We start from the raw sequence: 57,671 nt of genomic DNA on the forward strand, positions 1-57,671 counted from the left end.
AAATTGATTGGTTTCGCACGCTTTTGATTCGCAACTGTTCGATTTTCAAGGATCAAAGAAAAATGGCGGAGTGGGTGGGATTTGAACCCACGCTGGCCTTACGACCACTAACGATTTAGCAAACCGTCCTCTTCAGCCGCTTGAGTACCACTCCCGATAGATGGCGGAGCAGACGGGATTCGAACCCGCGATCTCCAGCGTGACAGGCTGGCATGTTAGGCCTCTACACCACTGCTCCCCGTTGCGCCGGTTGAGCACCAGCGCGGATTTATAATATAACAAGAAACGCGAAATTTGTCAAAGGGTATTTTTATCCAACAAATCTCTCATTTCAAAGACGAAGCGACCAGCGCCGCCACCGCTGCGCCAAAGGCGGAACTGATGAAGTTCACCATGTCATTGTCCATAAAAGGCAGGCCGCGGCTGAACCGGTTTTTGACGCCGCTCCGGCTCACTTTCTTTTCTGTCTCCTTCCCCGTTTCAGCATTCACATACATGGTTTGAACCGTCGCCCCGAGCAGGCTGTCAAAGAGCGAACCACCCAAGCCCCCGGCGACAGCGGCAGGAAGGATCCAGAAGCGGCCAACAAGATCTGCCGCGCCACTCCGCCAAAGCTCTTGAACGCCCACGAACAGCCACACCGTCAGACCGATGAGCAGGCCACCCAATAGGGTGGCCAAAGTCCCGACGAGCGTAACGCCTCCGCTCGTTCCCGGCGGCACCACGCGACCGGTGGTGATCAGACGCGGCGGCCGCCGGCTCAACACGCCGATCTCCGTGGCCCAGGTATCGGCATTGACAGTGGCCATCGTTCCAACGAAGGCGGCAAAGAAGGCTGGTTCTGCTGGGAAGAGAAAGTGCAGCACCGCCAGTACAGCGCCAAAACCGCCATTGGCCAGCGCTTGTCCAAAATCGCGGCGACTGCCCTTGTCAAACTTTTCTTCGGCCACGGCGCTTTTTTGCGCCTCTTTGTACTTGGAAAGGGCGGATCCGTAGATGAAAAAGGCAACCAGTGTAAGGCCCCATACCCAGCCGCCAAAGCCAAAAATCAGCGTGCCGACAAGGATCGCCCCGGCTACCCCGCTGGCTGACAGGGATCGGCGCCGGTAGGCCAGCGCCGCGATGAGCGCGCTCAGGGCCAGTCCGAGCAGGATCATAGGCAGATCGACATTCCAGGTGACCAGCGCCCAGAGGAGCAGCGCCGTGCCGATAGGGACGGTGAAATTGTCCAAACCGCCCAGCGAAAGGGCCTCCAAAAAGGTGGCGATGAGGGCGAGGAGGAAGGCAATACCCACCGCTCCGCTTCCGTCGGTTCCGCTATCCATCCATAGAAGCGTGAGCAGGATTGATAAGAAACTGAAGGCGAACATGGCGGCGCTCCCCTCCCAGCTGCGCTGGTGATCGCCAACCCTGTAAAAATGCTTTCCCAGAGCCTGTCCCAATACGGCGGCAAAGGCGTCTCCCCAGGTCATGGCCATGGTGGCCGCCACGGCGATGTAGACCTGTCCCCGTGGCCAGAACCACAACAGCAACAGCGTCACCGACAGGATGAAATAGACCGTGCCTGGCCTTCCCCCGTCAAGATCCATCGCCTTGATCAAGCGGTAGCGGTAGCTGACGTAGTTGAACACGATAAAGGTCAGCGCCGGAATGATCCCCATGTACCAGTGGTCGAAGTGGGCGACGGCCCCGACGATCCACATCCCTGCGCCGACATGGACGACCTTGCGGGTAAACTCAGCCGGGTAACGGCGCCATTTTTGAATCACCGTGGCCACGATCAAGAGACCCAGAATATAGGCATAGGATATCAACAGCCCATTGATATCATTTTGGCTGATCGCCAAACGCCCTCACCCCGCAATTATCACCACATTTTTATCCGTTGCAATCCTTTGAAACATTCAAACGACGAACCTTCTTCATGGTAACATAGGGCGCCGAACGCGTAAATTGTACCGGCAAAAAAAGCGACGACCGCCGGTCTCCCCACCAGCGGTCATCTCGAACCAAGGTTATTTGATCTGGAACCGGCTTACCTGCCTCAACAGGTCATGGGAAAGTTTGGAGAGTTCTTCTGTCGCTTGTACAATGGTCCCGATGGCGTCACGCTGTTCCTCGCCAGCCAGGGCGATCGTACTGATTGAATCGGAAATGGTCCGCGACGTGTCAACGAGACGGTTGACATGGCGATCGTTTTTCGCCACGATCTCCCTGTAGGAGGAGGCCAGATCAGACAGGCTGCCCTCCATCTCGAGGACCTTCTCCGTGATCGTCGTAAAGTTCCGACTGGCGCCTTTGATATGAAGGGTTCCCTGTTCCATCCGGCCGGTGCTCTCCCCGATGGCCTGGACCGCTTTGCGCAGGTTCGACTGTGTTGTATCAATCAATTGTGCGATATCTTCGGTGGCTTTGGCTGTCTGTTCTGCCAGCTTCTTGATCTCACCGGCCACGACGGCAAAGCCTCTGCCCTGTTCACCGGCCCGGGCCGCTTCGATTGCGGCGTTGAGGGAAAGCAGGTTGGTCTGGGCGGCGACACTGGAGATCATCTCCAGGATCCTGCCGATTTCCTGTGAACTCGATTCCGATTCCTCAATGATGGCGTTCATATTCCGGTTAGAACTGTGCAGCCGCTCGATATCGGTGACGACCATCTCCATCTCCTGAGCGCCCTTCCGGGAGATCTCCACCGTGTTTCGAGAAAAGGCGACGGTCTGTTCAATCTCCGTAGCCACCGCCAGCATCTCACCGTAAATGTGTTGAAAGACGTCAAAGATGCTGTCACTGTTCTTTTCTCCGTCGCCGGTAACACGAGAGATGTCGGTGATGCTTTCCACCACCTGCTCCATGCTGCTGGAACACTCCTCAGCCCGATTCAGACATGTCTCTGAGGAGTGCGCCACCTGGTGAGAGCGCTCCTGGATAGCCATCACCAGTTCACGCATGTTGGCGGCCATCTGATTGACATTGGCGGCCAATCTCGCCAGTTCGTCATCGCCGCTGATGGTCACCTGCTCGGTCAGATTCCCACCGGCGATCTCCTTGATCTTCCGCTCAATCTGTTCGATCGGCCGCGTAATCCCGCCAGCGATCCAGAAAGCGACAGCCGCTGCCGCCAGCACAATCAAGAGGGTCATCCCGGTGTTTTTCATCAGAAAGCTGTTTACCATTGCCATGGCAGCCGACTGTTCCTGAATCGAGATGACAGCCCAGCGTTTGGCGTTTCCGGGCAGTTGCACCGGGGAATAGGCGGCCACATAACCCTTCCCGTAGCTGTCTCTATAGGCGATGGCGTCTGTTTCCCCAGCCAACGCCCGCTCAACGGCCCCCTTGAGTTCTGCTGGGACACTAAAAGACTGTTCCTCCACCTTCTGGTTGCCGTTGGCGTCAAAGACCACATTCCCTTGGCTGTCCTTGACAAGCACCTTGTAGGTCATCTTCTTGTAGTTATAGGCTTCCGCCAACTGCGTCCGATCCGGATGGGCCACGACTCCGCCGTCTTCGTCCAAGATCATGGCATACTGCCCCTCAGCCGAATCCATCTTCTCCACAAACTCCTGCAAGGCGCCCAATTTCAAATCAGCGCCAAAAACGCCCACCAGTTTTCCTTCCTGCCGGATGGGCAGGATGACGGAAGACACAGCAATGTTGCCGCTCACTGAAAAATAGGAGGGCGTGATAAAGGGTTTGTCCGGATCTTTCATGATCTGTTTAAACCACCAGCGGTTCGAACGATCGCCCAGGTTCCCGCTGGAGCGGGCCGTCTGCATCCCATCTGTCCCCTGAACATAAAGGAGTTCAAAATAGGGATTGGACTGGATAGTCGAAGCCAGCGCCTTTTGCTGTTTTGCCGGTTCAAAAGCGGTGATGTCACTGCTCTTGGCCAAGACATCGCTGACACTGTAGGCCTTTTCCAGATAGGTTTGCACATTGCCAGCGATCATGGTGGCGTAGGCCTTGGTCTTATCCTTGGCATAACGCGAAAAATCGCTTTCCAACATCACATAGCCGATGACATTGTAAACGAGACAGGGAATAATGACGAGAAGCAACGTTGCCGCCAATACCCGCGTTCGGATTGAGCGCATGGAAACACCTTGCCTTTCAGCCGTCGCATTCGATTTGTTTTTTCTATCATAAAAGAACCCCTCCGCGAAATGTGTCGAAATATGTAGAACAGTTTAAAACCATCGTACAATTTCTGAGTTTTAACATAAAAAAAATAACCCCGCGTCCCTTTTGTCCGAGATAGCGGGATTACATTACGGACAGTGTAAAACAAAGGAATAGGGATCCTTGCCGATTATACATGGTGATGCATCAATGTTAGATGAATAATAGCAGACTCCAGAAGACATACAGGGCAATTGAAACAGAAAAATCAAAAACCCGAATGTTTTCAACAAAAATAACAAACACGCTGACTGCGCATCCGAGACAAGCGCAGCAGCGTGTTTGAAAAACAATCACCCAATAAAAATCGCCTGCAACAAAATCACCTATCGAACCCCGCTCCAGAGTAAATCACCGGTTACGAAGCTTCGCTGCAGAGACCATCCTTCGGTTGGTAATGGAGGCCCATGACACCATTGACGCGGTAGGCGTCGAGACAGTACTTGCAAAGCATGTTTTTCGCCGGGCAACTGGCGTCATTGACGCATTCGTTGCAGAATTCGGCTTTACATGTGGGATGCCAGGTGCCCGAGCAATCCAGTCTGTGGTGAATGCCGCTCTGGCTGTCCTTCCATTTCGACCATTCAAACATGGGGCATTCCTCCTCAAACCTAATAGGGCTGAGATATTTTCAGATTATTCTGATTGATTACTCAGCTTACCTATAGGTTATGTCAGTTGACTGTCAGTTGACTGTCAGTTGACCATTGACAAATTGAACCGTATAGGTGGCAAAGACCTTCGTCTCACCGGTTCGCTTGTCTACTTGCTTGACCTCGATGGCGCCGTTGGCTTGGACCGTCGCTTTGTATTCCCAATCCAAAATCGAGGCGATCGTCAGATCGACCAGTTCCGTTCTACCCATCTCGTCCCAGTTGATCGTTCCGTCGGGGTTCACCAACTTATCATTTTTTGCCTTCGTTTCGTCAATCTTCTTCTGCAGCGCCTCCTTGAGCCGATTGGCGACTTCACTCTTCGAGAACCCTTGAACCTTATCGACCACATTTTTTAGGTCCGGCGCCTTCATGGTCTCGGTTGATGGCGCTGAACATCCGGATAAAATAAGTAAACTCCCGACGAATGCCGTCAGGAGAAGTAACCGCCACGGAATATGCCCCATGTCCATTCCCCCTGATGTGGTGTTTCTTGCCGAAAGGGCAAATGTTCTTATCTCCATCATACATCAAAGTCTGTCGCTGGTCTAGCCATTGTACCAGTCCGATCGAGTGCCAAGGGCAAAGGCCAGTCGGCGGATCCCCTCTGTGATTTGCTCTTCTGCCAGATGACCGTACCCGAGCAGGATTTTGTCCGAATGGTGTCCCTTGAGCAAGGCCCTGTCCTCGACTGGATAGACGCGGACGCCGGCGGAGCGGCATCGGCTCAACGCCTTCTCATCCAAAACATGTCCCGGAAACTGCGCGACCAGGTGCAGTCCCGCCGCATCGCCGCCGATCCGGATGGCTCCCGAAAAAAACCGGTTCAGTTCCTGCACCACCTGGGCGCGGCGGCTTTTGTAGACTTTTTTCATCCGAGCCACATGACGTCCCAGGTGGCCTTCGCCGATGAATGCCGCCAGCACCCGCTGTTCCAGACTGGGGCAGTGGATATCGGAGAGCCGTTTGCACTCCCGGCAAGGCGCCACCAGTTTCTCCGGGAGGATCAAGCAGCCCAAGCGAAGCGCCGGCGACAAAATCTTGCTGAAGGAGCCGATATAGATGACCCGTTCGGGATCTAGGCCTTGCAATGCGCCGATAGGGGCGCCGGTGTAACGAAACTCGCTGTCATAATCGTCCTCCACGATAAAACAGTCCCTCTGGCGCGCATACTGGACCAGTTCGATCCGTCGCTGGGCCGGTAGAACTCCGCCCAAGGGAAACTGGTGGGAGGGCGTGGTGAAGATAAAAGCCGGACACGCCGCTTCGGGGAGCAAATCCGTACGGAGTCCCAACTCGTCGACAGGCACCGGGAGGAGCGGCGAACCACTGGCGCTGAAAGCGCGGCGCACATCCTCGTTGGTCGGATCCTCCATAATCATCGGCCGTTGCGCCTGCAGGAGCACCTTGGCCACCAGATTCAGGCCCTGCATCGCCCCGGTGGTGATCACGATCTGGTCGCCAATACAACAAAGGCCGCGCGTGCGCATCAGGTGGTCGGCCAAAAGTCGCCGGAGTTCGGGACTTCCCTGGGGATCGCCGTAACTCCAGTCTGCCGGCGTCATCTCCATACAGACTTTATGGAGCAGCGTCGCCCACTTTTTCTGCGGAAACTGATCCAGACAGGGCAAGCCGGATCGAAAGTCGATGACCGGCTGGCGGGCAGGAGAAACAGACACCGCCAGATCCAAAAGCGCCCCCGGAGTCTGCGCCTCTTGAGCGACCTCATCGGCTGTGATGTCGTCTCCCAGAACCCAATGGGATGCGCCTGATCGAACGCCTCCATCGTAGGTCGAGAAATCGACGCCTGACGCCGGGTTTTTCGAGAGCCCGAGTTCTACGTAGGTGCCGGAGCCGGGTCGGCTAGCTAGATACCCTTCCGCCAGGAGTTGATCATAGGCCTCGGCGACGACATTGCGGGAAACCCCCAGTTGTTCAGCCAGTTCCCGTGTCGACGAGAGACGTTCTCCTCCTTGCAAACGCCCACTCAATACGGCTTGGCGGATCTGTTGATAGATCTGCCGGTTCAAGGGCAGATCACGCCCTCTTTCAATAGATAACCAGATCATCCCTTGCTCCCCCCTGCCCACGCCTTCCCACACCGAAACTGGCCCTCTAAAAAGCACAGAAGAGTGGCGCTACAACCATTCCACTTTCTCATGCTATTGTACAAGAAAGCAGCCCTGAAGGGCGAGATGAATCGAGGAGGGTATTTGGTGACCGTGAATCTTTCCGCATTTTTTTACCTCGGTGGGGCCATGGCCTTGATCGGCAGTTCTGTCTGTTTTGGCAAAGCGGTGACCGATTCGATGCCCCTATCTCTGGCCTCGGCCATCCGCTACGCCATCTCCTTGCTCTGCCTCCTCCCGCTCTTCTGGCGTGAGCGGCGGGATCTGCCGACCCTGAGAAAAAAGGACTGGCTGATCCTGATCCTACAGGGCTTGACGGGCCAATTTCTGTTCAGTCTCTTTCTTCTTTACGGCTTGCGCCATCTCTCGGCCTCAGAAAGCGGGATCTTGACGAGCACCATGCCTGCCGTCATCGCGGTGCTCTCCTTCCTGTTCCTGAAAGAAAACATCAGCCGTCAAAAAGCGACTGCCATCGCCTCCGTCGTCGCCGGCATCGTGCTCATGAATTACTTCGGCGCCGCACAGCTGGATCAACGGGGCGCCAACCCGCTGCTGGGGAGCATCCTCGTCTTCGGCGCTGTCATCGGCGAATCCCTCTTCACCATCTTCAGCAAGGTGCTGACGGCACGCCTGCGCCCGATCACGATCGCCACCGTGGTCACCTTCTTCGGCTTCCTGCCTTTTCTGCCTTTTGCGGCCTATGAGGCCCTAACCTTCGACTTCACCGCATTGTCCTGGAAGGTCTGGGTTGCCCTGTTTCTCTACGGCTCACTCATCACCGTTGCGCCCTTCTACCTCTACTGCCGCGGTCTGGCCCTGGCGTCGGCCGGCACAGCGGCCGTGTTCACCGGCGTCATGCCGGTCAGCAGCGTGATCTGCGCCTACCTCTTCCTCGGCGAACCCTTCCTCTGGTTTCACCTGCTGGGTATGGGCGGCGTGCTGCTCGGGATCGCTTGCATCGCCGGAGAATCGCCGTCCGTAGACGCATCCGAGGCAGCGTCATCACAGGGCATGAAATCGCCGCTCCCTCTGGCGAACGAGAATAGGTCCGAAACCTCCAGTTAGGTCAAACAAGAAAATAATAGAAAAACCCCGCAGGCAGGCCTTCCGGCACGCTGCGGGGTTTTGACACTTGTAGCCGTAGACTTCCTTTGGAGAAGCAGAAGACCGTTTTCGCCCCTTTACTGGCCTGCCTTCAGTTCCGTCCAAAAGCGATCGTAGATCTTGAGCGTGTCGCCTACATCCTGGATCCACTCGCCCTTGCCGATCTCGCTCTTGCTCAGGTTGATCATGGGGTTTTTCTGATAGTCCTGGCTGTGCAGGGCAAAGGCTTTCTCGTTGGGGTTGCTGTAGCCGATAAATTCATAGTTCTTGACGCTGACTTCGGGCTCCATCAGGTAGTTGATGAACTGCTCTGCCAGTTCACGGTGCTTAGCGCCTTTGGGGATGGCCAGGGTGTCGGCCCAGACGGTGGTGCCTTCTTTGGGGATGATGAAGGCCACGTCTTTGTTGTCCTTGTAGACAAAGGCGGCGTCTCCGGACCAGACAGTGCCGATCCAGGCCTCTTCGGTGATGAACTTCTGCTTGATGTCCTCCGTGTCATAGGCGAGCACGTTGGGCGCCAGGGTCTTCAGGTCATTGTAGGCCTTCTCGATCTCTTTTTCATTCTTGGTGCTATTGGAGAAGCCGTTTTTCTTGAGGGCCATGCCCAGCATTTCCCGCGAGTCGTTGAGCAGGACCAGCCGTCCCTTGTATTTGGGATTCCAGAGATCCTGCCAACTGGTGATTGGATCCTTGACATACTTGGTGTTGTAGGCGATGCCGGTGACACCCCAGGTATAGACGACAGAGTGCTTGTTGCCGGCGTCAAAGGTCGGCGTTTGGAAGGAACTGACCAGGTTTTTCAGGTTCGGCAGGTTGTTGTGGTTCAATTCCTCCAGCAACCCCAGTTTCACCATCGTACCCACCATGTAATCGGAGGGCTGGATCAGGTCATACTGGGCGCCGCCGGCCTGAACCTTGGCCAGCAATTCCTCGTTGCTGGAGAAGACATCGTAATTGACTTTGCAGTTGAATTTCTTCGCAAAATCATCAAGCACTTCCGGCGAAAAATTGTCCGACCAACTGTAGATGTTCAGCACCCGCTCACCGGTAGCGGCGGCGTCCTGCCCGCTGTTGCCCTGAGGCGCTTGGGCGTTCTGCCCGCCGCAGCCTGTCAGAACCAGGCCGACCACCAGCAGGAGCGTCAGCAACAGGCAGAGCGATTTTTTCTGTTTCATTTGTTTCGTTTGTTGCATTCATTCATCCTCCTTCTCGGATTTTATCTCTATTGCGGCTTGCGCCGGGAGCCTTCGCTCCTGGCGCATCGACCCCAATTGGAGCGCTAAAAGGGCATCTGATGGGGCGAATGTTCGTCGCGGTCCTTGTTTTGCAGCCACTGAACGATGACCACCAGCACGACGATGATGGCGATCAGCATCGCCGAGAGGGCGTTGATCTCCGGAGAAATCCCCCGCTTGACCATTCCGTAGATGTAGAGTGTCAAGGTCGTCGAGTTAGGACCGGCGACAAAGAAACTGATCACGAAATCATCAATGGACAAGGTAAAGGCGAGCAGCGCGCCGGCGATGATACCCGGCGAGATCAGCGGCAGGGTCACATAGCGGAAGGTCTGCCAGGGCGAAGCGCCCAAATCCTGGGCAGCCTCTTCCAATTCCTTGCCCATCCCCTCTAACCGCGCCGAAACGATGACGACGACAAAAGAGACGCAGAAGGTGATGTGCGCGATGATGATCGTCGCCTTTCCCAGCGGAAAAGCCAGTTGGCTAAAGAGGATCAGCAGGGAGAGCCCCATGACGATCTCCGGCACCAGGATAGGCAGGTAGATCAGGCTGTTGATCGCCCCCTGCCAGCGATACCGGTAGCGATGGAGCGCCAGGGCGACGCTCGTCCCCATCACCGTCGAGAAAATTGTCGAGACGACGCCGATGCTCAAACTGTTTTCCAAGGCATTGAGCACTTGCTTGTTATCCAGAAGCGAGAGGTACCACTTGACGGTCCAGCCTGTCCACTGGGCGTTGACTCGCGATTCGTTAAAAGAGTACAGCACCAGGACGATGATCGGTATGTACAAAAAGGCGAGCACTGCCAGGGCGTAGGCGAAGAGCAGGTGGTGGCGCAGGCCTTTCAATGGCGTCCCCCCTTCCCTTTTTGCGACTCCAGGACGCGGTAGTAGAGATAAATCAGCACCAGCGAAAACACCGTCAGCAGGATCGACAGGGCAGAACCGAAGGGCCAGTCGCGCGCCGACAGAAACTGGTTCTGGATCAGGTTGCCGATGAGGGCCGACTTGGCGCCGCCCATGATATCGGGGACGACAAACATCCCCAAGGAGGAGACGAAAACCAGGATCGAACCGGCGGCGATGCCCGGCAGGGTCAAAGGCAGCGTCACCTGGCGGAAGGACTGCCAGGGCGTCCCCCCCAGGTCATAGGCCGCCTCCAACAGCCGCCGGTCTAGTTGTTCCAGCGACACGTAGACAGGCAACACCATGAAGGGCAGATGGGTGTAGATCATGCCCAGTTGGACCGCCGCCGGGTTATAGAGCAGGTTGAGCGGCTGGTCGATCAGGCCGGACGCGATCAAGAAGGTGTTCAACAACCCCTGGCTGCGCAGGATCACCACCCAGGCGTAGGAACGGATCAGAAAGTTGATCCAGAAGGGCACCATCACCATGAGCAGCCACACATTCTGCCAGGATCGGTTCATCCGCACGATCCGGTAGGCCAACGGGTATCCCAAGAGGAAGGTCAAGATTGTCGTTACCACCGACATCTGGACTGTGTCGCTGAGGATGTTCAGGTACAGGGGCTCAAAAAAGCGCCGGTAATTCTCGAGAGTAAACTGGTAGAGGACCTCGCCATAGGTCCCTCGTTGACAAAAGGAGATGGCGACAACAAAAAAGAGGGGAATCAGAAAAAAGGCGGTGAGCCACCCGAGAGCAGGCAAAGCCAGCCAGCGTCCCTTGTTCATCGGCGCAACCTCACCTCATCGGCAGGCGACCAGGCGATGCCGACTCGCTCACCGACCTCCCACTTGCGCTTGTCATCAAAGTACTGGTAGGTCATGACCAAGGCGCCGTCACCGTCAAGACGGACATAGACCTTGTCGATGGTGCCGTGAAAGACGACCTCCTCGATGACGCCTCGATGGAGACGCGCCGGATCGGGTCCGTTCTCGCCGGCGGTGATGTCATAGTGGTCGATCTTTTCCGGCCGAACGGCGTAGCAGTCTTCCCCTCGCTGAAAAATGTTGTTTTCTCCGATGAATTTGGCGGCGAAGAGGCTCTCCGGCCTGTGATAGACGGCATGGGCCGTCCCCAGTTGCTCGATGACGCCCCGGTTCATGATCAGGATCCGGTCAGACATGGTGATGGCCTCCTCCTGGTCATGGGTCACATAGACAAAGGTGAGGCCAAGGTTTTTCTGCAGGTTTTTCAGTTCCAACTGCAGGTTTTTGCGCAGCTGGTAATCGAGGGCGCCCAGGGGCTCATCCAGGAGCAGCACCTTCGGGTTGTTGACAATGGCCCGGGCGATGGCCACGCGCTGCTGCTGGCCGCCGGAAAGCTGTTTCGGCTTGCGCTGGCGAAACTCTCCCAACTGGGTCAGTTCAAGCACTTCACCGATCCGCCGATCCTGCTCCGGCTGGGGCACCTGCTTCATCTTCAGGCCAAAGCGGATGTTTTCCTCCACCGTCATATGGGGAAAGAGGGCATAGTGTTGGAAAACCATGTTTACATCGCGCCGGTATGGCGGCAGATGGGTCACCGCTTGTCCATCGAGAAAGACATCGCCCCCTGTCGGTGTCTCCAGACCGGCGATGATCCGCAACAACGTCGTCTTTCCACAGCCGCTCGGACCGAGGAGGGTGAAAAACTCCCCCTCATAGATCTCCAGTGAAATCGGCGAAAGCACCTGATGGCCGTCGAAGGCCTTCTCCACATTATGTAGCGTAATCATTGCTTTTTCTTCCATTTGCTCAATCCATCGCTCCAACGCTCTTTTTCCGTCTCTTCATGTTCTCATTTTATAGCCAAAATCCTGCCTTCACGTGTCACATTTTAACACTATTTGAGGGAATTTAGCATTTGTGATTCAAAGAATTAAAAGATCTTATCACCCAGGCTCATGAGCACCTCAAAGACGATCAGCCCGATGATGGCCAGTTCCAGGAGCATCGAACGGTGGTTGACCACCTCGTCGTTTAGCATGGCGTAGTTGTTGGCGATGACGGAGAGTTTCCGTTTGATGCTGTCCATCCAGACGGCGGAGCGCAGGATGCTGGTGGCCGCCGCATAGACGCGGGCAAAAAAGATGTCCTCTGTCACCTTGATGGAGTTCTGGATCTTTTCCGTCACCTCATTGATGTCGATGACCAGTTCCATATAGGACTTGATGATCCGGCGGTACTGGCGCAGGCGCGAATACCAATTGTCCCGATCGGCTCGGTCGATATCATCGTACATCTGATTCATCTCACCCGACAGGAGTTGGTCATAGTAACGCAGTTCCACCAGTTGCGTCAGAGCAAACTCGATCAGATCGGGGATGTCGGTGCTCCCCTCGGCGTCATGGACGAGGGCCGAATCCCAGGTGAGGATGGCATGATCCTTCAGACCGTACGAAAAGGAGTTTTTTAATGTCTCCTGGCGAAGTTGGGCGCTCACCGGCTCCCGCTCGGCCAGCAGCACCGGCACCGGGTCCCAATCTTCCCGCCAGCCTCGGAAGAAAAAGAGGGTAAAGTCTTCTTCCACCTTTCCCTCACGGAGCGGCTCCATGGCGCCGGCGAGAGTACTCGTTACAGAGTCGCGCCACTGGTGAAAGAGCGCCTCCAGATCATCGCGACTGTAAAGAGCGACGGACAGGTCGAGGAGTTGATCATAGGTGAGGTCTTCCGGCAGGATGATCTGCAGGATCAGGCTGACGACGCCCAGGTCATAGACGCGGGCCACCACCTGTCCCTTGTAGTGGCGACCCTCAATGGGGATCTCCCAGGTTCCCAGTTCCATCGAGACGGGCGGATTTTCAATGATGATCGACTTGGGCCGCACCCGGGACAGACGCAGCCGGCTCGTCGGTTTTTCCTTCATGAACAGGGCTTGCACCAGGCCGAGATCAAACTCCTTGGCCACTTCATAAACCCGGTAGAGCCAGATGGCGTCTTGCATAAATCGATCGATTCCTCGCTTTCTGCGCCTCAAAGGCGATGGACTGTCTTTTTGATCAGAATATCCCTTTTTCGACAACGAAGTCAAAAGCACGACTGAAAAATTAATCTAGTTAATCGCATTTTTACCTATAGGCGACAATACAGAGGAATTCCAGATCATTTAAAAGGATTTTTAGAACGTGAAGAGAATTACACCTACATGAAAGAAATTCCTAGGGCGGAGTTGATGGCATATGCAGATCTTTTTGGCCAGACAGCCCATTTATAATGGCAGCCACGATATTGTCGCCTACGAATTGCTGTTCCGCTCCGGAATTGAGAATGTGTACAAACACGCCGACGGGGATTATGCCACCAAAGGCGTCATCTCTGACGCCTTTTCCCTGATCGGCATCCAGAAAATGACGGGCGGCAAGCCGGCCTTCATCAATTTTACGCGCAACCTGCTTTTGGAGGATGTGGCCTTCCTACTCCCCAAGGACCTAGTGGTGCTTGAGGTGTTAGAAAACGTAGAGCCCGACAAACCAGTCATCGATGCCTGCATCCGCCTCAAAATGGCCGGCTATAAGATCGCTCTCGACGACTTTGTGTTCGAGGGAAAGTACGAACCCTTGATCGATCTGGCCGATATCATCAAAGTCGATTTCCTGACTACCCCTTCGCCGGAACGGGCGGCGCTCGTCAAACGCTGCGCCCGGCGACCGAAGATGAAGTTTCTGGCCGAGCGGGTCGAAAATCTGCCTGACTTCAAGGAAGGCTTGGCCCTGGGCTATACCTTGTTTCAGGGATACTTCTTCAGCAAACCCGAGGTGATCTCCAGCCGGGATTTGCCCCACTGCAACATGGGCAATCTGTCCGTCGTCAACGCCTTGGCGAGGCCCAATCTCGAACTGGAGGATCTGGAGGATATCATCAAACGGGATGTGTCTCTTACCTATAAGCTGCTGAAGTTCATCAATTCGTCGCTCTTCGGCTTTTCCTCACGCATTGAGTCGATCCGGCACGCCATCAGCCTATTGGGAAAGAAAGAAGTGACCCGTTGGGTCACCTTGATCACCTTCCGGCAGATGTGTGACATCTCTTTTCCGCAGCTGCTGGAAACCAGTCTGCTGACGGCGAAGTGCTGTGAACTGCTGGCCCCCCATTTGGGCCTGAAAGGACGCGCGTCAGACCTGTTCCTGCTCGGCCTGTTTTCCGTGCTGGATGTCTTATTCAACAAGCCCTATGAGGAGATCCTCACGGACCTCCCCATCGCAGAGGACATCAAGCAAGCGCTCTGTGGGGAACCGACGCGGCTCCGCTGGCTGCTGCTGGCCGTGCAGTCCTACCGGGACGGCGATTGGGCGCAGTTTTCCCTGAATTGCGCGCGTTTGTCGCTGGCGGAGGATGTCTTTCCCACGGTCTTTTTAAGCGCCCTGGACTGGGTGTCAAGTTATGCGAAGTTGTAGGATGCGAGTTCAGGATAAATATGGTAATAAAGCGAAACCGCCCTATTTGATTCTACTAGATTGGGCGGCTTCGCTTTTTCAACAACCCCATTATGCGACTATACGCCTAACGGGATAGGGCATCACCTGATTCCACCTCTGGAAATCCAGTATTTGACAACTGGATATGTACGTTCTTTTCCACGGCTCATGCCCTTCCTTTTTTAACCTAGCCGCCATTTTTGAGGTGACAACTGGCAAGAGCCTTGGATCAAAATTTAAATGTTCAACACATATGAGAACAATATAAATAATAGTTTTGTGATCTTTATTCATCAGATGCAAATAGGTGTAGCTGTCTCGGCATTTCGGCACAAGTTCTTTTGTTACTAGTGTTTTGCTTGTCAATTTAGTAACAAAATTAAGCCTGTCTTGGGTCGAAGCTTTTGTATGACTCGGATCCTTCACATCAATGAGTAAAAAGGCGTCCTCGGTTTCTACAACAAAATCTACAAACATCATCCCTTCAGGAAGTATCCGTCCAGGCTGATCCAATTTTTCAACGGACAAGGCGCGGGAAAAGTCAAATTCCAACTGTTTCTCAGTGAAAATCAATCCCTTTTTCCTCCCAGGGTCTTTTCAACCTCGCGATCATAGAGATCCAGGTATTTGTCCATAATCGCATTTTCATCGATATGACCATAATCACTAGAAGTGGATATGTTAACCGATTCACCATCACCTTTTCGAAAGAAAGAGTGAAATAAGATTTTATCTCCGCCTGTCCGTTGAAGGTCAATTTCCTTCAATGTTACATAATCATGGGTTGCAATAAAAACCTGTACACCAAATCGCTGTAGTTCAAGTAATATCTCAACAACCACACGAACCATCTGGGGGTTTAGATTTGCTTCCGGTTCATCCCAAAATAAGACGGAGCCTTTCAGTAGTGTTTCATTTTGAATTAAAAGCCAAAGCAAAGCCAGCTTTCGCAACCCTTCGGCGAGCAAGGTGAACTCTAACATCCCTTGAGTGTTCTTTAGGAAAAAAGTTTCTCCCTCTGTGACAACCTTGCCATCTAGAACGTATTCCAATTTTCTGAGCAGATTCGCACGGTGTTCATCCAAGGGACCCCGTTTAGGCGGTAAATAGGCGCGGTCAATAATATCGGAATAGACTTCTTCAAAATGAACCAGTCGCTCCGAATAAAGTGAACGAAACCCTGGCGCATTGGCCAACATCTCCTTCACCGGGATATAGGCGCATTTGATCTTACTCTTCTTCCACTTGTCTTCATTAGAGTCGATGGGCGTATTTTTCGAATGGTTGGTAAATGTAAGATTGAGTTCTTCCTTTTCACAAGATACAATGATTTTCGCCGTTGTCGACCCTTTTTTTCTTCTCACCAATCTTCCAATTCTATATTCGTAGGGTAAAAAGATACGAATCATTTTATCAATATAACTTTCAAGCTTGCCGGTGATCGCTCCGGCAGCATATAGTGTCTTCATGATATGGGTCTTACCTGTGCCATTTTTACCGATGAATACGTTTATCCCCGGGGAAAAAAGCAGATCGATATTCTCAAAGGCCGAAAAATTCTCTGCCTGAAACCGCGTAAAGGTGCTCATATCGATTCCCCCTGTTTGTTCCACCCTATACCTGCTCTCGACAAACTGGTGCACGCTGAGTCCAAGACATTCCATTTTTCTTTTCGCCAATTCTTTGCCCTATCCCTTCAAACATGATTGCCACACAATCATTATCTGCGATTTCAACTCTAATGAAAAAAGCCGGGCCTTCGCCCGAGCTGTCTTCTGGAAAAAGTTTTTTCTTTTCCCTATTTCTCATCGCCTCCGTCCTTTTGCGCGATCTGAGCCAGAAGATCGTACCAACCTTTCTGCATCTCCCAAGGAATCGCCGTCTGCGCGTCTATCGTCGCCTCCAATCCTTCGCCGTCTTTGCCGGCGATGAGTTGGGGGCTTTTTTCTTCTGCCATCCTTTCACCTCCTGGTTCTAGGATGCTCAGCAACGGGAACAGCTTGCCTGGTAAAATCCCCTCGAAACCACCGGTAAAAGTAGCGGGAAGCCATGAAAGTCAGAAACAAGGTGATCCAAGTCCAATACCAACTCCAGTGAATGTACTTTATCAGGTTTGTGTAATTTTCCAAGACCACTTCGAATACGGTGATGCCCGATGTATAGATGACATAATGAATCGCTTTTCGGAGCAGACTGCGATGTTCAGGAAAGTATAGGTTGAACAAGACACAAATGCCGGGGTAAACAAAAAACTCAAAGGTAAAACTCGTGTTGACGGCACTGGCGAACAAACGCACCGGGTATACGATGAGGTTCCACTGAACAACCAAAATGCCAGAGAACCATGTCAGCAGTTGTTTAAAGAAAAAAATCAATATGGAGTCTCGAAACTTTTCCTTTGGCACGTAATAAATCAAGGCGATCGCCATAACGATCCATGCTCCGAACTCAATGATTCTTTCGAGCGACATGCGGGAGCCTCCAAAAGAACAATTTCATTATGTGAGTATGCCCTTGGAGGACCCTGTGTACTCATCGCTCGGAACGTGAACTCAAACCCCTGCCGATCTTTTCAATCTCTTGCGAACAGGGAATCTCTGTATTCGACGGTTTCTCCTTTCACTTGCGTGCTTAATTTGAGGCTCTCGTGGGTCCCTTGTTGGAACCATTGATAACGGCCGTGTTTCCCTTGGACTCCCAATGCAAGGTATAACCAAGGCTCTCGACGATAGACCGGATGGGAACCATGATGTTTCCGTCCAGGAGCACCGGCGCCATGTCCATTTCAAAAGCCTTGCCGTTGATAATGGCAGTCTTAAAGTCAACAGTCATAAGGACAGTCAAATCGCCCTTTGTCATGGTGGCCGATTGAAAAGCATTGTCCCATGTCACTGTGGCGCCAAGTTCTTCTCCAAGCATGCGTATCGGCACTATGACTCGCTTTCCCCAAAAAATTGGTCTGGGCTTGCCGGAATCGAAGTTGAGAAAATGACCATTGAGCAGGACATGAACACCTGCTTGTTGCGACCAGTCGAAGGCCCAACTGGGACTCGGTAAAATCGTCGCCCAGATAAGGGCCAGTAGGATGATCTTGCGCTTCATTCTATCCCCCTCCCTTACAATTTATATGTAAATCAAATGTCTCATTTGCCTTTTTTCACCATTTTTTTCTTGAGAATTATTACCCATATCAAGCTTTTCTTTATGATGATTTTTCAAATCGGAAAACAAATAGTTAAAACCCGCCAACCCAAGCAGAGCAAGGGCTAGCGGGTCTTTCTACCTGAACGAAAAAATCTCAAAAAATTTTAAAACAGGCACATCTGATCGGTCTCACACATCCCATCCAAGGTCCCATGCTTCTGCAGCGCCTCAATCACCGTCTTACTCACCCGGCTCCGGACACGCAGGTCCTCGATCGAAGAGAACGGCCCTTCTTTCCGGGCGTCCATGATGTTCTGGGCGGCGGTGACGCCGACGCCGGGAAGGCCGCCGATGGGCGGCAGGAGGCCTTCCGGTTCGATGATGAACCTGGCGGCGTGGGAGCGCTCCAGGTTGACCCGTTGCATGTGAATGCCCCGCTCATACATCTCCAGGGCCAGTTCGAGGATCGTTTGCAGGTTCTTCTCCTTGGCGGTGGCCTCGTTCCCCTTGCGCTCAATCTCCTCAATGGTTCGGCGCACATGGGCCGAGCCTTGGCAGATCAGATCGGCGTCGAATTCGTCGGCTCGGACAGTGAAGAAAGAGGCGTAAAAGGCTTCCGGGTAGTAGACCTTGAACCAGGCGATGCGGAAGGCCATCGTCACATAGGCGACAGCATGGGCCTTAGGGAACATGTACTTGATCTTTTTGCAGGACTCGATGTACCACTCAGGCACCCTGTTGTCCCGCATCAGCTGCTCGTCGTCCGGTTTGACACCCTTGCCTTTCCGTACACCCTCCATGATGGAGAAGGCTTTTTTCGGCGGTAGGCCTTGATACATGAGATAGATCATGATGTCATCGCGGGTGGAGATGGCTTCACCTGTTTTACAGGTGCCGCTCTTGATCAGATCCTGGGCGTTGTTCAGCCACACGTCGGTGCCATGGGAGAAACCGGAGATGCGGACCAGATCCGAGAAGGTCTTCGGCTTCGTGTCCTCCAGCATCTGGCGGACAAACTTGGTGCCAAATTCGGGGATGCCATAGGTGCCTGTGTTGGAACGGATCTGCTCCGGTGTGACGCCGAGCGCCTCGGGGGTGCAAAAGAGGGACATCGTCTTGGCGTCGTCCAAGGGGATCCCTTTGGGGTTGATGTTGGTCAAATCCTCAAGCATCTTGATCACTGTCGGGTCGTCGTGGCCCAAGATGTCCAACTTGACGAGGCGGCTGGAGATAGAGTGGTAGTCGAAGTGGGTCGTGATCGTATCCGACTTGGTGTCGTCAGCCGGACGTTGGAGGGGCGTAAAGTCATGAATGTCCACGTTGCGAGGCACGACCATCAGGCCGCCTGGGTGTTGTCCTGTCGTCCGCTTGACGCCGGTGCAGCCGCAAACAAGCCGGCTCAGTTCGGCGCCGCGAGCGGGAATCTTCTTCTCGTCCATATAGTTCTTGACAAAACCATAGGCGGTTCGTTCGGCGATGGTGGCAATGGTGCCGGCCCGGAAGACGTAATCCTTGCCGAAGAGTTCTTCTGTGAACTTATGGGCCCTCGGTTGATAGTCGCCGGAGAAGTTTAGGTCGATATCAGGCACCTTGTCGCCCTCAAAGCCGAGGAAGGTTTCGAAGGGGATGTCGTGGCCGTCTTTGATCAGCGGCTGGCCGCACTTGGGGCAGGCCTTGTCCGGTAGGTCGGCGCCGCAACCGATAGACCCGTCCAGGATGAACTCGGAGTGTTTGCAATGGCCGCAACGGTAGTGGGGCGGCAGTGGATTGACCTCGGTGATGCCGGTGAAGGTGGCCACCAGGGAGGAGCCGACAGACCCCCGCGATCCGACGAGGTAGCCGTCGTCATTGGACTTTTTCACCAGCTTGTGGGCGATGAGGTAGAGGACAGAAAAGCCGTTGGTGATGATCGAATTCAGTTCCTTGTCAACGCGCTTGCGCACCACCTCGGGAAGCGGGTCGCCATAGAGTTGCGCCGCCGTCCCTTCTGTCATCTCACGGATCTGATCCTCGGCGCCGTCGATGACGGGCGGGTATAACTCATCAGGGATCGGCTTGATCTCCCCATCAACCATATCAGCGATCCGGCGGGGGTTGTCAATGACGACACGTCTGGCATCGGCCTCGCCGAGGTAACGGAATTCGGCCAGCATCTCGTCGGTCGTGCGCAGGTAGAGGGGCGCCTGGTCGTCGGCGTCGGCGAAGCCCTTGCCCGCCATCAGGATGCGCCGGTAGCACTCATCCCGCGGTTCGAGGAAGTGCACGTCGCCAGTGGCCACGATGGGCTTGCCCATTTCGTCGGCGATGCGCAGGACACGGCGGTTGAAATCGCGGAGGGCCTCTTCTGACGGCACCTCCCCTTTTTTGTATAAAAAGAGGTTGTTGCCGATGGGCTGAATCTCCAGGTAGTCATAAAAGGCGGCGATCCGCTTCAGTTCGTCGTCGCCCGCTCCCTGGAGCATGGCGCGGAACAGTTCGCCGGCTTCGCAGGCGCTGCCCAGGATCAGGCCCTCCCGGTGCTCCTCCAGGAGCTTTCTCGGGATGCGGGGCCGTCGCTCATAGTGCTCCAGGTGGGATTTGGTGATCAGCTTGTAGAGGTTCTTCAATCCCGTCATATCTTTGACGAGGATGATGATGTGCCAGGATTTGAGCTTTTCACCGTTGGGCGCCGGCATCTCCTCCACCAGGTAGCCCTCGACGCCGTAGATGACCTTGATCTTGAGCTTGCGGCCCACCTCGAAAGCTTCCGGGAAGGCCTGAACGACGCCGTGGTCGGTGATGGCAACAGCGGGGTGGCCCCAATGGGCGGCCCGTGTGACCAGTTCTTTGGCCGAGACGAGGCCATCCATGGAACTCATCTTCGTATGGGCATGGAGTTCCACACGCTTCACTTCGGCGTTGTCAGGCCGGATCACGGCTTTGTGACCGTTGATATCCCGGGCCAGCACGGTCAGTTCCTGTTGCCATTTGTCCAATTGCACGGAGCCGCGCACCTTCACCCAGGCGCCGTCCTTGAGGCGGCCGTCGTCGGTGATGTTCTCTTTTTCTCCCTCAAAAACCTTGACGGTGATCGAGTCTGACTCGTCGGTGACGTTGAAGGTCACGAGACGACGGCCCGACTTCAAATCTCGTGTCTCCAGGCCGAAGACGCGGCCCTGGATGATGACGCTCTTTTCCTCATCCTGGATGTCTTTGAGCGGCATAAAGGCCGTATCGCCAATCGCTTTGCCGTAGATCTCACCGGCCGGGACTGCCCCTTTGTCGCCGCCGCTCCCCCCACCGGTTGCCCCTCCGTTGCCGCCATTTCCATTCGCTTCGGCGGCGGCTTTGAACTGTTCCGCCAGGAGGCGTTTTTCCTCCTCCTCCTGAGCCTGCAGGTACTCGTCGTTCATCTGCGGCTCCGCCTCTTCCAGGAGGATCGGGAGACGAACGCCGAAGAGCCGGTCAGCCGTCTCCGCCAGATCGCGGTCGACACGGCGGCTGCGAAGCCAGTTGGCCTGGGCCGGGTCGACGGAGATGACCAGGCCGTCGCCGCGCAAGCGATGGGGCGCTTTCATCAGCGCCTTACGGACGCCGGGACGGTTTTCTGGCACTGCCGAGCGGATCAGGCACTCCCAGAAGGGGTCGAGCAGTTGCGCCGGTTCCTCCAGCGGGCATTCGATATGTACGGAAAGTTCCCGCAGTCCGGGAGCAGCCGCGTGAATCTTGTCGCGAAACGCCTGAAGATCATCGTCATTCCAAGGCCTACAGGCCTGTGCGGTGATGATCCAGGCGGCTTTTTGTCGCTGCACGGTGACGCGGGAGACAGAAAAAAGCGCCTGCGGCGGCGTGGAATCGTTCGGAGCCCTTCGGTCCGCCGCCAGGGTGGTCCCTGTCGGAACGGGTGAATGGTTCGCCCGTTCCCCAGTCAATAGGATGTCTGGCATTGTGGCCACTTGTGTTCCCCCAATACCGAATAAAGGTAAAACGTTTTTGGGTTACCCGTAACACTGTCAACCATCGTCGAAAAGGTCTTGCATCAGCCCTTGTCCCGCTCGGCGGGAGGCGGCTCCCTCTCCGGCCATGATTCATCGATCAGCGCCGCCACATCGGCGGCCACCGCATCGGCGGCAAAGACGTTGCCCAACCGGCGGGCCGCCTGGCGGCGCGCCTCCAGTTCCTTCTCATCCGCCAAGATCGCTTCGACATGGGCCGCCAGTTCCCCTGTTCGGACCTCCCAGGCGCTCTGGTGTTCGATGAGGAAACGGTGGTTCACTTCCTCATGGCCGGGCAGCGGTGGAAAGAGGAGTTGCGGCAATGCCATGGCGAGGGCTTCCGATGATGAGAGCCCTCCCGGTTTGGTGATGAACAGGTCGCTGCAGGCCATCAGCAGGGGCACCTGGTCGGTAAAACCGAAGACGACAAGTCGTTCCGGCGATGCTGCGATCGCCTGAAGGCGCGCCTGTAGGTCTCGATTGCGGCCGGCGACGACGACGATCTGCAGGTCTTTCATGGACGCCTGCGCAAGCCCCCGCACCCAGGCTTCGACAGGGCCGAGGCCGAGGCCGCCGCCCATGACGAGCAGCCGCCGGCGCGCCGGCGAGAGGCCCATCTGCGCTTCCGCTTCCTGGCGGGACAACCGGGCGGCCGCTTGGAAGGAACGGTCGATGGGGATGCCGGTCACCCGCCCTCGCGCCCGTTCCAAGCCGTAAGCGGCCAATTCGTCTACCAGCGCCTCGCCAGCCACATAGTAGCGGCGGACACCGGGAAAGGCCCAGAAGGGATGGATGCAAAAGTCGGTCACGACGCCGGCCAGGGGCTGACGCAGCCACTCTTTTTCCTGGAAACGGCAGAGCACCCCCATGGGAAAGGGGTGGGTGCATAGAATCGCTTTTGGCCGGGACTGGCGGATCAATTCGGCCAATCCCTCACCGATAAAGGTCTCCAGATAGGCCGTCATCAGGTGTTGTCCCAGAAAGCCGGCCTTCGGCCGGGCAGCGGAATGATAGAGAAAGCGGTAGAGGGCCGGCGCCCGTTCCAGCACCTGGAGGTAAGCGCCGATGACCGAGGCGAAGACCCAGTGGGGACCAAAGGCAAAGGCATCCTCCATCCGGGCGGTCATGCCGCGGCTCTCCAGCGCCTCGGCCACGGCCCGAGCCGCCCGGCCGTGACCGGTTCCGGCCTCGACCGACAGGATCAGGACATCCGTTTCTGCCGTCTTTTTATCCATCATCATGTCTCCGTGATTTTCTCCAACCGTTTCTGCACAAAACAGGTGGCCCCCCAGGGCCACCCCTTTTCCTCAATTTTACCATGTTGTCTACCTTCACTCAAGGCGGCGTTGCCGGCGGTCCGCCCGTTGCGCCGCACAGGGTCGACTTACAGGAGGTCTGCCGCCAACTGGGCCAGCCGCGACCGTTCCCCCTTGGTGAGCACCACATGGCCGGCCGCCTCCTGGTGTTTGAATTTCTCCACCAGATAGACGAGGCCGTTGTTCGTCTCGTCCAGATAGGGCGCATCGATCTGCTGCGGGTCTCCCATGACGATAATCTTGCTGTTCTCGCCGACGCGGGAGACGATGGTTTTGATCTCGTGTTTGGACAGGTTCTGGGCTTCATCGATGATGATGAACTGCTTGGGGATGCTGCGGCCGCGGATGTAGGACAAGGCTTCCACCTGAATGGTCCCATACTCCTCCAGGATATCCTTCATCATCTCGCTCTTCGAACCAAGCAGGAATTCCAGGTTATCATATATCGGCTGCATCCAAGGGCGCAGCTTGTCATCGATCTCGCCGGGCAGGGCGCCCATGTCCCGCCCCATCGGCACGACCGGTTTGGAGACTAGGATCTTTTTATATCGTTCTTCGTCCATGGTTTTATGGAGAGCGGAAGCCAGCGCCAGCAATGTCTTGCCGGTGCCCGCCTTGCCACAGATGGTGACCAGGGGAATGTTGTCGTCCAGCAACAGGCGCAAGGCCATCTTCTGCTGCACATTGCGAGGGGTCACCCCCCAGACCGATGGCGTAGCCGGCGGCACCAGTGTCATCTGCCGGCGATCGCCGCTCACCTGAACGACGGCGGAACGGCTCGATCCCAGCCCATCGCGCAAGATGGCGTATTCGTGGGGACACCAGGGGATATCGGCCAGGGTTGCCTCTTCTTCGGGATCGAAGGACTGCTCCTTGTAAAACCGGTCAATCAACCAAGCCGGTACAGTCAGTTCGCGAAAGCCCATGAACAGATCCGAGTCATAGGCCACACGGTCCCGTTTGTATTCCTGGGCTTCGATGCCGAGCACATCGGCCTTGATGCGCACGATGGCGTCGTTGGACACGATGATCACCGGTCTGCCCTGACCGCCCCGGAGGGCCTCTTCTTTTTTCAAGTTAAAGGCAACGGAAAGGATGCGGTTATCGTTGGTGGCCGGTTGAAAGGCTTCGGGAAAACCGGACAGGTCGCGGTGGTTGAGTTCCACCCGCAGTGTGCCGCCATCGGGCAAGGGCACCCCTTCATGGAGGAATCCCCCTTCACGCATCCCATCAAGCAGCCGGGAAGCCAGGCGGGCGCTGCGCCCGATTTCATCCTGGAATCGCTTTTTTCCGTCCAACTCTTCGATGACAGCCGCCGGGATCACCACATCGTTATCCTGAAACCCGAAAATCGCTTCGGGGTCCTGCAGAAGCACGTTGGTGTCAAGGATGTAGATCTTGAGATCTTCCAATGTGCCAGCCGCCTTTCCCTGTTGGTTTTTCTTTCGCGCCGCCTGCGCCGGTGCTGGTTTGTCTGCCCTTCCCCCTGTCACCCCTTCCGCTTCGTATTCCTAGGTGTCAGTTCCTGTTCGCTCCATCGATGATTTCCACATGTTCGACGCCTCCTCCTTGGCCGGGGCTGTTAAATTCCCTTTAATACAACGTACGTACGAGGGACATAAAGAAGACAAGGATCCTGTGAAAGGGTGCCCGCCGGTCAAGAAAACGCAAAAGAGCCGCCTCCTTCTGAGACGGCTGCGCAGCGGTAACGGGATGGGCGAAATCCTATGTTTTGAGGCGAGATCGCCTTGAAGACGGCTAGTGGATATCGTCTCGCTCTCCCCGCATATCCCGCTCGAGGAAAACAGATCCGATCTCCCGGTACATCCGAATTCGCGCCTTAACGCCCTCGATCAACCCAAGCTTTTCTTCCTTCATCCGGTGTGTCAGCCCAGGCAGGATCACCTCCAGCAGGCGCAGGTGGGAACGGTGGCGGAAGTGCCTCGTCAAGGCGATTTCGACGCCGTAGCGGCTATCCTCCAGTTCGTTCACATCCAAGAAGATCTCCTTCTTGATCGCTCGCTGTCCCGAGAGGTAAGGCGCCACCAATTGGGCCAGATCCGTCGAAGAACGGCCATGCTCAAAAATGCCGACAGTCATGTCTGCTCGACCTTCTATCACCGGCGCCGCCAGACGGATAAGGTGCTCTGGGCGCAGGCCGATCAGATCGGCGTCAAGAAACAGCAAAAAGGGATAGTGTGCAGCAAGGGCGCCAGCCAGCATGGCCGCGCCCTTGCCCTTGTTTTCAGAGAGTTCGATCACCTGCGCGCCTGCGGCCTGGGCCCTAAAAGCGGTCTGATCCTCCGAACCGTCGCTGACGACGATCACCTCATCCCGATAGGGAGATGCCAGGGCAGCCTGAACGACAGGGGCCACCGTGCTTTCCTCATTGTAAGCGGGGATGATCACGGAAAGGGTCAAAAGACTCACCTCATGGTCACAAGACGGTCTGGCAAGGCAACCCTTCGAATGAAGCGCTCTGTTCGACTTCTGTGGCTTACATCTGCTCCTGGACGAGCGCCTGCACACGGCCGACGACGTCTTCACGGGTCGCAGTAAACTGTTCGCCAGAACGGCGCAGTTTGACCTCGACGACACCGTCGCTGGCCAGCTTGTTGCCCACAGTGATGCGGACGGGGATGCCGATCAGGTCGGCGTCCTTGAACTTGACGCCGGCCCGCTCGGCCCGGTCATCCAGCAGGGCATCGATGCCCTTGGCGTTCAGTTCGCGGTAGATGGCCTCGGCGGCCTCCATCTGCGCGGCGTCCTTGTTGGAGACAGGCACGACGATAACCTGGAAGGGGGCGATGGCCATGGGCCAGACGATGCCGTTCGCATCGTGGTTCTGCTCGATGGACGACGCCATGGTGCGGCTGACGCCGACGCCGTAGCAGCCCATCACCATCAGGTTTTCCTGCCCTTTTTCGTCAAGGTAGGTGCAGCCCAAGGCTTTCGAGTATTTGGTGCCCAGCTTGAAGACCTGACCCACCTCGATGCCGCGAGCCTTTTTCAGCGGGGCGCCGCACTGGGGGCAGGGTTCCCCCACCTGGATGAGCCGCAGGTCGGCTGTCGCTTTGACGGTGAAGTCCCGCCCCGGGCAGACATGGATCAGGTGAGCGTCGGGCGCGTTGGCGCCGGCAACGGCGCGCGTCATGGCCATCACCTCGGCGTCGGCGTAGATGGCGATCTTGTTGATGCCGACCGGACCGAGGAAGCCGGCGCCGCCGGGGCTGACCTCCCGGCATTCCTCTTCTGTGGCCAACCGCAGATCGAGGCAGTCGAGGAGGTTTTTCAGCTTGACCTCGTTGATCTCGCGGTCGCCGCGAATCAGCGCCATAACCAGTTCGTCGTCGGCGCGGAAGATCATCGTCTTGATCGTGTTGGCCGGGCTGACCTTTAGGAAATTGCAGACCTCTTCGATTGTCTTCTGCCCAGGTGTAGCCACCTGCTCCACCGGCAAGGGCGACAGAGCAGGTGTCGTCGTCTGGGGCTTGCACTCGGCTTTTTCTGTATTGGCCGCATACTCGCAGGCGTCACAGTAGACAATCTCCGCTTCGCCCGACTCAGCGAGAACCATGAACTCGTGAGAGCCGCCGGTGCCGCCGATGGCGCCCGGATCAGCCTCGACCGGTCGAAAGGTGAGGCCGCAACGGCGGAATATGTTCATATACGCCTGGTACATTTTCATGTACGATTCGTGGAGCCCCGCCTCATCGCGATCAAAGGAGTAGAGGTCTTTCATGATGAACTCGCGGCCCCGCATCAGGCCGAAACGGGGACGACGCTCGTCACGGTACTTGTTGGTGATGTGATAGAGCAGCAGCGGCAGATCGCGGTAAGAGGAGACATTGCTTTTGACGAGATCGGTGATGCTTTCCTCATGGGTCGGGCTGAGACAGAAGTCGCGGTCGTGACGGTCTTTGAGGCGGAAGAGTTCTTCCCCGTAGACATGCCAGCGACCCGACTGGAGCCAGATCTCCGCCGGTTGGATAATGGGCATCAGTAATTCCTGTCCGCCGGCGGCGTTCATCTCCTCGCGGACGATGGCCATGATCCGCTGGAGCACCCGGTGACCCAGCGGCAGGTAGTGGTACACGCCGGCCGAGGAACGGCGGATGAAACCGGCCCGCAACAACATTTGATGGCTGATGACTTCAGCTTCGGCGGGGGTTTCCCGCAGGGTGGGGGCAAAAAGCTGCGACATGCGCACGGTGTCGTCACACTCCACTGTATTTCTGAAGACGATTTGTCACATATGTATCATTTGCCTACCTGAAACCAGGCCTGTGGATCCGTTACGCTGCCAAGCGTTTTTTCAAGAAAGCGCAATGCCTCGGAGAGGCGCCTCTCCTAGTTTTGCCATTTTCCCGGTCTTTCACGCGCCAAAAACTCTGGCGAGCGCCATCGCCGGCATTAACCTCAGACAGAAGATCGGCATCATGATTGACCTGCAAGAGGAACAAACCATGGATAAGATTTACTCCGCCGGCAGCTTTCCAATCTCTTCAAGCAAGGCATCAACCATCTCTGAACGGGCGACCTTGCGGACGATCTCCCCTTTGCGGAAGATGAGGCCGCAGTCGTTGCCGCCGGCAATGCCCACATCGGCCTCACGGGCCTCACCGGGGCCGTTGACGACACAACCCATGACCGCCACCTTGATCGGACGCGACTCTTTCTCCAAGGCCGTCTCGACCGCCTCAGCGACAGCAGTCAAGTTGACCTGGCAACGACCACAGGTGGGGCAGGAGATCAACTCCGGCCCCCGCTTGCGGAGTCCCAGCGATTTGAGGATCTCCCAGCCCGTGCGGATCTCCGGCAGGGGATCGCCCGTGAGGGAGACACGGAGGGTGTCGCCGATGCCCTGCGCCAAAAGCGCGCCGATGCCGGCGGCCGATTTGATGATGCCGGAGCGAACGGTCCCCGCTTCGGTGACGCCGATGTGCATCGGGTAGTCGATCTTCTCGGCCAGGGAGCGGTAGGCGTCCAACATCAGCGGGACCGCCGATGCCTTGAGGGAGATCTTCATCCAAGGGTAGTTTTCATCCTCCAGGAGCCGGATATGGCCGAGGGCGCTCTCCACCATCGCTTCCGCGGTGACGCCGCCGTATTTCTCCAACAGCCCCTTTTCCAGCGAACCGGCGTTGACGCCGATGCGGATCGGAACCTGTCGCTCCCGCGCAACTGCGAGCACCTCCCGCACATGTTGAGCGCCGCCGATATTGCCGGGGTTTAGACGCAAGCCCTGCACCCCCGCTTTGAGGGCGCCGATGGCCAGGCGGTGGTTGAAGTGGATGTCGGCAATAACGGGGATGGGCGAACCCTCGACGATGTCCGGCAGCGCCTCGACGGCCTGGGTGTCAGGGACAGCCACCCGGATGATCTCGCAGCCGGCATCGGCAAGTCGGCCGATCTGTTCCAACGTGGCCGCTGTATCGCGCGTATCTGTATTGCACATGGATTGGACCGACACAGGTGCGCCATCGCCGATGGGCACCGTTCCGACATAGATGCGTCGGGTTTTCCGGCGCGGCAGTGCGATTTCCATCGACTTACCCTCCTCCCAACAACTTCAGCACGTCTTTGTAGGCGATGAGCAACATCAATCCGATCAAGAGGGCAAAACCGATCAGATGGATCGTGTTCTCTTTGGCCGGGTCGATCGGTCGGCCGCGCAGGGCCTCGAGACCGAGAAAAACGAGCCGGCTGCCGTCCAAAGCGGGGATGGGAAAGAGGTTGAGCAAGCCTAAGTTGATCGAAAGCACCGCCGCCAGCATCAGCAACGATGTCAACCCGATCTGGGCCGCTTTGCCGATCTCGTTGACAATCATGACCGGCCCGCCCACTTCAGCCGGCGCAGCGCCTGTGATCATCTGAAAAATCGAGTGCAGGATCATGGTCGTGATGGCCAAGGTGTTGACAAGGCCCAGTTTGAGCGAGGTGAAGAGTCCCTTCTTCTCGTTGTAGACCGTCTTGTCATCGACAGTGATCCCGATCTGACCGACATTGCGTTCTGGATCAAGTCCCGGAACAACCTTGACATCACGGACGGCGCCTTGACTTTCCACCGTCAGGGTCACTTCTTGACCGCCTCGTGGATGAATCTCCTGGAGCAGCTCTGACCAGTTCTCCGTCGTTTTGCCATTCACAGCGAGAATGCGGTCCCCAGGGCGAATGCCGGCTGTTTGAGCCGGTTTGCCTGCCAGAACGTCACCGATCACGTTGGAGTAAGTCGGCACGCCGATGATGGTATAGATGTAGATGAACAACAGGAAAGCCAGGATGAAATTCATAAAAGAACCGGCGAAGATAACCGCCGCCCGCTGTGCCACCGTCTTGTTGTTGAAATTGCCTGGATCGGACGGTGAAGCGGCAAACTGACCGTCTTCCCCGGCCTCCATACCGGCCATGCGAACGAAACCGCCTACTGGCAGCAACCGCAGCGCATAGAGGGTGGCGCCACGGCGCAAGCCGAACAGTTGGGGTCCCATGCCGATGCTGAATTCGAGAACGCGGACGCCGACCATTTTGGCCACAGAAAAATGCCCCAGTTCATGGAAAAAGATCATCAACCCGAACACGAAGACTGAGGCCAGAAAAGTGGTCAAGCCGAAACCTCCCTTCCCTTCCCTATCCGCTCAGCGGCAAAACGCCGCGCCCACTCGTCGGCTCGCCGGATGCCGGGCAAATCCGGTTCCTGGCGCCACTCATGGGCCTCCATCGCCTCCCGGACGATGCGGGGAATATCCATGAAGCCGATCCGGCGATCCAGAAAGGCGTGGACAGCCACCTCGTTGGCGGCGTTCATGACGGCAGGCAATGTTCCTCCCGTCCGCCCGGCCGTAAGGGCAAGTTCAAGCGATGGAAACCGCTCCAGATCAGGCCGCCGGAAGGTCAGCGCCGCCATCTGGGTCAGGTCGAGGCGCGGCCAACCTGACTGCCAGCGCTCAGGATAGCTGAGGGCATACTGGATGGGCAACCGCATGTCAGGCAAACCCATCTGTCCGAGGATAGATCCATCGGCCAGTTCAACCATGGAATGGACGATGCTCTGCGGGTGGACGAGCACCTCGATATCGTCAAAATCGATATCAAAGAGCCAGCGCGCCTCAATCACCTCTAACCCCTTGTTCATCAGCGAGGCTGAGTCGATGGTGATCTTGGGGCCCATGCGCCAATTGGGATGGCGCAGGGCGTCTTCCGGCGTCACCCGGCGCAGTTCCTCCAGGCTTTTGTCCCGAAAAGGGCCGCCAGAAGCCGTCAGGAGCAGGCGCGCCAAACGGCGGTCCTGCCCTTGCAGGCACTGGAAGATGGCCGAGTGCTCGCTGTCGACAGGCAGGATGGCCACCTCGCGGCGGCGCGCCGCCGCCATGACGAGGGGACCGGCGGCGACGAGGGTCTCCTTGTTGGCCAGGGCGATCTCTTTGCCGGCCTCAATGGCGGCCATCGTCGGACCGAGGCCGATGGCGCCGCTGACAGCAGTGACCACTGTATCCACCTCGGGCAAGCAGGCCGCCTCGGCTAACCCCTTCTCGCCAGTCACCACCGGGATGGGCAGTTCCCGTTCACGGAGCGCTTCGTCGAGTCGTTCTGCAGCCTCTGTATCCATCATTGCCACCAAGCGCGGCCGGTAGATCTCTATCTGACCAAGCAATTCCTTCCAGTTGCTGCCGGCGGCCAGAGCCTGTACTGTCAAACGGCCCTCGCTCCGGTCAACGACCTCCAGCGTCTGGCGACCGATGGAGCCCGTCGACCCCAGGATGGCGATCCCTTTCTTCAAGCCCTTCACCTCGTTCGGAAATTCTTGAACACACCCGCCCGGTGCATCGATAGGAGCAACAATACGATCGTGGGACCGACGATCACCCCAAGCACACCAAAGGCTTTTAAGCCCACATAGAGGGCGGTCAGCGTAGCCAGTGGGTGCAAACCGATAGAATCGGCCACCACCTTCGGTTCGATAAACTGGCGGTTGAGCACCAGCAGGCCGTAGAGAATGCTCAGATTAGCTGCATCGGGAAACTGTCCGGTGAGCAGTTCCAAAATGATCCAGGGCATGAAGACAAGCCCCGGCCCCAGGATCGGCAGCAAGTCCATGATCCCTGTGAGGATCCCGATGGTAAAGGCGTATTCGTTGCCGAGAAAATAGAGCCCGATGATCGTCAACAAACCAGTGATGGACACCAGGATCACCTGGGCGCGGACAAAGCCCACAAAGGCGTCGCCGAGTTCCAGGATCACCTGGCGAACCTGGGTGGCTCGATCATCAGGCACCATCTTGTAGACCATCTGGAGGATGGCCCCTTTATCACGACTGAAAAAGTAGCTGGCCACAAGGCTGAAGGCGAGGATCGTAAAGAAGGACGGCAACGATGTGATCGTGTCCAGAAGATAGTTTGACCCGGAAACAGCCAGATTCTTTACGGCCACGACGCCTTCACCGGCGATCCGTTCCACTGTCGTGTAAATCTCCGGCGAGGAATGGATCAACTCATAATAGGGCGCCACTGCCTTGGTCCACTCGGTAAAAGCGTTCGTCAAAAACTGGGGCGACGGCAGGTTTGACGCGATGGTGACCATCTCGACAACAAGGCGGCTGATGATCACGACCAGGCTGACACTCAAGATCCCGAGAAAGAGCAGCAGCGTCACAAAGGTGGTCAAACCCCGCGAAAGGCGCGTCTTCTTCGTCAAGAATTCGACAACGGGCTCAATAAGCAGGGCGATCATGGCGCCGAGCAAAAATGGCAACAGGTAGACGCCTAGACGGCCGAAAACCTCCACCGTCAGGGGCAGCGCGTATTGGATGACGAAGTAGGCGAGCCCGATAAAGAGGGCAATGACGGCAAGGCGCAGGAAATGGCCCAGCCAGTGTTGCCAGTCGTTCATCGCAGAAACTCCTCAAACAATCGCAAAAAGTAATAGGTCGCTGGCGCTGTCCAAAGGATGCTGTCAAAGCGATCGAGGACACCGCCATGTCCCGGGATCAGATCGCCGGAATCCTTCACGCCGGCGATTCGCTTCAGGGCTGATTCAGCCAGATCGCCCAGTTGCCCCAGAGCGGAGACAACCAGGGAAAAGGGCAACCAGATCACCCAAGAGTAGGCGGGAAACCAGCGAGGACCGAGAATGACGCCGACAAGGGCCGCCGCAATAAGTCCACCCAACGAACCTTCCATCGTCTTCTTGGGGCTGACCCGGGCGGCGAGCGGTCGCTTTCCGAGGGAACGACCGGCAAAATAGGCGCCTGTGTCGGTGGCCCAAGTCAGAAAAAAGGCGAGCAACACCGCCTCGACGCCGTTGGGCAGGCGACGCAACAGAACCAGGTGGCTCAGGAGCCAGGCGACGGCGAAGGCGCCGGTGAAGGCCAAGGCGCCGTCAGCCGGCTTCACCTTCGGGTAGGCCATGACGATATGGAAAAGAAAAGCGAGCCCGGCCGCCGCGGCGATGGCGGGAAGCGGCTCTCCGCCAAAATGGGCCGCCAAGACCAGCGCGACAGAGATCCCATAGCCTAACCAGGCTGGCGGATCCGTCTCCAAGCGCCGGACCATTTGCAGGTATTCATAGAAGCCACCGACAGCGAGCACCGCGACTGCCGCTGTCATAGCCCATCCGCCGGCCCAGACGACGGCAACCAGGAGGGGAACGCCGACGAGAGCGCTGGCGACGCGTTTCCAGAGCATGCAGGAAGCTCCTCCTAGACTTTGACTCCACCAAAGCGCCGGTCCCGTCCCTGAAAATCGACCAGCGCCTGGATCATCTCTTTCCGCCCGAAATCAGGCCAAAGGGTGGGTGTGACCCAGATCTCCGTATAGGCCGACTGCCAAAGGAGGAAATTGGAGAGCCGCAATTCGCCGGAAGGCCGAATCAACAGATCGGGGTCGGGCACATCCGCCGTATAAAGGTAGCGACTGAGAAATGCCTCATCAATGGACTCAGGGTCGATCGCACCTTCCTGGACCTGACGAGCGATCGTTTTGACCGCTTCGACGATCTCCACCCGTCCGCCGTAGTTCAGGGCTACGTTGAGGGTCAGTTTGTCATTGGCCGCCGTGTGGCGGACAGCCCGTTCCAGTTCTTGCCGGGGACTTTCAGGCAATTCGGAAACTTTGCCGATAGCGCGGATCTGGACACCCTTTTCATGGAGGGTCTCCAATTCCCGCTGCAGGTACTCGATGAGCAGATCAAAGAGCGCATTCACCTCATCGGCGGGACGCTTCCAGTTCTCTGTGGAAAAAGCATAGACCGTAAGGTAACGGATATGGAATTCTTCACAGGTCTCCAGGACGCGACGCAAGGATTGGACACCTGCCCGGTGACCGGCTGCGCGGGGCAACCCCCGGCGCTTGGCCCACCGGCCGTTGCCGTCCATGATGATGGCTACATGCTGGGGTATACGCTGGGGGTCTAGTTGTTGAATCAGCGACTGCTCCGGCTCGGCGTCCTTTGATCGGCCAAAGGGCCAAAACGATGGTGGCAAAGAGACCCCTCCCGTATGTGTTCCCTCTCTGTATAAAAAGCCGGGAGCGACGAACCCCCTCGGGGCCCCGAGGGGGTCTAGTCGACTCCATGGATTGGATAGCGGCGAAAGTGCCCGTAGGTGATGAACAGTCGAGGGGCTCCTGGTCGGATTTGGATGACCCGTTGGACCGAATCGTCGTCATGAACGACGTCCGGGCCAGTCGGCTGAAAAGCGGCGTCAATGCCTTTCTCCGCCAATGCTTGCGCCGCCTTCTCCACGGTCAAGCCGATCAAGTCCCGTTCCAATTGTTCCAGGTCCCAGAGAGCGGTCATCAAACCTCCATGATCTCCGCTTCTTTGCGCTCCGCCACCTGGTCGATCTCTTTGATGTATTTATCGGTCAGCTTTTGGATCTCCTCTTGAGCGCGTTTCCCTTCGTCCTCCGAAATGGTGTGATCCTTCTGCAGGGCCTTTACATCCTCATTGGCGTCTCGCCGCAGGTTGCGCAAGATCACCCGGTGTTCTTCAGCCCGTTTTTTCACCATTTTCACCAATTCGGTGCGCCTTTCCTGCGTCAGTTGGGGAATAACCAGGCGGATCACCGTTCCATCGCTGGTGGGCGTCAAACCTAGATCCGATTTGAGGATCGCCTTCTCGACAGCAGGCAGAACCGATTTATCCCAGGGCTGGATCGTCATCAGTCGAGCTTCAGGCGCGGAGATGTTGGCCAACTGATTGACCGGCGTCGGCGTGCCATAATACTCGACAGTCACCTTATCCAACAAGGCAGGATTGGCGCGGCCGGCGCGAATATGTTGATACTCCTTGCGCAGGGCGTCAACAGACTTCTGCATTTTTTCCTCAGTCTCTTTTTTGATCTCGTTGATCATGCTACTTCCTCCCAACCACCGTGCCGATTTCCTCGCCCATGATGGCGCGTTCAATGTTGCCCGGTATTTCGAGACCAAAGACGATCAGGGCGATCTCATTATCCATGCATAAGGACGTCGCCGTCGAATCCATCACGCCGAGTCCTTGATTGAGCACATCGATGTAGGTGAGCTCGTCGATCTTCTTCGCGTCGGGATTTTTCCGCGGATCCGAATCATAGACGCCATCAACGCCGCGCTTGGCCATCAGAATGACGTCAGCCTCAATCTCCGCCGCCCGCAGCGCTGCTGTCGTATCGGTGGAGAAGTAAGGATTGCCGGTTCCCGCGGCAAAAATGACAACACGTCCTTTTTCCAGGTGACGCATCGCCCGCCGACGGATATAGGGTTCTGCCACCTGGCGCATCTCAATCGCTGTCTGGACCCTTGTATGGACGTCACGCTTTTCTAAAGCATCCTGAAGCGCCAGCGAGTTCATGATCGTCGCCAGCATGCCCATGTAGTCAGCAGTGGCGCGATCCATGCCTTTGGCCGATCCGGCGACGCCGCGCCAGATATTGCCGCCGCCGACAACGATCGCCAGCTCCACATCACACTTCTGTTTCACATCGCGAATCTGGTCCGCGATGGAGTTGACCACATCGGGGTCGATGCCGTAACCCTTCGTACCGGCCAACGCTTCCCCGCTCAGCTTTAAGACCACTCGTTTATACTTCGGCTGCAATGGGGTATACCTCCCCTTTTCTCTTTATCCCTTCTACAAGCGGAAAGAAAATCCTCTTCCCGGCAAAAAAGCCACATTTATAAAAAAGAGAACACAACGTGTCCCCTTTTTTCGTATTGCTGTTGTCGATCTTACTTGTTGATTTCGGCCATGACTTCCGAAGCGAAGTCGTCTTGCCGTTTGGCCAGGCCTTCACCCAGTTCGAAACGGACGAAGCGACGAACATTGATGTTTTCACCGATCTTGGCGACCGCCTCGGTGATCATCTGCTGAACCGTCACATCAGGGTTCTTGATAAAGGGTTGTTCCAGCAGGCAGATCTCTTTGTAGAATTTTTCGACGCGGCCTTCCACCATTTTGTCGACGATCTTGGCCGGTTTGCCTTCGTTGAGGGCCTGGTTGCGCAGAATCTCTTTCTCTTTTTCGATCTGCTCCGTCGGAACTTCTTCACGACGGACATATTCCGGCTTGGCCGCGGCGATTTGCATGGCAATGTCCTTGCAAAGGGCCTTGTAATCGTCGGTCTTGGCGACAAAGTCGGTTTCACAGTTTACTTCGACGAGAACGCCAATACGACCGCCGCCGTGGATGTAGGCTTCAACCAGACCTTCCGCGGCAACACGGCTGGCCTTCTTGGCCGCAGCGGCCAGGCCCCGTTCACGCAGGTAAGCAACCGCTTTTTCCATATCGCCATCGGTATGAGCCAGCGCTTTTTTGCACTCCATCATGCCAGCGCCGGTCCGCTCGCGAAGTTCTTTCACCATGGCTGCAGTAACCATGCTTGATACTCCTCCTATTCGTATGACCTCATTCGGATAGTATAACCCTTTGCTTCGGCCTCTAGAAGCCTATGTAAGGGGATCGGCATCAAAAAAGGGTGACTGCGGGGTTTCCCCCGGTCACCCCCTTCTGATTACTGGGCGTCCGATTGTCCTTGGTTGCCTTCGAGCACGGCGTCGGCCATCTTTGCCGTCAGGAGCTTGACAGCGCGAATGGCGTCGTCGTTGCCAGGAATCACGTAGTCGATCTCGTCGGGATCACAGTTGGTGTCGACGATGCCAACCAGGGGAATTCCCAGGCGACGCGCTTCGGCAACAGCAATGCGCTCTTTCCGCGGGTCGATCACGAAAATCGCGCCGGGCAGGTCTTTCATGTCCTTGATGCCGCCGAGGAAGCGCTCAAGCTTTTCCTTTTCGTGGAGAAGCTTGGAAACTTCTTTCTTCGGCAGGACTTCGAAAGTGCCATCGGCTTCCATCTTTTCGAGTTCGCGCAGACGGGAGATGCGCTTTTGAATCGTCTGGAAGTTGGTGAGCATACCGCCCAGCCAGCGTTGGTTGACAAAATACATGCCGCAACGCTCGGCCTCTTCCTTGACGGAATCCTGTGCCTGCTTTTTGGTGCCGACAAACAGGATTTTCTTCCCTTGGGTCGCCACTTCGCGGATGAAATTGTACGCCTCATCGACTTTACGAACCGTTTTCTGCAGGTCGATGATATAGATACCGTTTCGCTCCGTGAAGATGTAGGGCGCCATTTTGGGGTTCCAGCGCCGGGTCTGGTGTCCAAAGTGAACACCGGCTTCCAGCAGCTGCTTCATTGAAATAACCGCCACAACATCCACCTCCTTCCAGGTTTTGCCCTCCGGTTGCTTCATTCCCCTTCCCCCACCCCGTCGCCGGGGCACCTGAGAAGCGGTCGTCAACCGTGTGGAATTAACACACCATCAAGAATGATACCATAAGTGCACTGGTAATGACAATAGAGAAAGTCGAGATTTATCGTAATTCGCTTAGGCGTTTGGCGATATCGGCTTCATCCATTCCCACCGTAAGGGAATGGGTTCCGTCCTGGAGTCGCGTCGCGTAACCGCTCTCCACGAGATAACGGTTAAAGCGTCTCGCGTCAGCGATTGCGCCGATGGCTTGCAGTTTCCGGGCCACCGTTTCCGAGGTGTCGCCGGAAGTGATGGTGATGGTGCGATTCCTTTGCGCCGTTTCGCTGCTCTGTTGCCCTTTTCCGGCGACAGAAGGCTCTCCGTTATTCGCAGAAGGCGTTTCCGTTTTTTGCGCAGGAACGGGCGAATTCTGAGAAGGCGCCGCCACCGGGCCGCCCGTCTGTGGCGCTGCTTTTTGCGTGTCAATGGAGGCGACCGAAGCAGCCTGTTGCACTTGGGGCGTACTCTCTCTAGAGACCTTTTCCAGCACCTGTGCCTCTGTGCCCGGGGTCTGAACAGGCTGCTCCGCCCCTGTGTGCGATTGCAAGACGAGTCCGGCGCCAAAAAGGAGCAGTCCTAAAGCAAAAAGAACCCTCCCGTCTCTCGACCAAAACGGACGATCGGGAAAGGTTCTCTTATCTTCTCCAGGGGAATGTCCGCGGTTCACCCTCTCATGCCCTCCTACGAAGCTCCGTCACCAACTGTACTTCCCCCTTGCCGAGATGAAGCACTTGGGCGATTTCTCCATCGTTGAGCCCGATTCGGCGCAGTTGGGGAATCAACTCGTAGCGCCGTTCTTTGCTCCACTGGCGAGGATCTCCCTCTCCCAGCGACTTCAACAGCGTTTCTCCTCTGGCCAGGGTGTTGTTGGATGTGTTGGCGCGGGCGTTTTGATGCTGCAGATATTCCTGGATATAAACAGGTCGAATGGGTTTGATGGTCTCAAAGTCCTGTACGGTGGTGTCGTGATGACGATGAGATTCCGTCTCGATCGTGGCTTCATGGTCTCGAGAATTCAGGAGATCCGGTCGGTTTTTCTGGAAGGACAGGTCGTCTGATTTGGTTTGTCCTTCAGCCGTCGCCGACAAGCCTTCCAAGCGCTCCAGAAGTTTGCGGGCCCCTTCCACCTCTCTTCGCAGATCGTCGACAACTTCGTCGCCGGTCTGCATGGCCGTCGCCAACAGTGTCTCCATATCCCGTTTAACCAGCCGGGCTTCACTCAGTTGCTTGCGCAGGCTCTCCTGCTCTCTCTTATCATGCTGGTTTTTTCGCTGCATGAATGACGATGTCAAACCGGCACCCATCAAAACGCATCCGATTCCTGTTAACAGTATGCCGGAATCCACAGTGCATCCTCCCCCGATTTCTCCTAAATCGTAATATCCAATATCTTGCCTCGCATCGGATCCCCTGCTGGCAAGATATCACCTGCCTGCTCGTCCTCTTCCGGTGTTTCCCGATGATCCTGTTTACGCTGCCGCTGTTGTTTTTGTCGCTGACGATCGTCAACACGTGACTCTTCCGAGTGGGACGATTGCTGCACCATTTTTTGACGGTGCTCCACTTGAGCTTGCGCTTGTTGCGCCACGAACTGTTGCTGCAGTTCCTGCGCCTGCTGCTGCACCTGTTGCAACCTGCCCACTTCTGTCACCTTGGGAACGATTACCTGCATATCGATGGGACGAATCGTCACCATCTACCACCCCCATCGTACCATGAATGGGCGCGAAAATCTAGGCGAAGGGAGAGAACCGGAGTTCGCCGCCATCCAGATAAATCATGGTAAAGTCAATGGGATCGCGAATGCGCGTTGTGCATTGGCCGATGCGGATATTGACACCGGGATAAAGGCGGGCCGCCACACGGATGCGACCCTTTGCCACCTGTTCAAACTCCGAATCCATACTCTCTTTTTGAGTGGATAAGGCTTCCACATCCTTATACAACTGCGAATAGGCCTGTGTGAGCTTCCAAAGCAGCATGCGCTTCTCCATGGGAAGCTGCCCTTGTTTTTTCTCCCACTCCTTCAACACATTTACGGCTTTTTCTGTTTTATCCAGGTTAGCGCGCGCGTCAAGAAGTTTCTTCGCCAGATCGTTGTAGGCCGCCCGTTTTTCCGGGCGAATGCCCACCTCGATTTCCGTTATCGTGGAGTGAAGGGAACCGACGTTCTTTGCGTTGATCTCTTCCCCAGCGCGACAGCGACCGCCGACGATCAAGCCTTTTTTACCGCCAACACTGACGCTTCTTCCGGCATCGACAGTGGAGTGCATGATCCCTTCGCCGACGACAATGTCTCCTCCCGCTTTAACGGTAGCGTTCTCGATAAACCGGGTGATCACATTGCCACTGACATTGACGAGCGATTTTTGTTGCCCCTGAATCCCTTGACGCACCGTGAGGCTTCCGCCAACATTGACCGAACCGCCGTCGATGGAACCGCCCACTTCCAGATCCCCTTCACAGTTGACCTGAAAACCATAGGTGATGGATCCTCGAATAACGATAGATCCGAGAAAATTCAAATTTCCGGAGGAAAAATCTACATCGCCCTTCAGCTCAAAGACGGGATCCACCTGGATTCGTTCGCCATTAAAATACACATGACCGGCGGAGGCTGCCATCAAGATACAACCATCATCGCTGAGCTGTGTGTTTTTTCCGGCTGGTATGCGCACATCCTTGCCTGGACGCGGCCGGATTTCCTTCCCCAGCACCGTAGATCCCAGCACACCCTCTGTCGGAGGGGTGCGGATGGCAAGGATTTCACCAGGCTGAACATTGCGGATTAGATTTAAATTGTAAAAATCGACCCGTCCATCTTCCAACTCAACAGGCCGAATCCGCGTATCCGTATTGACTTTATAATCGATCTTGGCATTTTTGCCATCCTCGGGTGGCTTTCCAGCAGCGACAGTAACTCGTTGACCCGTAAGGATGTGTGTGAGGGCATGGTTGATCTTTTCTTCATCAATACCAAACACAACGCCGGCCTGCTCCATAGCCCGTTTGGCCGCATCCGCTGTAACCGCCTTGCCGCCACGAGGCGGATAGACGACCAGATAAGCCCGCATACCGTCACGATCAATTTCCACCTTCACCTGACCGTCGCGAATAATCTCCTGCTGTGGTTCGGCAATGACGACGTTTTGTTCCATGCGGAAGACCGCTGTACGGATAACTTGCTGGTCTGGGTTGCGGATTTCCCGCTCTTTTACATCGTGGATGACCTCCTCCACGGTAACCGCTCTCCCCATGCCAACAGGCGGAAAAACAGAGAGAACAACCCCCTCCGAACGGTATTCAATCTGATAACAGCCGTGGCGGTTTTCGGAAACAGACACATCGTCCGAAACAATCTCCCTATTGGAACCGCTCACAATCTCACCTCCGGAGGCTCCGATTTTGTCAAAATCGATCAGAGAATTTTCTTTTTCTGCCTCGCCAATTGGCCCCGCAACCGTAACACGGCCTTTGTGTGCAATTGTGAAATGCGCGATTCCGAGACTCCGATCACAGCTCCGATTTCTTTCAACGTCAACCCTTCATAGTAGTAGAGGGCGATCACCGTGCGTTCTTTCTCAGCCAACTTGTCAATGGCGCAGGCGAGCATCTTTCGCGTCTCTTCAAATTCCAAGGCGGCTGTCGGTTCTTCCACCTGATCGTCAGCCAAAGAGTCGATCAGGCGAACCGGATCCCCCTTATCGGAATCAGTCATCCAGTATTCATCGAGAGACATGATGGTAGTCGCTTGCGCGTCCAGCAGCAGTTTGGCAAATTCATTGGCGGTAAGCCCTAAGGCCTGAGCGACTTCCTCATCACTCGCCTCACGACCGAAACGATTGGCAAGTGCAGCATAGGTCTTTTCCAACTCCCGCGTCTTTTGCCGTACAGAAACAGGCACCCAATCCATCGAGCGCAAGCCATCCAGTATAGAGCCACGGATGCGAGCAATCGCATAGGTTTCAAACTTCAATCCACGAGAGGGATCAAACTTCTCAATGGCGTCCATAAGACCAAACACACCATAACTGATCAAGTCATCCCGCTCCACGTTGGATGGGAGACTGATCGCTAACCGGCCGGCGACAAACTTCACCAAAGGGGCATATATCAGGATCAGTTCCTCGCGAGCCGCTGGATCCTTATGATCTTTGTAAGAATTCCAGAGGGCGCCTGCTCTCGCCGTGTCTTTCGCCGGTATAATTATCGTCTCCACCTACCCCGGTCCTGAAATGATTGTTCGAATTGGTTCCGGTCAATCATCCAACTGCATCTTCCGCACGATTTCCGCAGCCCGTGAGGGATCATCAGCCAGCAGCCGGTCCAGATCCGCATCAATCTGCCCAGGCACAAAGGGATTCATCGCAGGAACCTGGACATCGACCCTTTCCCCCTTCGCCCCCCCGTCCCTAGGAACAGCCCGCGCGTTATCATCGTCATCACCGGTAAGAATGCGAGCAAGGTAGTAGATGATCCCATAGGTCAAGGCGCCGACAACCGCTGCAGCGCTAAAACTGCGAAGCAAAAGGGCCGTCCATGAGACAGAGGCGCTAAGGGCGACGATAGCGGTGAGCAGCCAGACAAACGTGGCAAAGGTAATCGTTATCCAAACTTTGGCGCCCCCCAATGTCCTACCTCCCTAAACCGCCTTCTCGCCGCGATCGATAGTGCGAATGTGCAATTTGCCTGTCATCGTATCCAATTCAATGGTTCGTCCGAAATTGCCCCCCGTCTCCCGGGCCAAAAGGGGGATGTTTTCCTGTTTCAATCGCTGAAGGACAGCCTCGGCGTTCCGTTCTCCGATCCGCATCACATCGGACGCGCCGGGAAAGGAAAACATCTGTGCGCCTCCGGCGATCTTCGCCACCAAACGGCTCTTGACAGCGCCCAGTCTGGTCATCTCATCCAGGAGAACGGGGATTGCCGTATCCGCAAACTTGGCCTTGTTTTCGGAACTACGAGCCTGGGTGGATGCAGGCAGCATGATATGGGCCAGTCCTCCGACTTTGGCAACGGCATCATACAAACAGATTCCAATGCAGGATCCAAGACCTGAAGTCATTAGGTTGTCTGGCGCCTTAGATGCCTTCAGGTCGGCCATGCCCACCTTGATCAGCATGCCTCCATCATCCCTTCACACCTGACGCCGCCATGAAAGGCAAGACAATTAATTATCATCATGGGGCGGCAAGCGATGTTTCGATTCCTGCCGCGATTTACCCCTCTTCCGTAGCGGCGAGATCGATGATCTTTTCTAGATTGACAAGAATCAACAAGCGCTCGCCAAGCTTGCCAACGCCATGGATATAGTCAAGATCGACGCTACCACAGAGGCCGGGTGGCGGTTCAACAGCGGTGGAAGGAATGCGTGTCACCTCAGAGACGCCGTCAACGATGATGCCTACGGTGATCTCTTTGACTTTGACGATGATGATGCGTGTCCGCTCTGTCGTTTCCCGCGGAGGTTGTGAGAACCGTTTCCGCAGATCGATGACAGGCACAACATTCCCGCGCAGATTGATGACGCCTTCCACGTAAAATGGAGCTTTGGGCACCCGGGTGATATTCAAAAACCGAATGATTTCCTGGACATAATGGATATCCACAGCATATTCTTCACCGGCCAGCGCGAACGCGACAAGTTGAAGTTCATCGGAAAAATCTTTTTGTTCCACGGCCCTCACCTCCTAAAACAGTGTGCCGACGTCGAGGATCAGAGAAACATGACCATTGCCGAGGATGGCCGCTCCGGCAATGCCGCTGATGCCTTGCAGCAGCTTGCCCGGTGATTTGATGACGATTTCCTGCTGTCCAATCAGTGAATCGACAATCAGACCCGCCTTCTTTTCTCCCTTACGGACGACAACAACATAGAGTTCTTCCGGTGTCTCAGCTATTTTCGGAACCTCTAGGACTTTATCCAAACGGACCAGAGGCAACACGCTGCCGCGCAGCAGGACAACCTCCTGGTTTTGCACGTTTTTAATCTGCGAGGGAACAATGCTTGTCGTCTCATCGATGGTGCCAAGGGGGATGGCGTAGATTTCTTCGCCCACATTGACCAGCAACGCCTGGATGATGGCCAGGGTAAGGGGCAAGCGGATTTTAAACATGGTCCCCGCATTGGGCCTTGTTTCGATCTCCACGGAGCCGCTCAGCGCTTCGATCTTGGTGCGCACTGCGTCAAGACCGACACCACGGCCCGATACGTCGGAGACCTTCTCCGCCGTTGAAAAGCCGGCGAGGAAAATCAGGTTCAGTGCGCCTTGATCATCCAACTGTTCGGCTTCTTTGGCGGTGATCAGGCCTTTTTGCACGGCCTTGTTCCGCAATACCTGCGGATCCATGCCCTTGCCATCGTCATCCACTTCAATGATTACGTTATTGCCTTCATGTTTGGCTACCAGTCGAACAACCGCTTCAACGGGCTTTCCTTTTTGCCGGCGTACCTCGGGAAGTTCAACACCATGGTCGATGGCGTTGCGGATCAGATGAACCAGGGGGTCGCCAATCTCATCGATAACGGTGCGATCCAACTCGGTCTCTTTACCTTCGACGATGAGATTGATCTCTTTCCCGAGTTCCTTGGCCAAGTCGCGAACCATGCGGGGGAATCGGTTGAAGACCTGTTCGATGGGAACCATGCGGACTTTCATCACCACGTTTTGCAGGTCCGTGGTGATCCGGTCGATATGCTCAATCGTTTCGTTCAGTTCTGTCAGGTTGCTCGTCGTGGAAATCTGCTCCAGGCGGGTTTTGTTGATAACCAGTTCACCGACGAGGTTCATCAGGTTATCTAGGCGCTCAATATCGACACGAACGGTCTGACTGCCCTTTGATTTGCGAACCTCCGCGGCTCCGGCGCCAGCAGCAGCAGTCGATCGAGCTTTGCCAGGTACGGCTGTGTCCGCTGCGGTTATAACCTCCTGCTCCTTCTCCTGCTCGGTGCTGGAGACAACCTCTATTTCCTGTCCTTCCTGAATGCGCACATCACCAATATTGAGCGGTGTGATCGCCTCAACGCGAACTTCGGCGATCGAGTCAAGCGTTTTCTGGACCTGCGCCTCATCGTGGCGAGTCACAATCACAACCTGGAAGGAAGTGTCGAATTTTTCGTCTTCCAGCTCTTGCGCAGATGGGACAGACTTGATGATTTCACCGATCTCTTCGAGATTGCGAAATACCATGTATGCCCGGGCTGATTTCATCACACACCCAGGCGCCAATTCCACTTGAATGTGGTATGCGCTGAATCGCTTGCGCTGTGCTTCGTGAAGCAATGTGAGATCATACTGGTTGATTTCGAAGGCGTTGAGGATCTCCGGTCCGCCCACCACCGGAAGTATCGCTTCCTCCATTGGTTTCGGTTCGCTCGCGCCAACCGCCTCCGGTTTCCTCACTTTGGGCGCTGAAGCAACATCAGTCAGTTGACCCTGACCAGCCTTGCGCAGTTGAGCAACCAGTTCTGAGATGTCCGCGGTTCCCGTGTCACCGCTGCTGATGGACTCTACCATGCTTTCAAGCGCATCGAGGCATCGAAAGAGCAGATCGACGATGGCTGTGTTGACAGTCACCTGCCCTCCCCGAAGTACGGACAAAACATTCTCCATCTCATGGGTGAGTTCGGCGATGCGCTCAAAGCCCATCGTCGCGGACATACCCTTTAAGGTATGGGCGGAACGAAAGATCTCATCGAGAATCGCCAGATCCTGCGGGTTGTCTTCCAACTCCAGTATTTTTTGGTTGAGCGCTTGCAGATGCTCTCGAGATTCTTCCATAAACATGTCCATGTATTGTGACATATCCATCTCGTTCTTCACACCTCCATAGTTGCCGAACTATCTGTCCTGCAATAATTTTACTATCTCATCGGCGACGCCGTTTAGGGGAACCACTTTATCAACGCAGCCCGATTCGATGGCGACTTTTGGCATTCCAAAAACCACACAGGTCGAGGCGTCTTCCGCAATTGTGCGACCTTGACGACTCTTGATCAACTTCATTCCTTCGGTTCCATCGCCACCCATCCCCGTCAGGATCACACCTACCATCGGGGACCAGAATTGTTGGGCAGCGGAGAGCATCATCACATCCACGGCTGGCCTATGTCCACCTACCGGCGGTTCCTGCGTCAGTTTCACCCGCATCTGTCGCCCTGTTCCAGGCTGTTCCACTACAGCAACCTTGAAATGATAGTCACCCGGCGCGATGTACACGACACCCGTTTGAATTTCTTCCCCATCTTGCGCCTCTTTCACTTTCAATGCTGACGCAGCGTCAAGACGCTCTGCCAGCGATCGCGTAAAACCAGGCGGCATGTGCTGGACGATGAGAACAGCAGCGCCAAGATCGGCTGGAAGTTTGGGGATGACCTCATAGAGCGCCTTTGGACCGCCTGTCGACGTGCCGAGCAGCACCAGTTTATTCAGCCGCTGCGTCCCCAAGCCTGGAAGGATTTTCGCCCGCGCGACTGGAGGGACTGCTGGCGCCACCGCTGGTGTCGGTTGCGCCGATGGGGTGGAAGTCGCTGACGGCGGAGAAAAGGGCGATTTTAGCGGGCGGTAATCGACCACCCGCGGCCGAACCTTAGCGATAGCCGCCACTTTTAGCTTGCCGATCAACTCCTGGCGGACCTTGTGGATATCGAGGGAGATGGAGCCCGACGGTTTGGGAATAAAGTCAACTGCGCCTTTTTGCAGCGCCTGCATGGTAGCGTCGGCGCCTTGTTGGGTCAAACTGGATAACATGACAACAGGCATGGGTCGGGAGGCCATGATGCGTTCCAGGGTGGTCAGTCCATCCATTACAGGCATTTCCACATCCAAGGTGACAACATCAGGAGACAACTGGGCGATTTTTTCCAAAGCATCCTGCCCGTTGCGCGCCGTTCCCACAACAACCATTCCAGGTTCGGCAACGATCATATCTGTTATCACTTTGCGCATGAATGCGGAGTCGTCGACTACCAATACTTTGATCTGCGGCATATGATCACTCCCGCACTTTTCTGCCGTCCTAATGTTTTTCTTCCACGCAGGCTTGTTTTTTTCCTGCAAAAGCGGCTTTACCGAAAAAAGCTTTTCATTCGCCGGAACATCCGTGTGATCCCCTCTCGTCCTTCGTAGCGAACCGGCAGGTTGCAGAGGGTAGCCGCCAGTTTCGAAACCGCTAAAGAAGCCGGTGTGTGTTGGTTTTGCAGATAAAAGGGCATCTGTGACTTAACGGCCTTCGGCACAGTGGGGTCATCCGGAATCGTACCAACAATCACGATGTCTCGGTGCAAAAATTGGCGAACAGCCATGGATAGCTTCTTCGCCACGCTATCTCCTTCTTTATCGTCATCGACCCGATTGATGACGACCGAGATGGGCTTGCCTCGTTGCATGGAATCGACGGACTTGATCAAACCGTAGGCATCGGTAATCGCTGTCGGCTCAGGAGTAGTGACAACAAGCAATTCATCGGCAGCAAAAATATAGGAAAGAACATTCCGGGAAATGCCGGCGCCCGTATCGATCAGAAATATATCTGCTGAACTCTCCATGCCTGACAGCCTGGTGATAAAGTCATCCAGTTCCCCTGCGCTCAAATCAGCCAATTCGACAATGCCGGAACCACCGGAGATGGTCTGAATTCCTTTCGGACCTGTAAACACCACCTCATCCAATGTCTTTTCTCCACGGATCACATGGTATAGATTATGAGGGGGGACTTTCCCCAAAATCACGTCAATATTGGCCATACCCATATCGGCGTCAAGAATCAACACCCGAAAACCATAATCGATCAAGGCGAGACCAAGATTCAGCGTCAGATTGGTCTTGCCGACGCCCCCTTTTCCACTTGATACACAGATTACCCGTGTCGACGGCGAATCGCCCCGAATTGTCCGTTCCGTTGTCTGCCGCATGTTATTCATCATAATCCGCAGCTTTTCGGCTTGATCTTTCATCAGTTCGTCTCTCCATAGATCAGATTGGACAACTTTTTCGGGTCGGCGACCTCCATATCATCGGGAACATTCTGACCGGTAGTGACATAGGAGAGTGGTTTTCCCGTTCCATGGATGAGGTTAAGAATGGATCCGTAATGGCTCGTCTCATCCAGTTTGGTAAAGAGATAGCGGTCGATGTTCATCGGGGAGAAACACTCAGTGATTTGCATCAAATCCTTGAATTTTGTCGTTGCCGACAATACCAGAATGGTCCGACTGGGTTGGCTTATCTCCACGTAAGCGCTCAGTTCTTCCAGTTGGCTGCCGTTCTTATGACTCCGGCCTGCTGTGTCGACCAGCAGCAACTCCTTGTCCTGGTGACGTTCAATCGCGGAACGCAGCGCCTGCGGTGTAAAGACAACATCAACGGGAACGCCGATGATGTCACCAAAGGTTTTCAACTGTTCCACTGCAGCGATCCGGTAGGTGTCAGCGGTGATCAATCCCACTTTACGCCGATTAACGATCGAAAAGGTAGCTGCCAGCTTGGCGATGGTGGTGGTTTTGCCTACGCCGGTGGGGCCAACCATCATCACCACTTCCTGACTTTTTACCGTGTCAGGCAACAGTATCGGACGGGGTTGCCCCAATAAGGATTCTAACTGGGCCAGCACAAGCCTGCGCGCCCGTTCAGGGCTCCAGTCGCCCTGCTCATCATTGTTTTCAATGATCTGACGGATGATTTGGCGCGCCAGCGTCTCATCGACTTCATTGTCCACCAGTCTTTTATATGCCGAATGCAACTCGACAGGAAGGTTGGCATCGGCTTCATCCAGCCGTCCCAGAATTTCACCCATTAACAGCTTCATTTGTTTCAGTTCGCTGTCAATAACGCTCTGACTGGTATCTCCCACCGTTTCGACTTTTTTGACAGACAACCCTTCTCGTGAAGTGTCGCCGCTCACAATCGCGTCAATAGGATGAACGGCTCCTCTGGTGAGTGGAGCGACAGCCGGAACCATCACCGGCACAACGTCAGGAGCACGCTTACGGGCTTCCGTCGTCACAGGGGTCTCGCGTGAGCGAAGCATTCCCTGTGGTTCAGGGGAACGCACCAGCCCGATGGGCTCGCGGGAATGAGCCTCCCGCGCGATGACCGAGTTGTCCTCCACAGCACCGGTGATCTCCACCATTTCCCGAGAGAACAGCCCCAAGAGACCTCCCTCTTTGATCTTCCGGGTGTGAAGGATGACAGCGTCCTTCCCCATTTCCTGCTTCATTTTATTCATGGCTTCCTGCACCGTCGGCGCAACGAATCGTTTGACCCGCAAGGTTTACTTCACCATCCCAATCGTCTGGACTTGCAGTTGGGTGTTGATCTCATTATAAGACAGAACCACCAGATGAGGTACAACCCGCTCTGTCAAGCGTTTGAAATAAAGGCGAACGATGGGGGCGCAAAGGACGACAGGTTGATAGCCGATCTGGGATACCCGTTCCACCTCCGAGGAAAGGGAAGCGATAAGGCGCTGCGCTTCCGTCGGATCGATGGCAAGGTAGGTCCCATGCTCTGTTTGCTGGATCGCTTCCCGAATCCGATTCTCCAGTGAGGGATCCAGCGATATCACCGCCAGTTCGTTCGTTCCCGGCAGCAGGTAGGGCTTAACGATTTGACGGGCTAAAGCCTGGCGGGCGTATTCAATCAAGACGTCAGGATCCTTGGTGATACGGGCATGGTCAGCCAATGTCTCCATGATGGTGACCAAGTCGCGGATAGGCACGCGTTCTTTGAGCAAGCCTGCGAGGATTTTCTGCACGTCGCCAAGACTGAGGAGATCGGGAATCAATTCGGATACAACCGCCGGATGGGTCTGTTTGACATGGTCGACCAAGGTCTGCACATCTTGACGGCCGAGGATCTCGTGGGCATAAGTCTTGATCACTTCTGTCAGATGGGTGGCGATAACGCTCGGCGGATCGACGACAGTATACCCGGCCAGTTCGGCTTGATCGCGCATCGTCGCGGTGATCCACTTGGCGGGAAGTCCGAAGGCCGGTTCCTTCGTATCGATTCCCGGCACGGAACCGTCATCAAATCCGGGCGCCATGGCCAGGTAGTGATCCGGCATCATCTCGCCGCCAGCCACTTCGACACCCTTGATTTTGATCGAATAAGCATTCGGCTTAAGTTGCATATTGTCGCGGAGGCGAATGGGAGGAACGACAAGACCCAGTTCCAGCGCGCACTGCCGCCGGATCATGATCACGCGGTCGAGGAGATCGCCACCCTGCTGGGTATCCACGAGGGGGATCAAAGCATAGCCCATCTCCAATTCGAGAGGATCCACATTGAGCAAGGAGATGACATTCTCCGGTTTTTTGATCTCCTCGATCTCCTGCTCCTGGGCTTTCTCGATTTCAGCGACCTCTGTTGCCGCTTTAACCCGGGTCATCCGGTAACCAAGAAAAGCGAGAAAGCCGCTCATGGTAAAGAGAGGAATGGGCGGAAGACCGATCGTGCCCAGCAGCGCAAGCACCCCCGCCCCAATATAGAGGATGCGAGGACGACCAAACAACTGCCCGGTCAGATCCTGTCCCAGGTTGGAATCGGAAGCCGCTCGGGTGACGATGATACCCGTCGCTGTCGAGATGAGAAGCGCCGGGATCTGTGTGACCAGACCGTCACCAACGGTTAAGATCGTGTACTTCATGGCTGCCTGGGAAACAGTGAGGTTTTTTTGCAAGACACCGATGAAGAAACCGCCAAGGATGTTGACGATCAGGATGATGATGCCGGCGATGGCGTCACCCTTGACAAACTTGGTGGCGCCATCCATCGCCCCATAGAAATCCGCTTCCCGCTGGATATCCCTCCGGCGTTTTTTTGCTTCCGCCTCATTGATCATGCCCTGGTTAAGGTCAGCGTCGATGGCCATCTGTTTGCCCGGCATCGCATCCAAGGTAAAGCGGGCCGCCACCTCAGCCACCCGTTCAGCGCCCTTGGTGATAACCATAAACTGGATGATGACGAGGATGATAAAGACAACAACACCGACGACCGGGCTGCTGCCGATAACGAAATTGCCAAATCGCTCAATGACCTGTCCCGCATAGCCTTCTAGCAGCACAAGCCGCGTCGACGATACGTTCAATGCCAACCGCAAGAGGGTTGTGATCAAGAGCAGCGTAGGAAAGACGGAGATCTCCAGCGCGCCTTCGACAAACATGGTGGCCAACAGGACCAACATGGCGATCGTGATGTTGAAGATAAGCAACATATCGAGAAAAATGGGGTTTAAGGGGACGATCATCATGATCACGGTGGCCAGGATGGCGACGGCCACACCGAGATCAGTATAACTGATGGCGCCGTTCTTCGTCTGCGGCGCAGCCATGGATTCACTCCCTTTCCGGTCTCTTCCCGTTCTCTCCCATCAATGATCAGGCACGTTTTTTCTTCATTCGGAAGACGAAGGCGAAGACCTCCGCCACCGCCTGGAAGAGTTCTGCCGGGATTTCCTGACCGATCTCGACAGATCGGTAAAGCGCCTGGGCCAAAGGTCTATCTTCTACGAGGGGTATCCCATGACCCTGGGCTACTTCCCGGATCTTCAAAGCCACATAATCTTGACCTTTCGCGATGACAACAGGCGCCGTCATGTTTCCGCTTTCATATTTGAGCGCAACAGCGAAGTGGGTCGGGTTCGTGATCACCACGTCCGCCTTAGGCAATTCTTGCATCATCCGGCGCATGGCCATTTCACGCATGCGCTGTTTGATCTTGCCCTTGATCTGGGGATCCCCTTCCGCCTGTTTAAACTCATCCTTAACTTCTTGCTTCGACATTTTCAGTGACTCTTCATGCTTATACCACTGGTACCAGTAATCCATGGCAGCGACGACGACCAGCAATAGGGCCACCCGAAAACCAACGTCATAGGCGACATCAGATATGGCCGCCACCGCCGTTTGAACGTCCATTCCAAGAAGTTTCGGAAAGAGTTGCAAGTGCTTCATTACAGCCGAATAAGCGACATAGCCGATAACTGTCACTTTGAGGATGGACTTTACCAGTTCTACAAGGGAACGGGTCGAAAAAATATTCTTCAGTCCAGCGATGAAGTTCAGTTTTCCCCAGTTCATTTTTAAACCTTCTGAGGTAAACAGAAATCCGACTTGCAGGTAACTGGCCAGCAAACCGGCAGCCATCGCCGCCAGTAAAAACGGCGCGATCATCAGCATGGTCCGCAGGGCGATCAGGGTGCCTGTCGTGATCACCGAGACTGGCGTCACCGTCTCCAAGGTCACCGTGCCCAATAGATAGACCATCATGCGCTCCATGCCGTCCATCGTCTGGACGCCGAGACTCCGCAGTGCCAGAAATCCGAACATCAGGATCAGCGCCGTGTTGAATTCCTGACTCCTGGCCACCTGGCCTTTCCTGCGGGCTTCTGAGCGTCGTTTCGCCGTTGGTTTTTCTGTCTTTTCTTCGGCAAACCACTGCAGGTCCCACTTCAACATCGGCTTCATCCCTCTTTTCAGAAGCCCTATTTCAAGAGTCCTTTTATGGGCTGAGTATCCGCATGAAATCGGACACTTGGGAAAAACTCAGGGTATACAGGCGGTTTAGGCCCTCGATATAGAAGGGGAGCGTAATCCACAAGAAGGCGACTCCCACAATGATTTTCAAGGGAATGCCGATGACAAACAGGTTCATCTGCGGCACCGTTCGTGAGACGAGGCCCAGAGCGATGTCATTGATCAAGATGATGCCGATGATCGGCATCGCCAATTGGACCCCGATCAGCAACACCCCCGAGACGAGACGAACCATGAAGTCGGCGATGTTCCCTGACAGGGCAAGGCTGAAGGGGCTGCCTGCCACTGGCAGGATGCGAAAGCTATCAGCCAGCACCTGAATCAGCAGGAGATGGCCATCAAAGATGACAAAAATCAACAAAGCCAGAATCTGCATTAAAATGCCGGTCATGGGCACCTGAGCGCCCCATAAGGGATCGATGACATTGACGATCCCGAAACCGAGTTGGATATCGATCAATTGACCTGCCGTCAAAATGGCGGCAAAAACGAGTTGCAAGATAAATCCGATGGCGAGGCCGAGCAAAACCTCCTGCGCAACGACTAGCGCATAGCTTAGAAGGTCATGCGGGGGAACGGGCAATGCGTTATTGGGCATCGCCAGGAAAAGGATCAGGGCGATCATGAAGGATAGGCCGATCTTGGCCAGATTATTAAATCCCTGAAAGTTGAAAACCGGCGCAAGAACCATGATGCCGGCCACCCGGGTCATCATCAGGAGCAGCACATCCAAATGATTGAGCATTGTGTTGATGACCGCTTCCAATGTCTATTCCTCTCCCGAAATTATCGAATAAAGGTGTACGTGTTCAAAGAACCGAGCATCTGATCGACATACTTCATCATTGCTTCCAACATCCACGGTCCGAAGAGGAGAATGACGACCAATACAGCGATGATCTTCGGCACAAAGGACAGTGTCGCTTCCTGGATCTGGGTGGTCGCTTGAAATACGCTGATCACCAAACCGACAATCAAACTGGCGCCTAAAAGAGGCGCCGAGATCAGCAAAACGGCGGTCAATGCGTCACGTCCCAACTGAATCACCAATTCTGGTGTCACAGTCATCCTCCTTTCCATTTGTTACTGGTAGCTGAGGATCAGGGATCGGACAATGAGATACCAGCCGTCAACAAGCACGAAAATCAGCACCTTAAAAGGCAGGGAGATCATGGCCGGTGGCAACATCATCATCCCCATCGACATCAGCACCGATCCGACGATCATGTCAATGACAATAAAGGGCAGATAGATAACGGCCCCGATCTGAAAAGCCGTTTTCAATTCACTGAGGATGTAGGCCGGAATAACAACCTTGGTGGGGATGTCTCTGTACGTTTGCGGTTGTTCCATATTCGACATATTGACAAATAAGGCCAGATCCTTTTCCCGGGTTTGCTTTAACATGAACTCTCGCAATGGATCAGAAGCCTTGTCCAGCGCCTGTTCCTGCGATAGTTTGCCTGCCAGATAAGGCTGCAGCGCCTGATCATTGATGGCGGTCCATGTAGGCGCCATGATAAAAAAAGTCAGGAACAAAGTCAGCCCGATCAGGATCTGGTTCGGCGGCATCGTTTGCAATGCTAAGGCGGTCCGAGTGAAGTGCAGCACCACGATGATCCGGGTGAAACAGGTCATCATGATCAGGATCGACGGGGCCAGTGACAGGATCGTCAGTATAAAGAGAATCTGTAGGCTTGTAGAGACCTCTGTTGGGTTCTGAGCCGATTCGACGCCAAAGGTGACCGTCGGAATCTGTAGCGGCGCCGCCTGCGCAGGCAGTGCCCAGGTAAATATTACCATTAGCGAAGCCAATAAAATGAAGCCTCGGCCAAACGAGGACTTCACAGCTTGTCCTCCCCTTCCCTATCGGGTTCCACTTTTCCCGTTCGGAGTGCATTCAATCGCTGGATCTGTTTCGTCATTTCCGCATGGAAGGACGGTTCCCGATCAGAATGTCCTTTCCCCCTGCCCAGCAAACCGTTGATAAAATCAAGGCCAAATGGCGCTGGCGGCGACGATTGATTTTCCTCCTGGACTTGCCGCAACGCATCGATGACCTGTCCATCGGTGATTTCCATGATCGGTTGAATCGAATGGTCTGTTACGCCGATGACAAAGACCTTTCCCGCGATGTCGGTGACAAAGAGGTTTTTGTTCGGCGCAAGGCTGACCTGATCCAACACGGCCAGCCAGTTTCCCTGTCCAGCCGTCTGCTGTTTCCTTTTCCAGAGCTTTACGACAACCCAGCCGCTGATGCCGACAAGCACCAGTGTGCCTACGAGTCGAATGAGCAGATCGCCTGTGGAAACAGGACCCGCCTTTTGTTCGGCTTCGGCCTGCTGGGTGTAGGTCTTGTCAAGGATGCTTCCCGGCGCCGTATCGGTCGCCATGGCTGTCATCGGGAGCGACAGAAGAAACAAAAGAAGCCCAAAAAACACCAGGCCGCCGATGATCCGGCGGCCAATACGCCGACTGTAGTTCATCCTCATCTCCCACTTGTAGTTCAGGAGAGCCTTGTTGAGCAATGCTTAGCCTAAAGCTTTGCGTACAGCCTCGAGTACGCGGTCCGGCTGGAAGGGCTTTACGATAAAGTCTTTGGCGCCGGCTTGAATAGCATCGATGACCATCGCCTGCTGACCCATGGCGCTGCACATGATCACACGAGCATTGGGATCAACCTGCCGAATGGCGCGGACAGCATTGATGCCGTCCATTTCCGGCATGGTAATATCCATAGTAGTCAAATCAGGTCGAAATTCTTTCCATTTTTCCACAGCCACTGCGCCGTTTTCCGCTTCGCCAACCACCTGATAGCCGTTCTTGGTCAGGATGTCCTTGATCATCATGCGCATAAAAGCAGCGTCGTCTACGATTAGAATCCGGTTTCCCATTCTCAATCATCCTCCGTTTATTGTAAATTGCCTATCCTTTCGATGGGACTTACGATATCGGTTATCCGCACGCCGAAGTTTTCATCGATGACTACGACCTCGCCCTTGGCGATCAGCTTGCCATTAACCAGGATATCGACCGGTTCACCAGCGAGTTTATCAAGTTCTATGACCGAACCGGGACCGAGATCAAGGACATCACGGATGGTTTTCCTCGATTTCCCGAGTTCGACGGTGACTTGTAGAGGCACATCCATGATCAACCCAAGGTTGGTCATATCCTTGCCGCTACGCTGTTGCTGTAAGGGGGAAAACTGGACAGGCTGCACAGGCACTGGCGGCGCCTGCGGCGGATAGGCGGCGACCGGCGGTTGGGGAGGATACCCAGGCTGCGCTCCATAATATCCCGGCGGAGGGTAACCGTACCCCGGAGGCGGGTACGCAGGCGGTTGATTGCCATACCCCGGCGGTGGACCTCCGTAACCCGGCGGCGGCGCGGCAACCATCGGCATTTCGACGGGAGGTTGGGAAGCCGGCGGAGGATATGCAGCGGGCGGAGTCGAGGCGACTGGAGAATGCGCCACCGGCGGAGGTGGAGGCGGCGCTGTTTCCGTCTGTGCCGGAGCGCTCGCAGGGGTGGATGACATATCCCCCATCAATCCGGAAACAAGTTGCTTGGCAAAGGGAATCGGGTAGACCTGCATCAACTCGCTGTCGACAAGTCCTTCAATAACCATCCGGAAGGACACCTTGACCACCGGATCCATCTCAGGATGGGGTAATTTCTCACTGGCAAAATCAATGGTGTTCAACGCCGGGGGGGAAATATCGATCTTTTTTTGCAGCATCGTCGCCATGGAGGTGGACGCCGACCCCATCATCTGGTTCATCGCTTCCGAAATGGCGCTGAAGTGAATTTCGTTCAGTTCTGTCGGCGGTGACATACCGTCGCCGCCCATCATCAGATCGACGATGATCGCCACGTCAGATTCGCGGATGATCAGCACATTGCTGCCTTCCAATCCGGCTGTATAGGTCACATCGACGACAACGAAGGGTGAGGGATAGTCTTTTTGCAGCGCCGCTTTCGATGTGACCGTCACACGGGGCGTCGTAATGTCGACTTTTTTCCCTAAAAGAGTAGAAAGTGTCGTCGCCGCCGTACCCATGGAGATATTGGCGATCTCGCCGATTACATCTCTTTCCAGTTCACTGAAGTCGGCTTGCGGTTCGGCTGCATCCAACGACATTACAGGTTCACTGGGGGCGTCGGCGCCTCTCAACAGGGCATCAATTTCCTCCTGGGAAAGGACGCCGCTACTCATCATCTGTCTCAACTCCTTTTTCGTATGTCGCTGTGATCTGGATACCCATTTTGGAGCCGGAGATGCCCGGACGCGCCAGGTATTTGGTCCGTTGACCGATGAGCACTTCCAGTTCGGAATCAGAACGATTGTCCAACTGGATCACGTCACCCAACTGCAAATCCAAAAGCTCGGAGACGCTGAGCGAAGTGCGTCCCAACAAGACGGTGATGGGGACAAGCGCCCGTTCCAAACGGTTGCGCAACGCCTCCAATTGTTCCGCCGTGCGCTCCTTAGCCGCATTGGAAAACCAAAAATGGGCGCTTAACTTGCCAATGATCGGTTCCAGTAATATATAAGGCAGGCAGATATTGATCATTCCCTCGACATCGCCGATTTTACATGCCAAGGTGATGACGACGACCATCTCCGTGGGCGCCACGATCTGAATAAACTGCGGGTTTGTCTCGATCATCTCAAGGCGGGCTTTTACCTGAGCGATGTTGTCCCAAGCCTCGGTGAAACTGTCCAACATGCGTCGCGTCGTCCGTTGAAAAACAGATTGTTCAATCTCTGTCAGCCCTCGGATCTTGTCCGGTGGGTTGCCTGTTCCTCCAAACAAGCGATCAATGACGGCGAAAGCGATATTGGGGTGAATTTCCATGATCCCGTTCCCATTCAACGGGGGCATCGTAAAGATGTTAACGATGGTGGGGTTAGGAATGGAACGAATAAACTCTTCGTAGGTCAACTGGTCTAACGATTGCACCGATATCTGCACGAGTGTGCGCAGGTTTGCGGCCAAATAGGTCGTTAAGGTACGGCAGAAGTTTTCATAGATGACTTGCAATGTGTGAATCTGGTCCTTGGAAAATTTATTCGGCCGCTTAAAGTCGTAAACTCGGATCTTGCTCGCCAAATCATCTTTGACATCCTCAGGCGTTACCTGACCGCTGGCGAGGGCGGCCAGCAGCGCGTCGATCTCGGCCTGGGACAGAATATCGCTCATGTCCTACCCTCACCTCCTGAAATCAGTCGTTATCATTCCGGGCAGGACTATTGATAGACAAGCTCCTGGAAGTAGACATTACGGAATTTGTCGGCGCCAAACTGTTTGTTTAAGGCGACCAAGATGTCTTTTTTGACCTTTTCCTTGCTGTCAGATACCTGGAAATCCTCTACCGTTTTCGCGCTGAGGATATAAAGGATCCGGTCGCGGATGACCGGAAGCTGTTCCTTCAATTCGGCCAGCTTTTTCTCGTCCTTCTTTTCCTCATTCAGTTCCAGGATCACTTTGGCTTTTAGGAAGCGTTTCCCACCAGGGTCAGCCAGGTTGGTCGTGAAGTCGCCAGCCTCAAAAAGAACCCCCACTGTTTTAGGCGCTGTCGCTTTTGGCGTGTGGTCCGAAACAGCGTCCGGACTGATAAAGAACTTAAATACCGCCACAGCGATGATGGCCGCCGATACCAGCACGGCAACGGCGATAATGATCAGCTTCGTATTCAGCGGTTTCTTTTTGGGCGCGTTTTCGGTATCAGCCATGCCGGAAAAACGCTCCTTCCTTGGCTAGGGTATAAATTGAACAGAACAGGCCCTACCTTACCTAATTATACATTCATTCGAGTTCTTCCCGCTAGGTCCTTCTTTTTGTCAGATATCCGTCGGTTTTATCGCTACGACAGGTTTGATACATGCCAGGCGGTAGGCGATCACCTTTTCCACCACTTCATCGGAACTTTCCAATACAACGATCTTCTTGCCTGTCGTCAAGGTGATGATCGTATCTGGAGTCGCTTCGACTTGCTCTATCAATTCTGCATTGATCACCAGTTCGCTTTGGTTTAACCGCCTGATCTTGATCATCGACCTGCCCTCCATTGTCAATGCAAAGATACGGGCGGGCTGATCGGACCTACCCGCCCGTCATCGATTATCGTTTCAAGTTAACCAGTTCTTCAAGCATACTGTCAGAAACGGTAATGATCCGGCTGTTGGCCTGGAATCCGCGCTGGGTCGTGATCATGTCGGTAAATTCCTGGGATAGGTCGACGTTGGACATCTC

The 57,671-nt window shown here is 55.3% G+C and carries 58 protein-coding genes and 2 tRNA genes (1 of these 60 running past the window's edge); 2 read left to right on the forward strand and 58 right to left on the reverse strand.

Features of this window, described 5'->3' with window-relative positions:
* Positions 1 to 63 precede the first annotated feature (63 nt).
* The 7 genes from GTO89_RS10210 to pdxR all read right to left on the reverse strand — a co-directional run bounded on the left by GTO89_RS10210 (position 64) and on the right by pdxR (position 6,895).
* A tRNA-Ser gene (locus tag GTO89_RS10210) sits at positions 64 to 154 on the reverse strand.
* 7 nt (positions 155 to 161) lie between these two features.
* Positions 162 to 238: transfer RNA gene (locus tag GTO89_RS10215), tRNA-Asp, on the reverse strand.
* Positions 239 to 326: 88 nt separating this feature from the next.
* Complete coding sequence (locus tag GTO89_RS17175) at positions 327 to 1,847, reverse strand: DUF92 domain-containing protein (protein WP_204758222.1); 1,521 nt, start codon at positions 1,845 to 1,847, stop codon at positions 327 to 329.
* A gap of 168 nt (positions 1,848 to 2,015) precedes the next feature.
* A complete protein-coding gene (locus tag GTO89_RS10225; RefSeq protein ID WP_161261995.1) occupies positions 2,016 to 4,088 on the reverse strand; it encodes a methyl-accepting chemotaxis protein in 2,073 nt (690 codons plus the stop codon).
* A 443-nt stretch (positions 4,089 to 4,531) separates the two neighbouring features.
* The gene (locus GTO89_RS10230) at positions 4,532 to 4,765 is read right to left on the reverse strand and encodes a hypothetical protein (RefSeq protein WP_161261996.1); all 234 of its coding nucleotides are present in this window, start codon (positions 4,763 to 4,765) and stop codon (positions 4,532 to 4,534) included.
* Between the two features lie 93 nt (positions 4,766 to 4,858).
* Positions 4,859 to 5,293 carry a hypothetical protein gene (locus tag GTO89_RS10235; RefSeq protein ID WP_161261997.1) on the reverse strand — a complete coding sequence of 145 codons (435 nt, stop codon included), beginning with the start codon at positions 5,291 to 5,293 and terminating at the stop codon, positions 4,859 to 4,861.
* An 81-nt stretch (positions 5,294 to 5,374) separates the two neighbouring features.
* Positions 5,375 to 6,895, reverse strand: a complete 1,521-nt coding sequence (gene pdxR / locus GTO89_RS10240) for a MocR-like pyridoxine biosynthesis transcription factor PdxR (RefSeq protein ID WP_235920400.1) — start codon at positions 6,893 to 6,895, stop codon at positions 5,375 to 5,377.
* Between the two features lie 147 nt (positions 6,896 to 7,042).
* Between pdxR and GTO89_RS10245 the strand changes: the two genes are divergently transcribed.
* Positions 7,043 to 8,020: a DMT family transporter gene (locus tag GTO89_RS10245; protein WP_161261998.1), complete on the forward strand. Its 978-nt coding sequence runs from the start codon at positions 7,043 to 7,045 to the stop codon at positions 8,018 to 8,020.
* Between the two features lie 116 nt (positions 8,021 to 8,136).
* Here the strand turns inward: GTO89_RS10245 and GTO89_RS10250 are convergent, their stop codons facing one another.
* From GTO89_RS10250 to GTO89_RS10270, 5 genes are all read right to left on the reverse strand, one after another.
* Positions 8,137 to 9,252 (reverse strand): polyamine ABC transporter substrate-binding protein, encoded by a 1,116-nt coding sequence (locus GTO89_RS10250; protein ID WP_204758221.1) that lies wholly within the window; start codon positions 9,250 to 9,252, stop codon positions 8,137 to 8,139.
* Positions 9,253 to 9,338: 86 nt separating this feature from the next.
* Positions 9,339 to 10,145 carry an ABC transporter permease gene (locus GTO89_RS10255; protein ID WP_161261999.1) on the reverse strand — a complete coding sequence of 269 codons (807 nt, stop codon included), beginning with the start codon at positions 10,143 to 10,145 and terminating at the stop codon, positions 9,339 to 9,341.
* Positions 10,142 to 10,987, reverse strand: coding sequence for an ABC transporter permease (locus GTO89_RS10260; protein ID WP_161262000.1), 846 nt, complete (start codon positions 10,985 to 10,987; stop codon positions 10,142 to 10,144). Before GTO89_RS10260 ends, GTO89_RS10255 begins: the two co-directional genes overlap by 4 nt.
* Positions 10,984 to 11,973: an ABC transporter ATP-binding protein gene (locus GTO89_RS10265; RefSeq protein ID WP_204758220.1), complete on the reverse strand. Its 990-nt coding sequence runs from the start codon at positions 11,971 to 11,973 to the stop codon at positions 10,984 to 10,986. The genes GTO89_RS10260 and GTO89_RS10265 overlap by 4 nt, the downstream gene beginning before the upstream one ends.
* Before the next feature lie 143 nt (positions 11,974 to 12,116).
* Positions 12,117 to 13,181 (reverse strand): hypothetical protein, encoded by a 1,065-nt coding sequence (locus GTO89_RS10270; RefSeq protein WP_161262002.1) that lies wholly within the window; start codon positions 13,179 to 13,181, stop codon positions 12,117 to 12,119.
* A gap of 235 nt (positions 13,182 to 13,416) precedes the next feature.
* Here GTO89_RS10270 and GTO89_RS10275 point away from each other — a divergent pair, with 235 nt between their 5' ends.
* Positions 13,417 to 14,631 carry an EAL and HDOD domain-containing protein gene (locus GTO89_RS10275; RefSeq protein WP_161262003.1) on the forward strand — a complete coding sequence of 405 codons (1,215 nt, stop codon included), beginning with the start codon at positions 13,417 to 13,419 and terminating at the stop codon, positions 14,629 to 14,631.
* 90 nt (positions 14,632 to 14,721) lie between these two features.
* Here the strand turns inward: GTO89_RS10275 and GTO89_RS10280 are convergent, their stop codons facing one another.
* The 46 genes from GTO89_RS10280 to GTO89_RS10505 all read right to left on the reverse strand — a co-directional run.
* Positions 14,722 to 15,225: a hypothetical protein gene (locus GTO89_RS10280; RefSeq protein ID WP_161262004.1), complete on the reverse strand. Its 504-nt coding sequence runs from the start codon at positions 15,223 to 15,225 to the stop codon at positions 14,722 to 14,724.
* On the reverse strand, positions 15,222 to 16,241 hold the full coding sequence (locus tag GTO89_RS10285; protein WP_161262005.1) for an AAA family ATPase: 1,020 nt from the start codon (positions 16,239 to 16,241) through the stop codon (positions 15,222 to 15,224). Before GTO89_RS10285 ends, GTO89_RS10280 begins: the two co-directional genes overlap by 4 nt.
* A 25-nt stretch (positions 16,242 to 16,266) precedes the next feature.
* On the reverse strand, positions 16,267 to 16,461 hold the full coding sequence (locus tag GTO89_RS10290; protein WP_161262006.1) for a hypothetical protein: 195 nt from the start codon (positions 16,459 to 16,461) through the stop codon (positions 16,267 to 16,269).
* Positions 16,451 to 16,609 carry a hypothetical protein gene (locus GTO89_RS10295; protein WP_161262007.1) on the reverse strand — a complete coding sequence of 53 codons (159 nt, stop codon included), beginning with the start codon at positions 16,607 to 16,609 and terminating at the stop codon, positions 16,451 to 16,453. Before GTO89_RS10295 ends, GTO89_RS10290 begins: the two co-directional genes overlap by 11 nt.
* 4 nt (positions 16,610 to 16,613) lie before the next feature.
* Entirely contained in the window at positions 16,614 to 17,123 is a 510-nt protein-coding gene (locus GTO89_RS10300) for a CBO0543 family protein (protein WP_161262008.1), read from the reverse strand.
* Between the two features lie 160 nt (positions 17,124 to 17,283).
* Positions 17,284 to 17,754: a copper amine oxidase N-terminal domain-containing protein gene (locus GTO89_RS10305; protein WP_161262009.1), complete on the reverse strand. Its 471-nt coding sequence runs from the start codon at positions 17,752 to 17,754 to the stop codon at positions 17,284 to 17,286.
* Between the two features lie 206 nt (positions 17,755 to 17,960).
* On the reverse strand, positions 17,961 to 21,722 hold the full coding sequence (locus GTO89_RS10310; RefSeq protein ID WP_235920407.1) for a PolC-type DNA polymerase III: 3,762 nt from the start codon (positions 21,720 to 21,722) through the stop codon (positions 17,961 to 17,963).
* A 92-nt stretch (positions 21,723 to 21,814) separates the two neighbouring features.
* Positions 21,815 to 23,005 (reverse strand): MGDG synthase family glycosyltransferase, encoded by a 1,191-nt coding sequence (locus GTO89_RS10315; RefSeq protein WP_161262010.1) that lies wholly within the window; start codon positions 23,003 to 23,005, stop codon positions 21,815 to 21,817.
* Between the two features lie 149 nt (positions 23,006 to 23,154).
* Positions 23,155 to 24,498, reverse strand: coding sequence for a PhoH family protein (locus tag GTO89_RS10320; RefSeq protein ID WP_161262011.1), 1,344 nt, complete (start codon positions 24,496 to 24,498; stop codon positions 23,155 to 23,157).
* A gap of 346 nt (positions 24,499 to 24,844) precedes the next feature.
* Positions 24,845 to 25,516: a glycosyltransferase family 2 protein gene (locus GTO89_RS10325; RefSeq protein WP_328793898.1), complete on the reverse strand. Its 672-nt coding sequence runs from the start codon at positions 25,514 to 25,516 to the stop codon at positions 24,845 to 24,847.
* A gap of 67 nt (positions 25,517 to 25,583) precedes the next feature.
* Positions 25,584 to 27,296, reverse strand: a complete 1,713-nt coding sequence (locus GTO89_RS10330) for a proline--tRNA ligase (protein ID WP_161262013.1) — start codon at positions 27,294 to 27,296, stop codon at positions 25,584 to 25,586.
* Between the two features lie 267 nt (positions 27,297 to 27,563).
* Positions 27,564 to 28,634 carry a flavodoxin-dependent (E)-4-hydroxy-3-methylbut-2-enyl-diphosphate synthase gene (gene ispG / locus GTO89_RS10335; protein ID WP_161262014.1) on the reverse strand — a complete coding sequence of 357 codons (1,071 nt, stop codon included), beginning with the start codon at positions 28,632 to 28,634 and terminating at the stop codon, positions 27,564 to 27,566.
* 4 nt (positions 28,635 to 28,638) lie between these two features.
* Complete coding sequence (gene rseP, locus GTO89_RS10340; protein WP_161262015.1) at positions 28,639 to 29,694, reverse strand: RIP metalloprotease RseP; 1,056 nt, start codon at positions 29,692 to 29,694, stop codon at positions 28,639 to 28,641.
* Positions 29,691 to 30,866: a 1-deoxy-D-xylulose-5-phosphate reductoisomerase gene (locus GTO89_RS10345; protein ID WP_161262016.1), complete on the reverse strand. Its 1,176-nt coding sequence runs from the start codon at positions 30,864 to 30,866 to the stop codon at positions 29,691 to 29,693. The genes rseP and GTO89_RS10345 overlap by 4 nt, the downstream gene beginning before the upstream one ends.
* Positions 30,867 to 30,871: 5 nt before the next feature.
* On the reverse strand, positions 30,872 to 31,975 hold the full coding sequence (ytvI, locus tag GTO89_RS10350; RefSeq protein WP_161262017.1) for a sporulation integral membrane protein YtvI: 1,104 nt from the start codon (positions 31,973 to 31,975) through the stop codon (positions 30,872 to 30,874).
* The gene (locus GTO89_RS10355; protein WP_161262018.1) at positions 31,972 to 32,769 is read right to left on the reverse strand and encodes a phosphatidate cytidylyltransferase; all 798 of its coding nucleotides are present in this window, start codon (positions 32,767 to 32,769) and stop codon (positions 31,972 to 31,974) included. The genes ytvI and GTO89_RS10355 overlap by 4 nt, the downstream gene beginning before the upstream one ends.
* 14 nt (positions 32,770 to 32,783) lie before the next feature.
* Complete coding sequence (locus GTO89_RS10360; protein ID WP_161262019.1) at positions 32,784 to 33,566, reverse strand: isoprenyl transferase; 783 nt, start codon at positions 33,564 to 33,566, stop codon at positions 32,784 to 32,786.
* 77 nt (positions 33,567 to 33,643) lie between these two features.
* On the reverse strand, positions 33,644 to 33,880 hold the full coding sequence (locus GTO89_RS10365) for a hypothetical protein (RefSeq protein ID WP_161262020.1): 237 nt from the start codon (positions 33,878 to 33,880) through the stop codon (positions 33,644 to 33,646).
* Entirely contained in the window at positions 33,880 to 34,437 is a 558-nt protein-coding gene (gene frr / locus GTO89_RS10370; protein WP_161262021.1) for a ribosome recycling factor, read from the reverse strand. The genes GTO89_RS10365 and frr overlap by 1 nt, the downstream gene beginning before the upstream one ends.
* 1 nt (position 34,438) lies before the next feature.
* The gene (gene pyrH / locus GTO89_RS10375) at positions 34,439 to 35,161 is read right to left on the reverse strand and encodes a UMP kinase (protein WP_161262022.1); all 723 of its coding nucleotides are present in this window, start codon (positions 35,159 to 35,161) and stop codon (positions 34,439 to 34,441) included.
* Positions 35,162 to 35,292: 131 nt separating this feature from the next.
* Positions 35,293 to 35,940: a translation elongation factor Ts gene (gene tsf, locus GTO89_RS10380; protein WP_161262023.1), complete on the reverse strand. Its 648-nt coding sequence runs from the start codon at positions 35,938 to 35,940 to the stop codon at positions 35,293 to 35,295.
* Positions 35,941 to 36,074: 134 nt separating this feature from the next.
* Complete coding sequence (gene rpsB, locus GTO89_RS10385) at positions 36,075 to 36,773, reverse strand: 30S ribosomal protein S2 (RefSeq protein ID WP_161262148.1); 699 nt, start codon at positions 36,771 to 36,773, stop codon at positions 36,075 to 36,077.
* A 163-nt stretch (positions 36,774 to 36,936) separates the two neighbouring features.
* A complete protein-coding gene (locus GTO89_RS10390; protein ID WP_161262024.1) occupies positions 36,937 to 37,542 on the reverse strand; it encodes an endolytic transglycosylase MltG in 606 nt (201 codons plus the stop codon).
* Positions 37,543 to 37,546: 4 nt separating this feature from the next.
* Positions 37,547 to 38,179 (reverse strand): hypothetical protein, encoded by a 633-nt coding sequence (locus GTO89_RS10395; protein WP_161262025.1) that lies wholly within the window; start codon positions 38,177 to 38,179, stop codon positions 37,547 to 37,549.
* Positions 38,180 to 38,244: 65 nt separating this feature from the next.
* On the reverse strand, positions 38,245 to 38,571 hold the full coding sequence (locus GTO89_RS10400) for a hypothetical protein (protein WP_161262026.1): 327 nt from the start codon (positions 38,569 to 38,571) through the stop codon (positions 38,245 to 38,247).
* Positions 38,572 to 38,608: 37 nt separating this feature from the next.
* A complete protein-coding gene (locus GTO89_RS10405; RefSeq protein WP_161262027.1) occupies positions 38,609 to 40,255 on the reverse strand; it encodes a DUF342 domain-containing protein in 1,647 nt (548 codons plus the stop codon).
* A gap of 38 nt (positions 40,256 to 40,293) precedes the next feature.
* Entirely contained in the window at positions 40,294 to 41,094 is an 801-nt protein-coding gene (gene whiG / locus GTO89_RS10410) for an RNA polymerase sigma factor WhiG (protein ID WP_161262028.1), read from the reverse strand.
* 39 nt (positions 41,095 to 41,133) lie between these two features.
* Complete coding sequence (locus tag GTO89_RS10415) at positions 41,134 to 41,505, reverse strand: hypothetical protein (protein WP_161262029.1); 372 nt, start codon at positions 41,503 to 41,505, stop codon at positions 41,134 to 41,136.
* 12 nt (positions 41,506 to 41,517) lie between these two features.
* Positions 41,518 to 41,997 (reverse strand): chemotaxis protein CheD, encoded by a 480-nt coding sequence (locus GTO89_RS10420; protein WP_161262030.1) that lies wholly within the window; start codon positions 41,995 to 41,997, stop codon positions 41,518 to 41,520.
* A gap of 97 nt (positions 41,998 to 42,094) precedes the next feature.
* Positions 42,095 to 42,553: a chemotaxis protein CheW gene (locus tag GTO89_RS10425; RefSeq protein ID WP_161262031.1), complete on the reverse strand. Its 459-nt coding sequence runs from the start codon at positions 42,551 to 42,553 to the stop codon at positions 42,095 to 42,097.
* 12 nt (positions 42,554 to 42,565) lie between these two features.
* Positions 42,566 to 44,686 carry a chemotaxis protein CheA gene (locus GTO89_RS10430; protein ID WP_161262032.1) on the reverse strand — a complete coding sequence of 707 codons (2,121 nt, stop codon included), beginning with the start codon at positions 44,684 to 44,686 and terminating at the stop codon, positions 42,566 to 42,568.
* 30 nt (positions 44,687 to 44,716) lie between these two features.
* On the reverse strand, positions 44,717 to 45,865 hold the full coding sequence (locus tag GTO89_RS10435) for a protein-glutamate methylesterase/protein-glutamine glutaminase (protein WP_161262033.1): 1,149 nt from the start codon (positions 45,863 to 45,865) through the stop codon (positions 44,717 to 44,719).
* A gap of 77 nt (positions 45,866 to 45,942) precedes the next feature.
* Positions 45,943 to 46,830 (reverse strand): MinD/ParA family protein, encoded by an 888-nt coding sequence (locus GTO89_RS10440; protein WP_161262034.1) that lies wholly within the window; start codon positions 46,828 to 46,830, stop codon positions 45,943 to 45,945.
* Positions 46,830 to 48,143 carry a flagellar biosynthesis protein FlhF gene (gene flhF, locus GTO89_RS10445; protein WP_161262035.1) on the reverse strand — a complete coding sequence of 438 codons (1,314 nt, stop codon included), beginning with the start codon at positions 48,141 to 48,143 and terminating at the stop codon, positions 46,830 to 46,832. The genes GTO89_RS10440 and flhF overlap by 1 nt, the downstream gene beginning before the upstream one ends.
* A 3-nt stretch (positions 48,144 to 48,146) precedes the next feature.
* The gene (gene flhA / locus GTO89_RS10450) at positions 48,147 to 50,207 is read right to left on the reverse strand and encodes a flagellar biosynthesis protein FlhA (RefSeq protein ID WP_161262036.1); all 2,061 of its coding nucleotides are present in this window, start codon (positions 50,205 to 50,207) and stop codon (positions 48,147 to 48,149) included.
* Positions 50,208 to 50,253: 46 nt separating this feature from the next.
* On the reverse strand, positions 50,254 to 51,342 hold the full coding sequence (gene flhB, locus GTO89_RS10455) for a flagellar biosynthesis protein FlhB (RefSeq protein WP_161262037.1): 1,089 nt from the start codon (positions 51,340 to 51,342) through the stop codon (positions 50,254 to 50,256).
* Positions 51,343 to 51,376: 34 nt separating this feature from the next.
* Positions 51,377 to 52,177 (reverse strand): flagellar biosynthetic protein FliR, encoded by an 801-nt coding sequence (gene fliR / locus GTO89_RS10460; RefSeq protein WP_161262038.1) that lies wholly within the window; start codon positions 52,175 to 52,177, stop codon positions 51,377 to 51,379.
* Between the two features lie 20 nt (positions 52,178 to 52,197).
* On the reverse strand, positions 52,198 to 52,473 hold the full coding sequence (fliQ, locus tag GTO89_RS10465) for a flagellar biosynthesis protein FliQ (protein ID WP_161262039.1): 276 nt from the start codon (positions 52,471 to 52,473) through the stop codon (positions 52,198 to 52,200).
* A 21-nt stretch (positions 52,474 to 52,494) separates the two neighbouring features.
* Entirely contained in the window at positions 52,495 to 53,214 is a 720-nt protein-coding gene (gene fliP, locus GTO89_RS10470) for a flagellar type III secretion system pore protein FliP (RefSeq protein WP_161262149.1), read from the reverse strand.
* Positions 53,215 to 53,255: 41 nt separating this feature from the next.
* Complete coding sequence (locus GTO89_RS10475; protein ID WP_161262040.1) at positions 53,256 to 53,897, reverse strand: FliO/MopB family protein; 642 nt, start codon at positions 53,895 to 53,897, stop codon at positions 53,256 to 53,258.
* Between the two features lie 45 nt (positions 53,898 to 53,942).
* Positions 53,943 to 54,305 (reverse strand): response regulator, encoded by a 363-nt coding sequence (locus GTO89_RS10480; RefSeq protein WP_161259068.1) that lies wholly within the window; start codon positions 54,303 to 54,305, stop codon positions 53,943 to 53,945.
* 17 nt (positions 54,306 to 54,322) lie between these two features.
* Positions 54,323 to 55,633 (reverse strand): flagellar motor switch phosphatase FliY, encoded by a 1,311-nt coding sequence (gene fliY, locus GTO89_RS10485; protein ID WP_328793899.1) that lies wholly within the window; start codon positions 55,631 to 55,633, stop codon positions 54,323 to 54,325.
* Complete coding sequence (gene fliM, locus GTO89_RS10490; protein ID WP_161262041.1) at positions 55,623 to 56,618, reverse strand: flagellar motor switch protein FliM; 996 nt, start codon at positions 56,616 to 56,618, stop codon at positions 55,623 to 55,625. The genes fliY and fliM overlap by 11 nt, the downstream gene beginning before the upstream one ends.
* A gap of 47 nt (positions 56,619 to 56,665) precedes the next feature.
* Positions 56,666 to 57,151 (reverse strand): flagellar basal body-associated FliL family protein, encoded by a 486-nt coding sequence (locus GTO89_RS10495; protein ID WP_161262042.1) that lies wholly within the window; start codon positions 57,149 to 57,151, stop codon positions 56,666 to 56,668.
* A gap of 108 nt (positions 57,152 to 57,259) precedes the next feature.
* Positions 57,260 to 57,472 (reverse strand): flagellar FlbD family protein, encoded by a 213-nt coding sequence (locus tag GTO89_RS10500; protein WP_161262043.1) that lies wholly within the window; start codon positions 57,470 to 57,472, stop codon positions 57,260 to 57,262.
* A gap of 67 nt (positions 57,473 to 57,539) precedes the next feature.
* Positions 57,540 to 57,671, reverse strand: the end of a protein-coding gene (locus GTO89_RS10505) for a flagellar hook protein FlgE (protein WP_161262044.1). Its footprint extends 1,197 nt past the window's final position; the window shows 132 of its 1,329 coding nt (coding positions 1,198–1,329); its start codon lies beyond the right edge, outside the window; its stop codon occupies positions 57,540 to 57,542.

This window comes from Heliomicrobium gestii (assembly GCF_009877435.1).
GTDB classification, from domain to species: domain Bacteria; phylum Bacillota; class Desulfitobacteriia; order Heliobacteriales; family Heliobacteriaceae; genus Heliomicrobium; species Heliomicrobium gestii.

Excerpts from the sequence above, each read along its gene's own strand:
- fliM (WP_161262041.1), bottom strand. The coding sequence starts at position 56,618 with ATGAGCGATATTCTGTCCCAGGCCGAGATCGACGCGCTGCTGGCCGCC.
- GTO89_RS10500 (WP_161262043.1), bottom strand. The coding sequence starts at position 57,472 with ATGATCAAGATCAGGCGGTTAAACCAAAGCGAACTGGTGATCAATGCA.
- GTO89_RS10480 (WP_161259068.1), bottom strand. The coding sequence starts at position 54,305 with ATGGGAAACCGGATTCTAATCGTAGACGACGCTGCTTTTATGCGCATG.
- GTO89_RS10275 (WP_161262003.1), top strand. The coding sequence starts at position 13,417 with ATGCAGATCTTTTTGGCCAGACAGCCCATTTATAATGGCAGCCACGAT.
- GTO89_RS10225 (WP_161261995.1), bottom strand. The coding sequence starts at position 4,088 with ATGCGCTCAATCCGAACGCGGGTATTGGCGGCAACGTTGCTTCTCGTC.
- GTO89_RS10300 (WP_161262008.1), bottom strand. The coding sequence starts at position 17,123 with ATGTCGCTCGAAAGAATCATTGAGTTCGGAGCATGGATCGTTATGGCG.
- pdxR (WP_235920400.1), bottom strand. The coding sequence starts at position 6,895 with ATGATCTGGTTATCTATTGAAAGAGGGCGTGATCTGCCCTTGAACCGG.
- GTO89_RS10310 (WP_235920407.1), bottom strand. The coding sequence starts at position 21,722 with ATGCCAGACATCCTATTGACTGGGGAACGGGCGAACCATTCACCCGTT.
- GTO89_RS10250 (WP_204758221.1), bottom strand. The coding sequence starts at position 9,252 with ATGCAACAAACGAAACAAATGAAACAGAAAAAATCGCTCTGCCTGTTG.
- ytvI (WP_161262017.1), bottom strand. The coding sequence starts at position 31,975 with ATGAACGACTGGCAACACTGGCTGGGCCATTTCCTGCGCCTTGCCGTC.
- GTO89_RS10395 (WP_161262025.1), bottom strand. The coding sequence starts at position 38,179 with ATGGGTGCCGGTTTGACATCGTCATTCATGCAGCGAAAAAACCAGCAT.
- GTO89_RS10315 (WP_161262010.1), bottom strand. The coding sequence starts at position 23,005 with ATGGATAAAAAGACGGCAGAAACGGATGTCCTGATCCTGTCGGTCGAG.
- GTO89_RS10290 (WP_161262006.1), bottom strand. The coding sequence starts at position 16,461 with ATGAGAAATAGGGAAAAGAAAAAACTTTTTCCAGAAGACAGCTCGGGC.
- GTO89_RS10355 (WP_161262018.1), bottom strand. The coding sequence starts at position 32,769 with ATGCTCTGGAAACGCGTCGCCAGCGCTCTCGTCGGCGTTCCCCTCCTG.
- GTO89_RS10495 (WP_161262042.1), bottom strand. The coding sequence starts at position 57,151 with ATGGCTGATACCGAAAACGCGCCCAAAAAGAAACCGCTGAATACGAAG.
- GTO89_RS10260 (WP_161262000.1), bottom strand. The coding sequence starts at position 10,987 with ATGAACAAGGGACGCTGGCTGGCTTTGCCTGCTCTCGGGTGGCTCACC.
- GTO89_RS10285 (WP_161262005.1), bottom strand. The coding sequence starts at position 16,241 with ATGAGCACCTTTACGCGGTTTCAGGCAGAGAATTTTTCGGCCTTTGAG.
- GTO89_RS10365 (WP_161262020.1), bottom strand. The coding sequence starts at position 33,880 with ATGACCGCTCTCTGGGACCTGGAACAATTGGAACGGGACTTGATCGGC.
- GTO89_RS10235 (WP_161261997.1), bottom strand. The coding sequence starts at position 5,293 with ATGGGGCATATTCCGTGGCGGTTACTTCTCCTGACGGCATTCGTCGGG.
- frr (WP_161262021.1), bottom strand. The coding sequence starts at position 34,437 with ATGATCAACGAGATCAAAAAAGAGACTGAGGAAAAAATGCAGAAGTCT.
- GTO89_RS10420 (WP_161262030.1), bottom strand. The coding sequence starts at position 41,997 with ATGCTGATCAAGGTGGGCATGGCCGACCTGAAGGCATCTAAGGCGCCA.
- GTO89_RS10270 (WP_161262002.1), bottom strand. The coding sequence starts at position 13,181 with ATGCAAGACGCCATCTGGCTCTACCGGGTTTATGAAGTGGCCAAGGAG.
- fliP (WP_161262149.1), bottom strand. The coding sequence starts at position 53,214 with ATGGTAATATTTACCTGGGCACTGCCTGCGCAGGCGGCGCCGCTACAG.
- GTO89_RS10230 (WP_161261996.1), bottom strand. The coding sequence starts at position 4,765 with ATGTTTGAATGGTCGAAATGGAAGGACAGCCAGAGCGGCATTCACCAC.
- GTO89_RS10430 (WP_161262032.1), bottom strand. The coding sequence starts at position 44,686 with ATGGATATGTCACAATACATGGACATGTTTATGGAAGAATCTCGAGAG.
- GTO89_RS10305 (WP_161262009.1), bottom strand. The coding sequence starts at position 17,754 with ATGAAGCGCAAGATCATCCTACTGGCCCTTATCTGGGCGACGATTTTA.
- flhA (WP_161262036.1), bottom strand. The coding sequence starts at position 50,207 with ATGGCTGCGCCGCAGACGAAGAACGGCGCCATCAGTTATACTGATCTC.
- ispG (WP_161262014.1), bottom strand. The coding sequence starts at position 28,634 with ATGGAAATCGCACTGCCGCGCCGGAAAACCCGACGCATCTATGTCGGA.
- fliY (WP_328793899.1), bottom strand. The coding sequence starts at position 55,633 with ATGATGAGTAGCGGCGTCCTTTCCCAGGAGGAAATTGATGCCCTGTTG.
- GTO89_RS10295 (WP_161262007.1), bottom strand. The coding sequence starts at position 16,609 with ATGGCAGAAGAAAAAAGCCCCCAACTCATCGCCGGCAAAGACGGCGAA.
- GTO89_RS10440 (WP_161262034.1), bottom strand. The coding sequence starts at position 46,830 with ATGAAAGATCAAGCCGAAAAGCTGCGGATTATGATGAATAACATGCGG.
- GTO89_RS10400 (WP_161262026.1), bottom strand. The coding sequence starts at position 38,571 with ATGGTGACGATTCGTCCCATCGATATGCAGGTAATCGTTCCCAAGGTG.
- GTO89_RS10475 (WP_161262040.1), bottom strand. The coding sequence starts at position 53,897 with ATGAACTACAGTCGGCGTATTGGCCGCCGGATCATCGGCGGCCTGGTG.
- flhB (WP_161262037.1), bottom strand. The coding sequence starts at position 51,342 with ATGAAGCCGATGTTGAAGTGGGACCTGCAGTGGTTTGCCGAAGAAAAG.
- tsf (WP_161262023.1), bottom strand. The coding sequence starts at position 35,940 with ATGGTTACTGCAGCCATGGTGAAAGAACTTCGCGAGCGGACCGGCGCT.
- GTO89_RS10265 (WP_204758220.1), bottom strand. The coding sequence starts at position 11,973 with ATGATTACGCTACATAATGTGGAGAAGGCCTTCGACGGCCATCAGGTG.
- GTO89_RS10435 (WP_161262033.1), bottom strand. The coding sequence starts at position 45,865 with ATGCCGCAGATCAAAGTATTGGTAGTCGACGACTCCGCATTCATGCGC.